The sequence below is a fragment of the Mesobacillus sp. AQ2 genome (assembly GCF_030122805.1).
GTDB lineage: Bacteria > Bacillota > Bacilli > Bacillales > Cytobacillaceae > Mesobacillus > Mesobacillus oceanisediminis_A.
The window spans coordinates 1,119,961-1,177,631 of record NZ_CP126080.1 but is presented as its reverse complement, the minus strand read 5'-3'; the positions used below and the strand labels follow the sequence as shown (position 1 = coordinate 1,177,631).

Below are 57,671 nucleotides of genomic sequence, written 5' to 3'. Positions count from 1 at the left end.
TTTTAAATTCAAGTATCCAGAACTTGAAAAAGCCCTTAAAGGAATTTTAGGAAAATAAAGGTGTTTAATCCCTTTCAACAAGGAAATACTTATAAGGTACACACATTGAAAGGGTGAATTGGATTGGATAAGAAAAAAAGGGATAAGACAAAGAGTACATTATCAAGCATGCAGGAAGTTACATACAGCCGAGAATTCAAAAAAGCAGACAGAGCAGGCGGCTATGCAGCTGGAAAGAGATATTAGGCATTAAGGCGCTTCTTTTGGAGGAACATAAAAGTACGGAAATAATGCATTTCCGTACTTTTAACTTTTGAAAGGGGTTTTTCGAATGGGAAGAGCACATGGACACAAAACACGTGATCGCAATAAAGCATCCCTTCCACAAGTACCAAAAAACATGAAATCTGATGGCATTGATGTAGAATTCGATCGCGATTTAGCTGACCACGATGATCTTGAAGCAATGGCACGTTCAAAAGCTGCAGACCAGCGTGCCAAAAGCAGAAGAAAATAACCCTCTCATATAGGAAAAAGCAGAATCAAAATGATTCTGCTTTTTCCTTTTAAGGGAAGGGGGAATATCTACGGTTAGCAAATCAGGAACTTGAGTTTGTGAATTACTTCACTAACTTTCGATACTTCTAATTTACTCCCAACCGCTTCATTAAACAAGTATTTTCACTAATTGTACAAAAATAAGTTACCCACATACATGTGAATATTGTTAATAAATTCTCTAAAAGCTTTTAATATTAGGGTTTATTTATCTATCGTAATTTAACGATATTCCTGTGGATAATGTGGATAAAGCTGTGGAGTACTTATAAATAATAGTTTTTGTTTGTTGATAAGTTTGAGGATAATTAAATTGGCTATAATATTTACCCTTTTATTAATGCAATAAAACCTATATCCCGTAATCTGAACGGTTCATTATTTAATAATATTCTTCTTCATTACCAATACTAACGTGAGAATGTAATGATCATTATGGAGGGATCACTAATGGCAAGAAGGAATAAGATCCTTGTACCGGAAGCCAGGAAGGCACTTGATGATCTAAAAGCACAGGTAGCCGGTACAATAAAAGCGGAGGATGCAAAATTTGAAACAGCCAAAGAGGTTGGCGTTCCCCTTAATAAGGGTTATAACGGTAATCTTTCAACCCGGGAAGCTGGAAAAGTTGGGGGAAAATTGGGTGGAAGCATGGTCCGGGAGCTCGTGAAAATGGCACAGGAAAATTTACGGAAACAGTAAAGACTTCAAACATTTGTAAAAAAACAGTTGACATCTGCTGGAAAATGAAATATAATGAATAAGCTTCGCCAAAAGGAAGTAACTTGAGTCACAACCAATACTATGTAAACAATTAATGGCGTTCTGCTTTTATTTTTAGGTAACAACTTATTCACACTGGATCGGCTTCGGAGCCGTAAGGATGCAAGAGAGGTAGGGCTTGCGTCGTTTAGGTTAAAAATGGTCAAGTGGAATTTTGTACCGCGGCAAAGTTTATAAATGGATGATTTATTATACATCTTGTGGAGTAGCAAGTTACTTGAAAGCGAACCGATAACGGTTCGCTTTTTCTATTTGTCCGATTTTCTTTGAAAATCATTACATGGCTTCATTCCCCTGAAGTGGATCTGCTCCTGCTGCATCCTTATTATACGTTGGCAGGATGATCGTGGCTTCCGTTCCTACTCCTAAATCACTCTTGAATGCAATAGACCCGCCCATCGCTTCAATGATTTTCATTGAAACGGATGTACCAAGTCCGGTACCTTTATCTTTAGTTGTGTAAAAAAGTGTCCCAAGACGTGCCAGCTGCTCCTGATCCATCCCTTTACCTGTGTCTGAGACGATGACATAAGATTCTGGCCCTGCCGATGCCTGGCTGACAAAGACCTCCCCGCCTTCTTCCGTGGCTTCGATTGCATTCTTTATTATATTCACTAAAGCTTGCTTCAGCTGGTTCCGGTCGGCTTTTGCAAACACACCCCACTCAAGCTTTACGTTCACCTGTACCCCTTCTTTTGCGGCAAAGGCTTCCAGGAGGATGGTTACTTCTGTAATTATTTCAGCCAGTTCTGCGTCCTCCAGCTTTTCAAATTGCGGCTTTGCGAAATTCAGGTAATCATTAATGATTGACTCAGCCCTTCCAAGCTCAGTCAGAACCAGACTCAAATAGTAAAAGTTATCTCCCTTTTCCTGCTTGTGCATCATTTGCAGAAAACCTTTCACTACTGTCAGTGGATTCCTGATTTCATGTGCAATGGACGCTGCAAGTTCCCCCAATGTATTAAGCTTTTCAGCCCTGAGGATTTCTTTCTTCATCAAATCCTTTTCTATCAATGCCTCATTGAGGAAAGCTGCTACCCATACAGAGAAAATCTGTATCACACCAAAAATCGTTATGTTCATCAAGACCTTATTTGAATCTTCTGATGCTGCTGCATTACTGAGAAAAGTATTAGTGATTAAAATGATAAGCATAGAAAGTGATGGCCAGAAACCAACAATAACCGCTGTCCTGACCCTCTTCTTAGCATCAAAGGTCCAAAAACTCTTCATGAACAAGAATGGAAACAATGCTGCCAAAAAACCGCTTGCATAACCGAGAAGGAGATCCCCTCCCATGAATGTCCTTGTTGCAAGATAAGTAAATAAGACCATCCCCCCTGCAATCGGCCCCCCATACAAAAATGCTACTACCAAAGGGACATACCGAAGATCCCAGTATAATCCGCCCAGTTCATATGAAAACGCAAGCGAGAGAAACAGAGCCAGGCTTTGCAGGATTCCGCATAAATAAGGTGATTTCCCAACACTTTTGTTATCAAAAAGAACACCATGAATAAAGATAGGCAGCAAAATGATCAAAACATTCAACAGGAGTTTCTCGACGAGCATTTTATCTTCTCCAATCGAAGAGCGTTAAATAGTATAGCCCAAACGCAATATCCACTTTTAGAAATACGACAAAGTTTTCATGATTCCTCTATTCCCCGGGAAATTTGTCATATATTAGCATTGTGAACATAAAAAAGGAGCCCTGAGGCTCCCTGCTATGAATTCATTAACATTTTCTTTTCAAGCTGGCTTGTATAAAGTTCATGGTAAAAACCTTTTTGTGCCAGCAATTCGTCATGACTGCCCTTTTCAATGATTTGTCCATTCTCTATAACGATAATCTGATCGGCATTTTTAATCGTATTCAAGCGGTGGGCAATGATGAAGCTTGTTCTTCCCTTCAGCAGATGCTGGAGGGCTTCCTGTATTTTCAACTCAGTGATTGTATCAATGCTGCTTGTCGCTTCATCCAGTATCAAAATCGCAGGATCAGCAAGGATGGCTCTGGCAATCGATAGTAATTGCTTTTGCCCCTGGCTTATCCCGGCATCATCCTGGCTAAGCTCAGTATCATACCCTTCCGGCAATCGTTGAATGAAGGAATGGGCATTTGCAGCCCTGGCAGCCTTCTCTACCTCCTCATCGGAAGCATCCAGTCTTCCATATCGAATATTCTCCCTGATGCTTCCCTGGAACAAAAATGAATCCTGGAGGACGAATCCCATTTGTTTCCTCAGGCTGTCACGGGTGATTTTCTTACTGTCGTGCCCATCAATCATAATCATCCCCTGATCTGGTTCATAAAAACGCGAAATCAAGTTGATGATTGTCGACTTGCCAGCACCCGTAGGGCCAACCAATGCAATCGTTTGGCCAGGTTCTGCGTTAAAATTCAAATCAGAAACGGTATCTCCCCCCTTTTCATAGGAAAAAGATACATCCTTGAACTCGACCTTTCCGGTGATGCCAAGGAGAGGTGCAGCTCCTTTTTCGTCTACAGCCTCTTCCTCCGTATCAATGATGTCAAAGACACGATCGGCTCCTGCAACAGCTGACAGCAAGGTATTGAACTGATTCGACAGATCATTCAACGGTCTTGTGAATTGTCGGGAGTACTCGGTAAAGATAACAATTGTCCCAATCGTTACATATCCTTTTAAGGCGAAGAAACCGCCCACTCCTGCCACGATGGTAAAGCTAAGGTTATTGAGCATATTCATCAATTTCGGGATAAAGCCTGTAAATGTCTGTGCCCAGTAACCTGATTCCTTCAGTTGCTGATTTTTTATGCGGAACTCTTCAATGACTTTTGGTTCCTGGGAAAAGGATTTGATGATTTTTTGTCCGGAAATTGTTTCCTCAATATATCCATTCATCTCTCCAAGCCTGCGCTGCTGTTCCTTATATAGTTTGCCGGTACGGCTCGTAATCCACTTCATCCCCATGAACATCAATGGAACGATAATCATCGTCACCAGGGTAAGCAAAGGACTCAGCCAAATCATGACCGCCAATGTTCCCGCAAGGGTAAGCACGCTCGAAAAAATCTGGATGACAGAGGAATTCAGGGTCGCGCTGACATTTTCGATATCATTGGTGACCCGGCTCATCAGCTCTCCATGCTGGCGTTTGTTAAAGAAATCAATCGAGAGCTTGTGAAAATGGCTGAAGAGCTGCCTCCTCATTATATAGACAGTCTTCTGAGCGATGCCGATCATCCAGTAGCTTTGGAACCACAATGTTAAGGAATGCATCACGTAAACTGCACCTAGGCCGATTAATAGCCAAGTGAAACCATCAGCTGATTCTGTCGCAAAATACTGATCGATGCCCCATCCGATCAAGAATGGGCCCAGCAATCCAAGCGCTGAACTCGCCACCACCATTAACAGGACCAGGATCAGCAGGCTCCGTTGGCCTGCAAGATAGGACCAGATCCTCCTGATTGTCGGTCCAATCCCCTTAACCGTACTTTTATTGCTGCCTGCCTTGTTTTCTCTTTGCCTTTTTAGCATCCTGCCTTCACCTCCCCGAACTGGGAGTTGTAGATTGCCTGATAAAGCGAAGAATGCTTGAGCAGGTATTGATGGTCGCCATAGCCAATTAAAGCTCCATCTTCCAGCAAGAGAATTTTATCAGCTTCCTTGGCGGTGCTGATCTTTTGTGTAATGATGACTGTTGTACACTCATATTTGCTTATGGCTTGCAGCAGCTTTGCTTCTGTTTTTAAATCCAGCGCACTAGTGCTGTCATCGAGCAGAAGGATTTTGGGTTTTTTAATCAATGCACGAGCAATGGATAATCGCTGCTTCTGTCCGCCCGAAAGGTTGACACCTTTCTGCCCGAGAAGCGTATCATATTTGTTCGGCAGTTTCTGGATTGTTTCGTGGATTTGGGCATCTGATGCTGCCTTGACCAACTCCTCTTCGGTCGCATCCTGCTTGCCCCAGGCGAGGTTCTCCTTGATCGATCCGGTGAACAGCAATGCCTCCTGAGGAACGTAGCCGATTCCCTCCCTGAGACTTTTAAGCTTAAGATCCTTAATATTCTTGCCATCGATTCGGATTTCTCCGCTTGTTACATCGTATAAGCGCGGGATAAGCTGGAACATTGCCGTTTTTCCCGCACCGGTCGCTCCAAGGACCGCTACGGTTTCTCCCTGATCGATCTTAAACGATAAATCTGCAAGAATCGGAATATTGGTGTCTGGGAACTGGAATGAGACCTTATCAAACTCAATTTTACCTGCAGAAATTCCGTATACATCCTGGCTTCCAGCGGTATCTTCAAGATCGACTCCCTCATTCAGTACTTCCGTTACACGCTCAGCCGATGCCCTGGAACGTGAGAATACCATTATGATCCATGAAAACATTGAAAAAGCAGCAGTAATCCTCGCAGCGTAGTTCACGATCGCGACCACTTCACCTACAGACACCCTGCCAGACTGAACGTCTATTTTTCCAAACCATAGAACCGCAATGACGCTTAAATTCATGAATAGCAGCAGCACTGGAATCGTTGCTTCAGTCACCCTCAAAGCAAACACTGTTCGTTCTCTTAGTTTATTATTCGCTTTTTCAAATCTAGTACCTTCATAATTCCCCCTGGCAAAAGCTTTGATCAACCTCATGCCAACAAGGTTTTCCCTCATTACGCCATTCACTCTGTCAAGACGCTTCTGAACATTTTTAAATAAACCTGCAGCCTTCCTCATGATCCAAATTAGGAAAATCAACAGTGGCGGGATGATGATGACAAACGGCAGGGCCAATTTCACATGAACCATCATGGCCATGATGATTCCCCCGATCACAAGAAGTGGGGCACGCATCGCAATCCGCAGGCTCATGAAGAACGTATTCTGCAGCTGGGTCACATCATTGGTGATCCTCGTGATCAAAGAAGAGGAGGGGAAATGGCTGAAGTTTGTGAACGAAAAAGCCTGGACTTTCGCAAACAGCTTTTCTCGAAGGTCAAAGCCAAAACTTTGGCCTGCACGGGCAGCTATGAACGAGTTCGCAATACCCGATGCAAAGGCAAGAAAGGAGATTCCAAGCATGACTCCGCCCCATTTGATGACCGTGTCAAGATCCCTTGCGACAATTCCTTCATCGATAATCTTAGCAATCAAAAGCGGCTGGAAAAGTTCAACAGCCAATTCGATAAGCATTAAGCTTAGTGCAGCTGCGATTGGAATGCGATATGGTTTTACAAATGAAAATATACTCATAGAAAACGTACCCCCAGTTGACCAATAACGTTATTTCGTCTTCCGAATTTTTATACCTTCTATCATACTCTTTTTGGTGAATTTTTTGAATTGAAAGATAAAAAAACGATCCATTTTTTGGACCGTCAACATTTGTTCCTCCCCGACATCAAGTTCCTTTCTTTGGTATCTCTATAGCTTTCTATTGAAAAGAACGTAAGAATAAATATAAGGCGCAATGACGGTAACGGCAATCACGCTGAAAAGCACTGCTTCCTTCCAATAACCAGGAACGAAGGTAGCCAATATCATGGCCAGACCGCCAAAGAAAAAGATTTTTGAAGCAGCCCGATGTGTCTTTTTCCATACTTCATCACTGCTGAGTGTCCATGGAGTTCGAATGCCAATGAAAAAGTTAGACCGGACCTGAGGCATATAGTTTCCAAGGATCATAAAGATAATTCCGACAATCAGCGGGCCGATACTGCCAAAAGGGACATCATACCCAATCGCATTTGCCAGCATCAGTATGTTGATGACAAAAAGGACTCCTATAATGGCATTTAATATAATGCGATAACTTTTCGAGAAGTACTTATAGTTTGTTTTCCTTGGATCTACTTTTGGCAAGAAAGCCATGGATATATACAGGATCACCATGATACCAAGTGTAGAGAACATTGCATTGAGCTTAGAAGCAAAACCATTTGCTTCCCCGTTTACATCCCAGTGAATCGGCATTTGTTCAGGCAGCTTCGGAAACGCAATAATCCACGCAAGGATCAGGAGGCCGATCATAGTCAAAGGCAATACATGCTTTTTCATTTTATTTTTCCCCTTCCCGGTCTTTATTATTTTCTGTAAAGCTGAACGCCCAGCTGATGAGCTCCTGGAAGACAGTCGTATGAAGAGAATAAATGATGAACTGTCCCTGCTTCTCATCCTGGATCAAACCGGCATTCTTCAGCAGCTTCAAGTGTTGTGAGATACTCGGTTTTGTCATGTTAAACTGGTCTGCGATTTCTCCAGCAGTCATATCCCTATCCTTCAACAGATCGAGGATCTTTCTTCTGGTAGGGTCTGAAAGTGCTTTGAAAGCATCATTCAAGCTAAATACCTCCCTTTGTTTGAGATAATTTAAGTATTTAGTTATTTAACTAAATACTAAATCATTTTCCTGATTTTTGCAATTCTTTTTCAAATTAAAACCGGCTGCACTTTGACAGCCGGCTCATTTATTAGGTTATTCACTAAGGTTACATTTAAGAGTTAATAGTGCCCTTAGGCAGGAATGTCCCTTCTCATAAGGGCACCTTTCTCTCCTTTTCGTGCCCTTATACAGGAGTTTCCCTTCCCATAAGGGCACCTTTCTCTCCTTTTCGTACCCTTATGCAGGAGTTTCCCTTTTCATAAGGGCACCTTTCTCTCCTTTTCGTACCCTTATGCAGGAGTTTCCATTTTCATAAGGGCACCTTTCTCTCCTTTTCGTGCCCTTATAAAGGAGTTTCCCTTCTCATAAGGGCACCTTTCTCTCCTTTTCGTACCCTTATGCAGGAGTTTCCCTTCTCATAAGGGCACCTTTCTCTCCTTATCGCACCCTTATACAGGAGTTTTCCTTCTCATAAGGGCACCTTTCTCTCCTTATCGCACCCTTATACAGGAGTTTTCCTTCTCATAAGGGCACCTTTCTCTCCTTTTCGTACCCTTATACACGTGTTTCCCTTCCCATAAGGGCACCTTTCTCTCCTTTTCGTGCGCTTATACTGGAGTTTCCCTTCTCATAAGGGCACCTTTATGAACTAATCGCACCCACAAGCAGCACTTTGCCGTTATTATTCATTATGAATTCTGCACCAGATGGTCTTTCAATTGGTCCCTCAATGCCCGCTTCAGGAATTTTCCGACGGAGGTTTTCGGGATTTCTTCCATAAACACTACATCATCTGGCAGCCACCACTTGGCGAACTGGGGTGCAATGAATTCTAGCAGCTCATCCTTGTCGACCTGACCTTTGTATTGCTCATTAAGGACGACACAGGCAATCGGGCGTTCCTGCCATTGTTCATGTGGAACGGCTACGACACTTGCTTCGAACACGGCATCATGCGCCATAAGGGCGTTTTCAAGGTCAACGGATGAGATCCATTCGCCCCCGCTCTTGATTAAGTCCTTTGTCCGGTCAACAAGCTTGATGACGCCTTCTTCATCCACTGTGGCGACATCGCCTGTATAAAGCCAGCCATCACGGAATGCATCTGCTGATCGTTCATCTTTATAATATTCGTCCGCAATCCATGGCCCCCGCAGCAGCAGTTCTCCCATTTCTTCTCCATCCCACTTTACTTCACCATTTCCTCCGATGACTTTCATCTCCAGGCCAGGAACGAGCAGCCCCTGCTTTGAACGGATGTCGAGGATTTCATCTTCCTCTAGCCCAACCTGATAGCTCTTCAAACGGGAAACTGTTGTCAGGGGAGTGGTTTCAGTCATGCCATATGCGTGCAGGAACGGGATTTTGTACTTCGTTTCGAATGCTTTGATCATGCCGCGCGGTGCAGCAGAACCTCCGCAAACAATCGATCTGAGCGATGATGTATCATAGCTTCCTTTTTCAAGTTCATTCAGCAGGCCTAGCCAGATTGTCGGTACTCCTGCGGTGAAGGTGACCTTCTCCTGTTCAATCAAATCTGCCAGCAGCTTCGGGGTGAACAGCGGGCCGGGAAGCACCTGGGTCGAACCGAACCATGTCGCGGCGAAAGGCAGACCCCAGGCATTGGCATGAAACATCGGGACAACCGGCAGGACGACATCTGTTTCCGATAATGCAGCAGTATCAGCCAGGCCAAACGCGAAACTGTGGAGTACGATACCTCTATGGGAGTAAACAACCCCCTTTGGGTTGCCGGTTGTGGCTGAAGTGTAGCACATTCCCGCCGGATCATTTTCATCTAAATCTTTTAGGAATTCAAACTCTGGACTTGATTCCCGCAATAATTCTTCATATGAATAGACAGGTTCCAATGTTGTTTCCGGCAGCTCGTCTTTGTCGGTCATGATGATATATGCTTCCACCGTTTTAAATTGATCCTTGCTCCGCTCAATCAACGGCACAAGATCCTCATCGACAAGCAAAACCTTGTCCTCAGCATGATTGATAATATATGAGACATGCTCGGGAGATAGTCGGATATTGATCGTATGGAGCACAGCTCCCATCCCAGGTGCAGCAAAATAAACTTCCAGGTGACGATGGTGGTTCCAGGCAAAAGTGCCGACACGGTCACCTTTTTCGATACCAAGCTTTTCAAGCGCGCTGGCAAGTCTGCGGGTCCGCTCGCCAATTTCCTTGTAGGTGAATCGGTGAATACCTGATAGTGTCCTCGACACTACCTGCTTTTTCGGGAAAAACTTTTCTGCTCTTTCCAAAAGAGATCCTACTGTCAATGGAACATTCATCATAACCGTCCATTCCCCTTCCGCTCACTAAGAATTCTTATTTAACCTGATTTCTGCACCTAGCCACTCTTTTATAATTTCTTCTGTCTGTTCTCCTTTTTCAGGAGAGGACGTACTCTCCCGCGCTGGCAAATCGCCATGCATTTTAATTTGGCCTTCTGGCAGGATGAAGCTCTTTTCCTTCCAATATGGATAGTCCGACAACTCGCCTGCCTCAAGGACAGGGGTCAGGCAGCAGTCAACTTCCATGCCGAATCCCGCCCACTCTGACAACGATTTGCTTTTAAACAACTGAACAAGCTCCAGGTAGACAGGATTGGATTCTTCCGGTTTGGAATAATGCGCAGGCTGCCAATCCGGATGGCCAACAGCATGGCAAAAATTACTCCAAAATTTTGGTTCTAGAGCCCCAAGGCTGACATAGCGCCCGTCCTTGGTTTCGTAAATCCCATAGCCGATGACAGTACCGTTCAGGACTGAAACGCCATGCTGGTATCCCGTCTCTTTTTCGATCAGCACATGATTCGCCATCAGGGAAGCCATACTGTCGGCAATCGCGATACAGTGATAGCTTCCCTCTCCAGTTCTCCCCCTTGCTACCAGCGCTGCGAGAATCCGTTCACTCGCAGCCAATCCCCCGATATAGTCGGAAAAAGTATGGGTTGGATGAACCGGCCTTCCTGTACTGTCCTTCAACTGGGCCAAAGCCCCGCTCAAGCTCATGTAATTCAGGTCATGGCTGCCGAGTCCGCTCATTTCTCCACCTGAACCGTAGCCGGTCACCGAGCAATAGATGATGGCCGGGTTGTGCTTTTTTACGTCCCCATAGCCAAGACCCAGCTTTTCCATCACTCCTGGTCTGAAGCTTTCAACTATGACATCCGCCTCCGCAAGCAAATCAAGGGCAAGCATTTTTCCTTCCGTCTGCTTCAAATCGATTACGATGCTTTTTTTACCGCGGTTATGGGCGTTGAAGACATATCCTTGTCCAGTGTTCCTTGCCGGGTCTCCGCCGGGTGCTTCAACCTTGACAATCTCCGCCCCAAGTTCCGCCAGCCTCAGGGTTGCAAAAGGGCCCGGGATATAATTCGTGAAGTCGACGATTTTAATACCATTCAACATGATTGAAAATCCTTTCCACTAAGTCGGCTGTCCTTTTGAAAACAATTCCTCCATTTGCTTGCGCAGCATGAATTTCTGGATTTTCCCGCTCGCATTCCGTGGCAGTGCCTCAACGAACAGATACTTGCGCGGGCGTTTGTAATTTGCCAGGCTGTCACTGTTTTTGCACCATTCATCCAACGCTTCTTCCGTTACCTGCAGATCTTTTTTCACGACAAAGGCTGTTACAGATTCACCCCAGCGGTCATCCGGCTGCCCGACAATCGCCACATCAAGCACACCTTCATGGGCATGGAGAACATCCTCGACCTCGCGAGGATAAATATTTTCACCGCCGCTGATGATCATGTCATCCACCCTGTCCTTCACCCACAGATAACCCTCTTCATCGAGGTAGCCAATATCACCTGAATGGTACCAGCCCTTGTACATCGCTTTTTCTGTTGCTTCTTCACGATTGAAATAGCCTGACATCATGCATGGACCATGGACGATGATTTCACCGCTTTCGCCAGGCGGAAGGACGTCTTCGGGATCGGACGGTCCATCCTCATTCGGGCGGACAATCCGGATTTCGTGGTTCAGGCATGCCTGGCCAGCAGCACCTGCTTTTGTCAGCTGGTCTTCCTCAGAAAGAAAGGTGATGGCCGGTCCCATTTCCGTCATACCATATGCCTGGACAAGCTTGATGCCAAGCTGATCATGGCAGGCATGGACAAGGGACGGAGCCATCGGGGCGGCTCCATACAATCCCAGCTTCAAGCTTTCGATATTAAAGTCTGACAGCTTCTCCTGTAAAAGCATATTCCACATTGTTGGAGCGGCAAAGAACTTCGTGATTTTCTCCGAATCAATCAGCTCAAGTACTTTCTTTGGTGCGAATTGATGGAGGATGACATTGCTGCCGCCGACATGGATTCTAGGCAGGAAGGCGCAATGCAGTTCAGCGCAGTGAAACATTGGCGCAGTCACCAATCCTTTATCATTCGCACCCAGTTTAGTTGAACCGACAACAATCATACTCTGCTCAACCATATTGCGATGCTTGTGCATGACTCCTTTTGGCCTCCCAGTCGTACCGCTTGTGTACATAATTGCGTATAGGTCATTTTCATTCACTTCAACTTGAACCTGCTTCGTATCTGCCGCATTTACTTTTTCATGGTAGCTCTGGGCATAATCAGGCGTATCTTCGTCGATATACCAGAAAGAGATATGCGGGAACCTGTTTTCAATCGAAGCAATGACCGGTTCCACCGCTTTCTCAAAAAGGACAACCTTCGGCGCAGCGTCTCCCAGGATGAACGCAACCTCTTCCCCCAGCAGCCTGAAATTGATAGGATTGAAGACTGCGCCAATCTTAGCACATGCAAAAAACGCTGTGCCCAGCTCCTCAGTATTGAAAGTGAATGTTGATACACGGTCCCCCTTCTTCACTCCTTCAGCAAGAAGCGCATTGGCGAGCCTGTTCACCTCGTCATTCCATTCACTGTACGTAAAGCGGACATTCTTGCGGACATCATAGAGGGCTTCCTTGTTCGGGAACTTCATTACGGTCAGGTCAAAAATCTTGCCGATCGTTGTGCTCATTTGCATTCCTCCTAATAAAATGTCGTTTTATGCTTTTCAGAGTAGCTGTATATGGAAGTTCCATTGGTGACCTATTCTTTCTCTTTTCTGCTGTTTTCAGGCGCCAATGGACCTCATTGGTGACCTGTCTTTCCTTTTTCTGCTGTTTTCGGGCACCAATGGACCTTATTGGTGACCTCTTTTTCCTTTTTCTGCTGTTTTCGGGCGCCAATAGACCTCATTGGTGACCTTTTTCCCTTTTTCCGCTGTTTTCAGGCGCCAATAGACCTTATTGGTGACCTGTTTTTCTATTTTCTTTGAACTTCGAGCATCAATGAGTATTTAGGAATCTATTAATCTAACCGCTCAATTATGGTGGCGTTCGCCATGCCATGTCCTTCGCACATTGTTTGCAGGCCATATCGGCCGCCGGTACGTTCCAGTTCGTGCATCATCGAAATCATCAGGCGGGCGCCGCTTGCTCCAAGAGGGTGACCGAGCGCAATTGCCCCTCCATTCGGATTCAGCTTCGCTGGGTCTGCGCCTGTTTCCTTCAGCCATGCCATCGGGACAGGTGCGAACGCTTCATTGACTTCGAATACATCGATGTCCTCAAGCTTTAGCCCGGCTTTTTTGAGGACCTTTTCTGTGGCAGGAATCGGGCCTGTCAGCATCAGTGTCGGGTCTGAACCTACCACTACCCTGGTGTGGACCTTGAAGCGCGGTTTCAAGCCAAGCTCTTCTGCTTTTTCACGGCTCATCAACAGCAGCGCTCCTGCTCCGTCACTGATCTGGCTCGAGTTCCCTGCATGGATGACACCATCCTCTTTAAACACCGTTTTCAGCCCGGCCAACACTTCAGGTGTCGTTCCTTCACGCGGCCCTGAGTCCTCCGTCATCGAAATCGTTTCACCATTTTCTAGTGTGACCTCCATCGGCATGATTTCTTTTTCAAAATAACCTTCAGCCTGCGCCTTCAAAGCCCGGCGGTGGCTTTCCGCAGAGAATTCATCAAGCTCCCGGCGGGTAAAACCGTATTTCTCCGCAATCCGTTCTGCTGATAGTCCTTGATGGATCATCTCGTATTGCTCTCTTAATTTAGGACTGAAAGGGTTGGCGTCCTGGTAATTCGACCCCATTGGAACACGGGTCATATTTTCAACGCCGCCGGCAATGACGACATCCATGTCCCCCGAAAGAATCGCCTGGGCAGCAAAATGGACTGCCTGCTGACTGGATCCGCATTGGCGGTCAATGGTCGTTCCTGGAACTTCAATCGGGAAACCAGCAGTCAAAGCGGCTACCCTGGCAATATCTCCGGCCTGTTCTCCTGACTGTGTCACACAGCCAAAGATGACATCTTCCACCAGCCCCGCATCAATTCCAGCCCGCTTCACAACCTCTTTCAAAACTCCTGCAGCCAGTTCATCCGGCCTGATATCCTTTAACAACCCTTTTCTCCTGCCGACAGGTGTCCTGACGGCTTCGACGATTACCACTTCACGCATGCTTCATCTTCCTTTCTGATTGTCTGTTAGTCTATAATCCAAGGTTTTTAGCAATGATAGTTTTCATGATTTCGTTTGTCCCGGCATAGATGCTGGCAACCGGAATATCACGGAATCTTCTCGCGATCTCGTATTCTTCCATATATCCATAACCGCCATGCAGCTGCATGCATTCCGCGGCAATTTTCCTCGCGCTGTCTGTCAGCTTCCACTTCGCCATCGATACCTTTGTGACCACATCCTTGCCCTCGATATGCTCGGCAATCAGCTGGTCAAGGAAAGCTCTGCCCATTTCGATTTCTGTCGCCATCTCAACAATCTTGAATTGCGTGTTTTGAAATTTGCTGACAGGTTTGCCAAAGGCTTCACGGCTTTTGACATACTCTATCGTCTGCTTGAGCATGACCTCAGACGCTGTCTGTGCCGCAATCGCAACCAGAAGGCGTTCCTGCTGAAGCTTTTCCATTAAATAGAGGAATCCCTTACCTTCCTCACCCAACAGATTCTCCTTAGGTACCCGGCAATCCTCGAATATGAGCTCTGCCGTATCCTGGCAGTGAAGCCCAACCTTATTCAGTTTCCTCCCTCGTGAAAAACCTGGTGTGTCACGCTCAACGACAAGCAAGCTGACTCCTTTATGCTTCGGGTTCGCTTTAGGATCGGTTTTACAGGCAACGACAATCAAATCAGATTGGATGCCGTTGGTGATGAAGGTTTTTTGCCCATTTAGAATATAGTGGTCACCATCAAGGATTGCTGTCGTCTGGATATTCGCCAGATCCGAACCGGTACCCGGCTCTGTCATCGCAATCGCGGTAATGATCTCGCCAGTCGTACATTTTGGCAGCCAGCGTTTTTTCTGTTCATCTGTTCCATATGCGGTGATATACGGAACAACAATATCATTATGCAATCCTACTCCAACCAGTCCTGAGCCTACACGCTCGAGCTCTTCATTGATGACAACCGCAAAGCCCCAGTCTACTTCACTGCCGCCGTATTCCTCATCAATATCAGGGCAAAGATAGCCCTGCTCGCCCATTTTCTCCCAGAAGGAGCGCGGAATCATCCGCTCCTCTTCCCACTGGTCGTAGAAAGGATATGCTTCCTTCTCTAAAAACTTCCTAAGCGACCTGCGGAAAATTTCATGGTCATTCGTTAAATAAGGGTGTTTCATTTTTTTATCTCCCTCTTTCTATCAAACTATTAAAGTTTCACTTCATTCAGTTTCTGGCGAAGTTGGTATTTCAGGATTTTACCTGAAGCATTCCTTGGCAATGCTTCTTCAATAAATATTTTTCTCGGAACTTTATAGCCTGCAAGTTTTTGGCGGCAAAAACTCTTTAACTCCTGCTCATCAACAACCGCATCCTTCTTAGGCACAATGACTGCACAGACGGCTTCACCCCAAACTTCATCAGGGATACCGATAATTGCTGCCTCCAATACGGCCGGGTGTTCATAAAGTACTTCTTCCACCTCGATGGAGTATACATTTTCGCCGCCGGAAATGATCATGTCTTTTTTCCGGTCAACAAGGGTGATATATCCTGCTTCATCGATCGTGGCCAGATCACCTGTATAAAGCCAGCCATCTTTAATCGTTTTTGCCGTTTCTTCCGGCTTCTTGTAATATTCCTTCATGATGGATTCGCCTTTGATGACGAATTCGCCAACAGCTCCAGGTTTTATATCCTTGCCTTCTTCATCGACCACCCTTGCTTCGGTCAGGAAAGCAGCCTTCCCTCCTTTTCCAAGATGGTGTTTATGTCCTTCAGGACCAAGCAGGATGCCGCCAGGACCAGCTTCGGTCAGTCCGCACAGATTATAAAATTGATCAGTCCTGAATAATTCCATGCTCTTCCGTACGAGTTCGGGGGCCATTGGCGCAGCACCATAGCCGCATCTTTTAATCGGTGAAAGATCATAATCCCCTGCATTAGGAACCTGGAGCATGAAGTTGTACATGGCAGGGACCCCAAAGAAGTGGGTGATTTTATGCTGTTGAATCGCCTGCAGGGTTGTGACCGGGTGGAATTCGCGATGGATGATATGGGTTGCTCCCAGTACGACACCTGAAATCAGGAATAAATTAAGCTGTGCCGAGTGGAACAGCGGGGCGATGTGGAGGATACGTTCCTCCTGGTTAATGGCCATGCTGATCATCATTGTCAGGCCAACATTGAATACTCGTTTATGGTCAAACAGTGCTCCTTTTGGCCTGCCGGTCGTCCCGGATGTATACAGGATTTCAAGGTCATCGTCATCACTGACCTCAATTCGTGGTTCCGCGGAATTTTCGGAAAGGACATTTTCGAATGAATGATGTCCAACTGCTTTTGGGGTTCCAGTCGTGATGACATGGGCTGCATTTGTTCCTTCGCCTGCTGAAGTGATGATCTCCTCGAACTCATCATCGCAAATTACCAGCACAGTCCCGGACTGTTCCAGTATGTAATGAACCTCTGAGGCTGTCAGGCGGAAATTCACCGGCACAATGACCGCCCCGATTTTAGCACCTGCAAAAAATGCAAACACAAACTGATCAGAGTTCTTCATCATTAAAGCAATTCTATCGCCTTTGTGAATCCCCAGACTGAGCAGCCCATGGGCAAGCTTGTTCACTTCCTCATTAAACTGCTGGTACGTAAAGCTCCTTCCCTCACACACGATCGCAAGCTTCTCTGGTGTTTTCCTGGCATTTTGCGCTAAATATGACCCAATATCCATATAAAGCTTCCCCCCTGGTTATATTAGAAAACGCATTCATATTTTTATATGCAATAATTATGCCAATTTTCTAAAAATGATAAATACGGTATTTCAAGGCAGGAATCGATATGAATGTAAATCATAGTGTCCGGAAATTGGACACCATGGTTGGACATATAACGAGAAGGTTAATTCGACGGAATATCGCTTATAAAATTCAGCCTGACAACTTATCGAGTAGAAAATCCTGCCTTTTGGCTCATTTAATTATAAGGAGTCAACATAATTGGTGTTAAATCAGTTTTATAATTGATCCGTTATGGATATATTAGCGATTTTTTATTTTTATTGGCGGAGTTCACAACTTTATTGGCGATTTCCAAGATTTATTGGCGAACTGGAAAAAAACACGTGTTTTTTCCAGTTCGCAAATGACATGCTATACGCTCAGCTGGTATTTCTTTATTTTTTCATATAATCCTGAACGGCTGATCCCCAAAAGTTTTGCTGCCTTTGCCTTGTTTCCGTTTGTCTGGGAGAGGGCCTTTCTGATCGCGCCAAGCTCGGCATCTTCTGCAAGGCTGATTTGTTCGATAAGTGGGCTGGATAGTTGCGACAGTAAGTAATCCGGCAGATCCTCTGACTGTATTTTCCCATGCTCGGCAAAGGTCATTGCGCGCTCCAGGACATTCCGCAATTCACGCACATTGCCCGGCCATTCATAGCGAAGGAGTGCTGTTTTTGCCTGTGATGAGATGCCGGTGATGCTCGTACCCAGCATGGAGTTCAATTCTTTCATTAATTCAGTAATCAAATACTCAACATCCTGAACGCGGTCCCTCAGCGGCGGAATATTCAAGGAAATGACATTCAGTCGGTAGTAAAGGTCTTCCCTGAACTCCCCCTGCCTTACCATCTCTTCCAGGTTACGGTTTGTCGCAGCGATAATACGGACATCGACCTTCACGCGCACATTTCCGCCTACCCTGTAAAACTCTCGCTCCTGCAGGACTCTTAGCAGTTTGGCCTGAAGGGACAGAGACATATCGCCTATTTCATCGAGGAAAAGCGTGCCTCCATTGGCAAGGTCGAACTTCCCAATCTTGCCGCGCTGTTTCGCCCCCGTAAAGGCACCTTCTTCATAACCGAAGAACTCGGATTCTAGCAGGTCTTCAGGGATGGCTGCGCAATTGACGACAACGAATTTCCCTTCACTTCGGGCACTGCTGTTATGGATGGCATGTGCGAACAATTCTTTCCCTGTACCACTTTCACCTCTAATCAATACAGTGGATCTGCCTTTCGCTGCTTTGGCTGCACTTTTCTTTAATTTTTCCATGTAAGAATCCTTGCTGAAAATATGGTCCCATGTGAACCTGGCCGACTCGGATTTCTGCAGCTGCTGGTGGTAAAAGCTTGCCTTGTTCTCAGCTTTTTGAAGTCGCTTGAACAACTCGCTGACCTCATTCAACTGGCGGAACATCACTTTGCCAATCGCTCCGATCACCTTGCCATCCTTCTTGATTGGAATTCGATGGACAATATATCGGATACCGTTCAACTCGTTAAAGTCGCTGACTTCCGCCATTTCCGACCGGAACACATTGCCAAGCTTCAGTTGCGGAAGGACTTGCTCGACTGGTTTATATAAAACTTCTGTTTTCTCCAGGTTGAACAGTTCGAGCAATGGCGGGCTGACCATGGTGATGATGTTTTTTTCGTCCGTCATCAGGATTCCATCATATGCATTCTCGAGTGTCGTCTCGATTGTCAGCTTAAGCTTTTTAACCGTCTCGAGTTCTTCTGCCATTTTTTCAAATTCAGAAATATCCTGGAATAACAGGATTTTCCCTTCTTCATGGTTCACTGTTTCATAGGAAGAGATATGAAGAATCGATTTAAATTTTTCATAATGATGAGGCGTGTCATCTCCATTCAGCAACCCAGGAAAAATATCGCCGAGCTTCCTGGATATAATTGAATCAAGAGTCCGTCCGCTGATTTTCGTAAAAGCTTCATTTGCATAAATCATCTGCATCCTGCCGTCAGTCATGAGCACACCGATATTGGAGTGCTGAAGGATTGTTTCCAGTTGGTCCTTGAGGGTATTCGCAGATTTTAGCAAAGCGACCACCATTTCGGTCTTGGTCAGTAAACCGATGACTTTATCCTGTTCATCCAGCACCACGCCGGTACCAACCTTGCTTGTTTTTACAATCTGCTCGATCTCGCGATAAGGAGTGTCGATTCGAATGGATCTAGCTTCCTTCTTTATGTATGGAAGTATTGCCGTTTCAAGGGGACTGCCTTCAAGGATCATTTGATACAAGCCGCTGCGGGTAAAAACTCCCAGAAGGTTCTTTTCAGTATCAGTAACGGGCAGGAGATTCCATTTCTTCTCCCTGAAGATTTCCACTGCCTCCTGCAAAGTTGTTGTCTCTGTGACCAGACAGTCAACAGGGGTGACGATATCCCTGAATTCAAGCATTAACTTCCCCCCTCCAGTTAAAAATTTCTGAATATTATAACTTTAATTATATAACACTGTTGGGGAAAGTACACTTATTAGCCATGAAAAAACCTGCCCCCAGGTGAGGAGCAGGTGATGATTTTTAGCGTGGAATGGTGAGTTTCTGGCCAATATACAGGTATTTTGCCGGATCTAGATTATTTGCTTTCACAACCGCATCGATGGTTGTGCCATATTTAACACTGATTTTCCACAGTGTATCTCCACTTACAACTGTATGGATGACTTGCTGGGCAGCCGGCGGTTCCGGAGCAGTTGTCGATGGAATAGTAAGTTTCTGTCCGATATACAAATACTTGGCCGGATCCAGATTATTCGCTTTCACGATGGCATCAATTGTTGTGCCATATTTTTGGGCAATCTTCCAGAGAGTGTCTCCTGTTTGGAGCGTATATACCACTGGCTGTGGTGTCGGTTCAGGTGTAGCCGGAGCTGGCACCTTCAGTTTTTGCCCAACATATAAATACTGATTTGGATCAAGATCATTCAGTGTGACGATATCGGAAATGCTGCTGTTGAACTTAGCAGCAATCTTCCATAGTGTGTCGCCGCTCGCCACGGTGTAATCAATCGTGTTAGGAACTGCCGGCGGAGTGGATTCAGCCACAAGTTCCACATCACTTACATTGATCGTACCGGTTACACCTTCTTTGACCAGCACCTCGTACCGGCCATTTTCAACTGTTTCGGACATTAACGGGAAAGTATCGCCTTTTACAGCCGTATATCCCTGACTCATTGGATAGATCGAAAGCTTCGCGGTCTCAGAGGTTACCCTCACTCGCTTTTCAGGCTGAAGGGCCTTGAACTCATAGCCGCCTTCAAACCTGACTGAATCTGTAAAAGAGATATAGCCGGTGTTACTGCCTTCAATTACCATGACTTTTATAAAATAGTTTCCGTTTACGGCTTTTCCGCCATTAAAGTCGGTTCCATCCCATGTGAAAGAATGTGTTCCCGCCGGGAATGACTGACCTGCAACAACATTTTTCATATGCGCGCCAGCAGCGTTCGCAATATAGACGGATACTTTTGCCGGCTCTGCCAATGTGAATTTCCCTGTGACCGTGTCGTTCACACCATCACCGTCCGGGCTGATGATATCAGAGGTGAAGACAGCGTCCGTAACAACTTCTTTCAATCTCCATTGAGGTATATTGTAGTCGCCGTCCTTAATGGAGACCGTTCCTGCTTTTTGTGCTGACTGTTTCGTTGCAGGGTAGTTAAATGCAGTCTCGATGTAGTTAAAGTAGACATCATAGGTTCCGTCCGCAACAACTCGTCCTGCCTTATCCGTTCCGTTCCAGTTTACGGAATTGCTGCCAGGCAAAAGCTTCATTTTGCTTCCAGCGTAAACTTCGGCACCATTTTGCCAGATGCTCAGTTGTACTTCAGCCGGTCGGTTCAAGTTGAAAGGAATTTGTACATTTTCCGCTCCTCCGTATTTCGGAGAAAACATGGAAGGATTAATCGAAACCTGATCGAATAATGGCTTTGGATTCGTCTCCGCCACAACGGTCAGTTTTCCGAGCGGATAACCTTGCATCTGGTTATAGCCCTGGTCTGATAAATACGCCTTTAGCTGGTATTCACCCGGAGGCAATGGAGCTTTCTTCGTATCATCCCATGGCACCCAATCTATTCTATGTACTGTTTTAAAATCTGTACTTGATAGGTTGATTTGAGTCTGGACACCATTGCCTACCGCTAAAATATGCCCGCGAGTCGGTTCACTCGTTTTCAGCTCAAACGTAACATATCCAGGTACACTGTTTCCCTGGTACGCAACAGTTCCGGTAGATTGACTGAAAGATATGACCTCAGCCATTGCAGAAGCGAATTGCGGGAAAGAAACTGCCGCTGTTAAGAATAAAAGCATGAAAATTCTAAAAAAATTCGTTGTCACTCTAATTGTCCCCTGCTCTCTGATGAAATGTTATATTACAAAAATATCATATTTGTTTTCTGCATTTTCAACAACGCGAAATTTTTACCATAAGAAAAAGCCCTCTCCTTTGACAGGAAAGGGCTTTTCATCATTTCGGCTGCATCCTGATTGCTCCATCAAGACGGATTGTTTCACCGTTAAGCATTGGATTCATAATAATACTTTCAGCAAGCTGAGCGTATTCCTCCGGGTAACCAAGCCGCTGCGGGAATGGCACCATTTTTCCAAGCGAGTCCCTTGCTTCTGCCGGAAGCGAGTCGAACATTGGCGTATGGAATAGGCCGGGAGCTATCGTCATCACCCTGATGCCGTATGCAGCAAGTTCCCTTGCAATTGGCAGCGTCATACCGACCACCCCGCCTTTTGAAGCACTGTATGCCGCCTGGCCGATTTGGCCGTCGAACGCGGCAACGGAGGCCGTATTGATGATGATTCCCCTCTCGCCGAGTTCATTTGGATCATTCTGGGACATCTGCTCGGAAGCAAGCCGGATGACATTGAAGGTTCCAATCAAGTTGATGGAAATGACCTTTGAAAACATGTCCAGCGAATGGACGCCTTTTCTTGATAGCAGCTTTCCTGCAACCCCAATCCCGGCACAGTTTACCACCGTGTTAATCGAACCGAATGACTCGATTGCTTTATTGATAGCATTTCTTACATCTTCTTCACTCGTTACGTCTGTTTGTACGAAAACTGCCTGTTCCCCAAGTTCCTTTACAAGAGTTTCACCGCGTTCCACTGATAAATCCAGAATCGCAGCCTTTCCCCCCTGCCCGATGATTTTCCTGACAGTCGCTTCCCCTAACCCGGATGCTCCTCCGGTAACAATCGCTTTTGTTTCGCTCATTTTCATTTTCGCCTGACCTCCACTTTTATAAAGTTATATTGTTATAGAAAGCAAGAATCATGCCAATGCTAGTTACATTGAAATAAAGATACTTCGAAGAACAGCTGTCCAAAATCAGGACAGTTTTTTCTGAAGAATGGACACTTTTATACTTTTGTTAGAAGGAAATTGAAATTTGAAGGTGTTTTTTTGTTTTACTATGATATTCGGCATTAAACCCGGTTGAAACAAAATATATTCCCGGTTGGGGCAGATTTATTTCCGGTTGGAACAAATGTTGTCTGCAAAACTAGTTATAAATAACAGTACCCCATGCAAAAAAAAGCAGAGCCGAAGCCCTGCCTCCTCAACACTATTAAGCTGCATTTCGTTTCGCTCTGTTCCTGAGCATCAGTTCCTCCAGTGCTCCTGATCCGAATATGACGCCTGAGACGATGAAGATCAGGCCGAGCAAATGGGATGATGTGATCCTTTCCCCAAGGAAGATGGCAGCGAACAGGATGGATAGGAATGTATTCAAGTTCAGGAAGATTGACGCCTCGGCCGGTCCGGTTTGGCCAATGGCATAATTGTAAAGCATATGCCCTACTGCTGTAGCGAAAATCGCTGACGTAAAAAATACTCCCCATATTCCTGCTGAAGCATTTCCAAGGCTCGCCAATCCACCTGGCTCCTTCCATAACCCGATTAGGAACAATAAGAGTGAGCCGAAGACAAGCATATATCCGGTCAATAGACGAGGATCTAGTGTTTTCGCTGCTTTGGAAATTATGATGAAGCTTATCGCCTGCGAAACAATGGAAATAAACACATAGAAATCACCAATTGACATGCCCGAAAGCCCTTTCTCACCTGCCAGCACAGTCAGCGTGACGCCAATACCACCGAAAATAAATCCAAGAGTCCGGACAAATGTCAGCTTTTTCCCCAGGAATAAGATAGCCATTAAAGCGGTTAACAATGGCCCCAGTCCAAGGATCAAGCCACCGTTAACAGCCGAAGTCACTTTTAATCCAATTCCCAGGAATAAATGGTGCCCAGTTACATTCAGGATTCCGCCGCCAATAATATAACTCCACTCTTTCCTTGAAGGCAGCCGGACTTTTTTAAAGAAAAAGAGAATGATAAATACCGAGACTCCCGCAGTGAATACACGAAGTGAGGTAATCGTAATCGGCGGGAAATTCCCCACGATTACTTTAAGTCCCGTTACATTGAGTCCCCACAGAAACATGACACCGGTAAGAATCATATATATTTTTAAATTTTTCATGATGTATCCTTCTTTCATTTAAACGATTAAAGCATAATTTCCATTCTACTCCTTTTTTTAAAAAGGGCAAGAGAAAGTAATGCCAATTATTTACCACCTGAATAATAAGTACCAAAAAGAAAGGAAATTTGAATCATCCCCTCGAGTAGACTGCTAGGTTAAAAGAACGGTTTCTTTTAAAATGCAGCAAAAACCGACAAAAACAGGTTTGAATACCGGAATGGTATTCCTGAGACAGATTTTTGCTTTGAAAGGAGGTGAAAGGATGCACTTCCGACATTTAATCATTACTGGCTTTATTACTGGTATTGCTTTGTTGGTGCCAGACATGGTTTTTGCTGAAAAAGGGCCAAATGCCGGAAAAGGACAACAGCCTGCGGCGGCTGAGCAGGCTTCTGTGCCAGACAAGGCAGAGATTGCCAAGAACTCCGGAAAATCTCCTGCACAACCTGCGGTCAAAAACCAGCCGATTAAGAAAGAAATCGTCCAGAAACCTTTCCAGGCCAAGCCTAAAGAAAATCCGGCCGAGGCAGTGAAAATGAATGGGAATGCTTCATCATTTAAGAAAAATGAGAAAGCAACACAGCCCAAAAACACCAATGCATCGAGGACCGGAAAAACTAATCAGGCGAAACATAAACAAAAGCCCAGCAATAATCAAAACAAAAAAGGTGCGTTAAAATCCATACATAATGAAGATCAGTACGTGAAAGAAACAAAGCGTAAATCACCTGGTTTGGAGGAAAAGCTTGATCCTTCTAAGGAGTCTGCAGAGAAACCGTCCATTGTCAAAGTACCAGTAAAGACGGAAAGCAGAAAAATACCTCATGTGAAAAAGGATGAAAAGGATTCATCCCAAAACGAGAGGTATCCTAAAGGAGACAACCTGCCTAACCCTCCATCACGCACGAAGGCTTCAGGGGGGCCATCCGGCGACAGGACAAGTTATGGAAATTCGAACACCTTTTTAAGCGATAAATGGTTCATTTGGGATGAAACATTCCATTTAAGCCTCTTGCAGCCGTTTACGTCAAGGGTCGCTGTTTTTCAGAGCCAGTGGGTAAATGCCCCACCTTCCCCACCACCGTTAAAAGCTCCTGCTTTTTTACCGTATACCGACGCGATTGTCACGGATAACGTTAATTAAAAGGGAGCGAATAATGAAAATGAATAATTATATTAATGGAACTAAAGTTGTGAAGTCTTTTATGCTAGCTGGAGTATTGTCAATCGGAGTACTGACTGGAGGCCACTTCACTCAGGCTGCCGGACCGGAAAAGGTAAAAGTTGAACAATCTCATAACAAACCAGCAAAGGTTCAGGTTGTTAATAAAAAGGCTAATGTAAAAGCAACTCCTGCTAAGCCTGCAGTTAAGGCTCAGCCAAAAGCTGCTACAAACGGCGAAGCGAAGGAAAAAGCATCAAAATCACAGGCTGGCATTCATGCAAGCGAAACTGCCAAAAAGCATGCGGCTCCAAATGCAGCTGTACACACAACAACTCAACAAGCGCCTGTCGAAGATGTGAAAACTGAGGAAGTTCCAACAGAAGAAGCTGTTACTCAGGAACCTGTAGTGGAAGAAGTTGTAGAACTTGAGCCAATCATTACTGATGAAACAGAAGTTGACTCTGAATCTGAAGAAACTGCAGAAACTGATGCAGCTAAAGAAGAAGAGGAAACAAAGCCTAAAGCTGACACAGAAATGAAAAAGGAAGATGATGAGGATTCAAATGAAGATTCAGATGAAGATTCAGATGAAAATTCTGAAGAAGAGTCTAAAGAAATCGACCTTGAGGCAAAAGCTACTGTGAAAACAGAAGATGATGAGGATAATGACTCCGATTCTGAAAATATCGATCTTGATACAGATGCAACTGTAAAGACTGAAGATGAAGATGAAGATGAAAATGACAACGAAGATACGGAAGATAAGGTATCTCCATCTGTTGCCAACAAAATGAATTCTAAGGCTTTCAACGCAAGCGATGTCGCTAAAGAGAAAGCAAACGAAAATTCAGCTGTCGCGTTATCTGTTGAAGTGACTGAAGATGAAGTGACTGAAGACGAAGTGACTGAAGACGAAGTTGCAGAAGAAGATGCTGCTGAAGACGAAGTGACTGAAGATGAAGTGACTGAAGACGAAGTTGCAGAAGAAGATGCTGCTGAAGACGAAGTGACTGAAGATGAAGTGACTGAAGATGAAGTGACTGAAGATGAAGCTACTGAAGACGAAGTTGCAGAAGAAGATGCTGCTCAAGACGAAGTGACTGAAGATGAAGTGACTGAAGACGAAGTGACTGAAGACGAAGTTACTGAAGATGATGCTACTGAAGAAGATGCTACTGAAGAAGATGCTACTGAAGAAGATGCTACTGAAGAAGAAGCAAAAGTATCTCCTTCTATTGCCAACAAAATGAAGTCTAAGGCTTTCAATGCCAGCGATGTTGCTAAAGAGAATGCTGACGAAAACTCAGCTGTTGCTTTGTCTGTTGAAGTAACTGAAGATGAGGTTGCTGAAGACGAAGCTACTGAAGAAGTTGCTACTGAAGAAGTAGTTACTGATGAAGTTGTTACTGATGAAGAAGCTGCTGATGAAGAAGCTGCTGATGAAGATGCTACTGATGAAGAAGCTACTGAAGAAGATGCTACTGATGAAGAAGCTACTGAAGAAGATGCTACTGAAGAAGATGCTACTGAAGAAGATGCAAAAGTATCTCCTTCTATTGCCAACAAAATGAAGTCTAAGGCTTTCAACGCTAGCGATGTTGCTAAAGAGAAAGCTAACGAAAATTCAGCTGTTGCTTTGTCCGTTGAAGTAGCTGAAGAAGTTGTTACTGACGAAACTGCTACTGAAGAAGTGACTGAGGAAGTTGTTACTGATGAAACTGCTACTGAAGAAGTGACTGAGGAAGTTGTTACTGACGAAACTGCTACTGAAGAAGTGACTGAGGAAGTTGTTACTGATGAAACTGCTACTGAAGAAGTGACTGAGGAAGTTGTTACTGACGAAACTGTTACTGAAGAAGTGACTGAGGAAGCTGTGACTGATGAAACTGCTACTGAAGAAGTGACTGAGGAAGCTGTTACTGACGAAACTGCTACTGAAGAAGTGACTGAAGAAGCTGTTACTGACGAAACTGCTACTGAAGAGGCAAAAGTAAACCCATCTGCTGACAAAAAAGCTGAGTCAAAAGCTAGCTTATATGCAAGTGAAATCGCAAAGAAATTTGCTGCAATGCTTTCTGCTGTACTTGCTGTTTTTGAGAAGTAGACTGAAGAGAAAGCTGAAACTGTGACTGAATAAGTCATAGTTGAGTTGAAACCAATAATCATAGAAAGAGACTTCCAGGCAGCTGGAAGTCTCTTTTTCTATTAGTGGATCAGATTCCCCTTCGTTTGCGGGTTGTCCATCAGCCAGTTATTTTCCTCATTGGCGACAATCAGCTCGTTGATATCATATGTATGGTAGTACTTTTCTGTGATGAAGGGGTCTTTTTCTGTTAGTGCGATTGCTTCATCAATATCATCGCAATTCAGGATGATCATGGCGTGATCATTATTTTTGAATGGGCCGGCAATCATCAGTTGTCCTGCCTGGTTTAACTGCCTGAGATGGTCAATATGCCTTCCCAGCAATTTTGAATCCAGTTCTCCATTTCGTTTATCCTTCAGGATCACAACAAATTTACTCATCTAATAAGTACTCCTTTTATAAAATCTTCCAGTCCATTATATCATTTCCAATATATCCCGACAGCTGTAGTGCATTTCTTTGTTAAAACGGAACATAAATGGGTAAATAAAAAATAAAGGATTTGAATAAAAGGAGGCATCATCCATGATCATCGTCTACATCAGCATCGCTGTCATCGTGGCTGCACTTGCTTATCTCGGATATGTTGCTTATAAAACATTTAAAGATGCTAAGCCAACCATTGACAGTCTTCAAGAGACAGCAACCCGTGTCCAGAATAAAACCAATGCGATCAAAGAAGAAACCGATTCACTTAAATTTAAACAGCAAAAGCTGATGACTGATTTTGAAAAGAAAAAGAAAGCTGTCAATACGGTTGTTTTTTCTGTAAAACAGACACCTGTTGAATTCAAGAACGCACTTGTTGCAAAACCTGTCGCCGAACTTGAACAGAAATATAAGGCAAGACAATGGAACCGGAAGCGACGTAATCGGACCATGCAGCCACAATAAAACAGGGCACCCGCCCTGTTTTTTTATTTCGCCTCTTCTTCGTGACTATCTTCCTAGATATTCCTCTCGAATAATTTCCCAACCACTCTAGATTCCTGTAAATTCAAGCGTTAGGACATCTGGACAAACATTTAGGAGTTTTGTACGATTGTCGAAATAATTTTTACTAACTATTATGTATAAATATACAAAGTAATTTTGGAGGAATACATAGATGAAGTATAAAAAAATGATTTCGGGTGTTGTAGCTGCAAGTTTGCTAGCATCCTCCCCATGGACTCCGGCACTAGCTGAGTCTTTGAAGTGGAATTATGTAAATGCATATGAAGAAAGGGACGGAAGCTTATTCAACAGCGAAAACTATGACTTTATGAAATTCTCGGAAATCGGAAATAAACTTGAACAAATCGAGAAGCAATCCAATCGTGTGAAGGTGGAAGTAAAAGGACAATCATCAACCGGACAGCCTCTTTATGTCGTTACGATTGCTGCACCTGATTCCCAGGGCAAGTTTGGCAAGATCCAGGCTTTAAGAAAACAAATGTTCAAAAACCCTGGCAAAGCACAGGACTGGATTGAAAACAATCCAGACTTCAAGGTGCCAGTCATGATCAATGGCTCTATCCATGGTACCGAATTTGTCGGCAGTGACGCGGTCATGCAGCTGATTGAGCGCTTTGCACTTGAAAATGACGAGACAACGACTGAAATCCTCGAAAACAATATTCTGATTTTCAATGTTGTCCAGAATCCCGATGGCCGGGTCGATGCTACCCGCTTCAATGGAGAAGGAATCGATTTGAACCGTGACTTCATCACCCAGTCACAGCCCGAAACCCAGGAGACCGTTTCACTGATCAAAGAATGGAACCCAATGGTCTTCCTTGATACACATGGCTATGTAAAAGGTTACGCGCCAAATAAGCAGGGTCTCATTGAGCCTTGTACCGTTCCGCACAATCCAAATTACGAATATGACCTTTACCAAAAATGGGCAATGGATCAGGCGGAAGCGATGGAAAATGAAATCATGTCCGACAAGGAAAGCTTCACCGGCAGCCTGTATCAATCGATGGTGGGAACCTATATCCCTCAACGTGATGACGCAGAAGGCTGGGATGATTATCCTCCAATCTTTACGCCAATGTATGCGATGTACCATGGTGCATATGGCCACACGCTTGAAGCGCCAACAAATGATCTTGACGGTGTCCGCTGGATGTATGATGCCATCATGGGAGCATTGAAAAATGCCACAGAGAACAAGCAGGAAATGATCAAAGACCAGATTGAAATGTTCAAGCGAGGCATCAATTTTGATCATCCGTTCCATGACGAAGGCTTCTTCCCTACTGCCTATGTTCTGCCTGTTGATCCGGAAGATCCAACTGTAACACATAAGGCTGTTAAGCATCTGCAGAAAAACGACATCGAAGTCGTCCAAGCTTCAAAGACTTTTACGGCAGACGGAAAAGCTTATCCAAAAGGCACATACATTGTCAAAATGGACCAGGCAAAGGCGGGGCTGGCCAATACGATGTTATGGGATGGCGAGGATATCACTGAAGATGTCGACTCCATGTACGATATTTCAGCTTGGAGCCTGCCGGAGCTATGGGGCTTTGAGGCAGTAGCTGTTCAAGATGAACTCGATGTGACCGCAACGAAAGTGAACCAGATCCAGGAACAAGGGTCAGTTACCGGCAAAGGGCCATTCCTGATTCCAAACAGTTCTGTAAAAGCGGTTCAACTTGCCAATACGCTCATGCAACAAGGCGTCTCCGTAAAACGCGATAAAGCAGGCAATTTTTACACAGAAGCTCCCGCGAACACCATTGACTCAGCTGTAAAACAATCCGGACTGCATATCGAATCGGTAAAGGTACCTGCAGACGCAGTAGAAGTTACAAACCTTAAAGTAGCAATCCTTAAGGACGGAGGCATGAATAAGGCCCAATCCCATTCAGGAACAAAACTTGCACTGAAACGCCTGGGTTTTGAGGTTACAGAGGTCACCCCTGCTGAAGTTGCGGAACAGGGATTGAAGGGCTTCGACGTATTCGTATACAGCGGTACCGAAGGTCTGATCGCCAAAACTCAATCACGTGCAGGAAATCAAGAATTTGGCTTCCAGAACCCAGCACAGTATGATCTCTTCAAAACGAATGTCGAAGAATTTTTAAATAATGGCGGAAAGTATATCGCCGTCGGTGCAGGCGCCTCACTGGCGACAAAGACATTAGGCCTCACAGATAACACGGTTGTCGTTGCAGGTTACAACAGCAACGGAATCGCGAAAGTTGATTATAGCGGCGAAGGTATGACCGGCGGATATAGCGAGGATGACCTCGGCTTCGTCTACCGTCCTGTCTGGTATGAAAATACAGGAAATGATGAAGTTGCTGCAACATTTGACGATAACTCAGACTTCTTTGTTGCCGGGCACTGGAAAAACAATCGCGCAGCTCAAGGAAAGGCAGTAATCGTTAAAGAACAGGATAAAGATGTAACGCTGATCGGACTTGAAGCTGGCTTCCGCGATCATACAGACTACCTGTTCCGTCTCCTTTCCAACAGCATTTTTGAAAAATAAGCAGGCAAAAAAAGCATCGGGCGACCGATGCTTTTTAGCTGTTTGTATAGTATTTTTCCAAAAGCAGAAAATCCCTCGTCTTTTGAATTTCAATATGGTTAGCAAGGGCGAAATCTTCAAGCTCAGCAATCAACTGACCGCTGTAAAAGTAGGCAACACCAATATTGAAGCCTCTCCTTACCTTTACCACTGCATTTTTCGTCGTCCAGCCGATCCGGCCGAACTTTACTTTTTTGATTTTCTCAGATGTAAGTATTTTTTTGTATATCATAATATTAGCGATGGTTATTTTATATTCAATCTGATGGGATGATAATGTTAAATGAAATCTCAGCAGACTAATCATAACTAAAGTAATCGGAATCAGAAATTGAAAGAACTTGTTGAAATTTGAAGAAAAAGGCATAACAACTAACAGAGAATACATTATGTATATTGGTGGCCTGCCTGAATAAGTCATCTGACTCCCCCCTTGCACAAAACAATTTTACCAGATAAATCCAAATAGAGATACAGAAAGGGACCACCTTTTCAGGTGATCCACTTTATTAAAGGTATAAACCTGCCAGGAAGATTCCCAGGGCTTCTTCATAAATCTCATCGAACTGAGACAGTGGCAGAGGGTTGATACCGAACCCAAGCTCCACTGTGAAGCCAGGCCGGCGCCAGTCCTGGATGAACCAGTCCTTGTATCCGGCATAGCTTTCAATGGTTTTTACTGGCTGGTAGCCGCTTACCCTGGCGAATTCATTAACCATTGCATCCGATTCAGGCGGCTCGAGGTTTTCAAAGCCCCAGTAGATGACTTCGCCCTGGGTATGGAAGGCGAGAACCCTTGAGAAATCGCGCTTGCGTGTAAGTTCTGCCATGGCGATTGCTTCCGGCTCCGATAACGGCTTTTCGCCAACATAATCCCTTGGACCAGGCTGGCTTGGATTCCTGGCTTTTTCTTTTTCCCATTCTGCTGGGAATTGATCATTCAGGTCCACTCCTCTTATATTCGCCTTCCAGCCGCTGAAGTCCATGCTGCCTTTATTCCATTCTATTACTCTTTCATTCCATGGCTCCTCTTCAGGTGGTCCGTTGAGTACGAGGTCGACACCATCAGGGTTGACCATAGGGACAATCGACAAAGCCGTCTGGTTGTATAAGTTCAGCATTGACAGCCCTCGTATCGAGGTTTGGTTTGTCAGCGCCAGAAGGTAGTCATTTAGAAACGTCATTAGGACGGGAGTAGTGATCCATTCATTCGCATGAAATGCCCCATTGTAATGGACCTTTTTATTGCCATCCCCGACCAAAGCTTCAGGAATCCTTTTTCCTAATACAGAATTTCCGATCGATGGCACTCTCATAAATGGGTATACACTTTCCAATCGTCTTAAATCATTCATCAAAGAGCTATAATCGTAATTTTTTTTACCCTGGACAATCCGCCAGGTAATCCTTGTTGGAACTTTGATCATCTGGCCAATGTACAATCCCTTTGGATTGATATTCCGATTGGCCAGCAGCAGAGCATCCACCTGGATATTTCGGCTCCGGGCGATTTGCCAGAGAGTATCTCCTGCACGGATTCGATAATCCACAGCGGCATAACCGGGAATCTTCACAGTCCGGCCCACAGTCAGTGCGTTCGGATCCAAATCGCGGTTGGAATCTATGATCAACTGGAGCGGGATGTTGAAAAGGTTGCTGAAATACCAAAATGAATCTCCTCTTCTCACATATATATCCATAGTGCGCCTCCTGTTCTTTCAAAAGTTGCATCTATACATATGTATGTGAGTACCCATTGAAACTATTTCAGAAGATGAAAATTAACCTGATATTTTCATGCCCCGGAGGAAGGTCTTTACTGCAAGCCTATAGCTTTCATCCAGGTCAAGGGGCATTCCAAAGCCGCCTTTCTGTTCGAGAGAAGCGAAACCGTGCATGAGGCTCCTTAAACCGCGCACTGCATGAATGGCTCCCTCGTCTGACAAACTAGAGGGCTGGATTGTGGATATGACAAGCCTGACAATTCTCTCGCCAGCATGATTGACTTTTTCATCTGAAGGATCGGGAGCAGACAATGCAAATTCATAAAGGCCGGGATTTTCCCTGGCAAAAGATAAATAGGCATCTGTTATCGCCAAAACTGATTCCTCACCTGGAGACTTTTCCAATGCTTCAGCCTCAAGTCCGTTATACAGTTTTTCAAGTGAAAACAGAGCGAGTTCCCTTTTGATTCCTGGAAGACCATCAAAATGGTTATATAACGATGGTGGTTTGATATTAAGTTTCTTTGCCAGCAATGCAAGCGTTACTTGATCACTTCCCTGCTCATTCGCAAGCTGAGCTGCTGCCATTACAATGGTCTTTTTATCGAGTGCGATTTTCGGTCTTGGTGACATTTCCTAAACTCCTTTGTTCCGTAAAAATTCTTCTGCCTTTTGGATAGCTTTTTCAATGAGAGCCACAGGTCCACGAAGCAATTCCCCATGGCCTACAGCCAGAATTGCTGGTTTTAGCTCGAGAACTTTTTCCGCGCTTTGCAATGCCAGTTTCCTGTTCCATGTAGCCATCGCCGGAAAAGGAAACCATGGTACTGTCACACCAGATACAGCTATTCCCCCTCTTGTCTGGAAGGCGTCACCTGCAATTAGGGAGTTTGTTCTTTTATCCAGGAAAGACATTGATCCAGGTGTGTGTCCTGGAGTTTCAAATGCGATTAATGAGCCGATTTCATCCCCTTCGCTGAGGAATACATCAGGTTTTATGTTAATGTTCTTCGGTACTCCTCCTCGAATCGGTGTCTGAGGTTCAGATGGATCAAGTGAGGTATCACCGGCAAGAAGGCGTGAATCACGGACAGAGATATAAACTGGGACATCAAGCTTTTCCTTCAATTCAGCAAGTGCTCCAATATGATCACTGTGAGCATGGGTCAAAACAATCCTTTTGATCGGTTTCCCAATTTGTTCTGCAGCATGCAAAATTGGTTTGGCACTGTTCGGCAGTGCTGCATCAATTAAAGTCAGCCCTTCCTCTTCCTCGATAAAGTAACAATTTACCGGAAAAATTCTTGGCATGAATGTTAACTGGTATAGAAAACCCTCTTTGATTACCCTCATTTAAAACCCCTCCAGCGTAAAACTAATATCATTAGTTTTACTTTAACTAATTACGTTAGTTAAATCAATCTTTATTTGGTAAAATATATAATTAGTAACCTTATGTGGATAGATTAACCTGCAGAAGGGGATCTCCCGGCCTGAATGCTACCCTTATGGGGACGGTTTTGACTGCATAAGGGTATCTACCGGCCTGAATGGTACCCTTATGGGGACGGTTTTGACTGCATAAGGGTATCTACCGGCCTGAATAGTGCCCTTATGCGGATGCTTTTGCCTGCATAAGGGTATCTACCGGCCTGAATAGTACCCTTATGGGGAGGGTTTCACCAGCATAAGGGTATCTCCTGGCCTGAATGCTACCCTTATGGGGATGCTTTCGCCTGCATAAGGGTATCTACCGACCTGAATGGTACCCTTATGGGGATGTTTTTGCCTGCATAAGGGTATCTACCGGCCTGAATGGTACCCTTATGGGGACGGTTTTGACTGCATAAGGGTATCTACCGGCCTGAATAGTGCCCTTATGCGGATGCTTTTGCCTGCATAAGGGTATCTACCGGCCTGAATAGTACCCTTATGGGGACGGTTTTGACTGCATAAGGGTATCTACCGGCCTGAATAGTGTCCTTATGCGGATGCTTTTGCCTGCATAAGGGTATCTACCGGCCTGAATAGTACCCTTATGGGGACGGTTTTGACTGCATAAGGGTATCTCCCAATTAGAATGGTACCCTTATGGGGACGGTTTTGACTGCATAAGGTTATCTCCCGGCCTGAATGGTTCCCTTATGCGGATGGTTTGACTTGTATAAGGGTATCTCTCAATTTGAATGGTACCCTTATAGGGATGCTTTCGCCTGCATAAGGGCATCTACCGGCCTGAATAGTACCCTTATGTGGACGGTTTTGACTGCATAAGGGTATCTCCCGATTTGAATAGTACCCTTCTGTGGATAGAGCAACCTACATAAGGATATCTTCCAAAAGAAAAATACGGTTAAAAACTTTTCGATCATCGCCAAAAAAGAAGCCCACCTTCAAGCGGGTTTCCCTTCCGTCCTATAAAACCTTACTTAAGAAAGCCTTCGTCCGCTCGTGCTGTGGGTTTTCGAAAATATTCTGCGGCTGGTTCTCTTCTATGATCAGCCCGCCGTCCATGAAGATGACTCTGTCACCGACTTCTCTGGCGAAGCCCATTTCATGTGTGACAACGACCATGGTCATTCCTTCCCTGGCCAGCTGCTTGATGACTTCGAGCACTTCTCCGACCATTTCCGGATCGAGGGCGGACGTTGGTTCGTCGAAAAGCATGATTTTTGGTTCCATTGCGAGGGCGCGGGCGATGGCCACTCGCTGTTTTTGGCCTCCTGACAGTGAGTCCGGATATGCTTCCGCTTTTTCACCAAGTCCTACTTTTTTCAGCAGCTCGATTCCTTTGGAACGTGCCTGCTCTACCGAAACCCCACGCACCTTGAGTGGCGCCAGCATGATATTCTCAAGCACTGTCTTATGAGGAAACAGGTTAAAATGCTGGAACACCATCCCGACTTCCTCGCGCACTTTGTTGATATTGATTCCTTTATCGGTAATGTCCACTCCTTCGATTTTCACATGGCCTGCAGTGATGGTTTCGAGGAGGTTAATACAGCGAAGGAAGGTTGATTTTCCGGAACCCGATGGCCCGATCACCACAACAACCTCCTGCGGCTGGACGACTACGTTTATTCCATTCAACACCTTGTGGCTTCCAAAAGATTTTTCCAAATCAGTCACTGTGATCATTCCGTTTTCAGCCTTCTTTCTAGCAGATTTAATAAAAAGCTTAACGAAAGTGTCAGGATCAGGTAAATCACTGCTGCGGTGAGGTACGGCTCCCAAACCCGATAATATTGCCCGGCCATCGCCCTGCCCCAGTACATGATTTCCGGCGTCGCGACGATAGCCGCCAGTGAAGACTCTTTGATCAGCACGATGAATTCATTTCCAAGCGGCGGAATCATCCGTTTGAATGCCTGGGGAAGAATGACATATCTCATCGCCTGGACGTGTGTCATCCCAAGCGAACGGGCAGCCTCCATCTGGCCGCGGTCGATCGATTGGATGCCGGCACGGAAAATTTCTGCGATATAGGCTGCCGCATTCAGTGACAAGGCAATGATGGTAGCGGCAATCCCGTTTGTTTCTCCAAGAAACATCGGGACTACCCCAAAATGGATTAGCAGGATCTGGACAAATAACGGGGTCCCGCGAAAGAAAGTGATATACCAGACAAATGGCCAGGCCAGCAGCTTCCGGCGCTGCATTTTGCCAAGTCCAATGAACAAACCGAGGATTGTCCCAATTAAAATTCCTGCCAATGAAAGCCCGATGGTCAACAGCGTACCTTTTACCAGATAAGGAGAGTATTCAATAATAATATCAAAACGAAAATCCATAGCTTGCCCCCCAACGCCCCTGGTCCGGAGCGGATTTTTTCATAGGCTGTCCCGCCTGATAAAAAAATGCGTAACGCTGTGTTAAGAGTTACGCATCTTTGCAGTTTCATAGATTTCAGGTTTTACTTTAATGCCTTATCTTGATTTCAGGTTTTACTTTGATGCCTTATTTTGTTCTGCCTTCAGCATTTCGATGTTCGGCTTCTGGCCGAACCATTCCTGATAGACTTTCTCATAAGTGCCGTTCTCGACGATTTTCTTGATGGCTTTATCAAAGTCCGCTTTCAGATCGGTTCCTTTTGGAAAAAGGATGCCGTAGTATTCAGCATCGAAACTGCCGCTGTCTTCGATGACCTTTAACTTTTCATCCGGATTGTTCTTCGCATAGACTTCAACAACTCCATTGTCTGCCACGACTGCATCCGCTCCGCCTGAGAGCATTTCCATGATTGCCAGGTTGTTATTATCGAATTTCTTGATGTCCTTATTGTTTTTTCCAAGCAGTTTATCCATTGCTTCCTGCCCGGTGGTCCCGTTCTGAACAGCCACTACCTTGCCTTTCAAATCTGCGGCGCTTTTGATGTCGCTGTCTTCGCGGACAAGGATTTTATTGGTGGACAGGAAATATGGCAATGAAAAATCATAAGTCTGCTTTCGCTCGTCATTGATGGAGATAGACGATACGGCAAGGTCGGCGCGGTTGCTGCCAATCTCAACGAAAATTGGATCCCAGCCGACATTATCGAACTTTAGTTCATAACCTGCTTCCTTCGCTGCGGCCTTCAGAAAATCAACGTCGAAACCAACAATCTTGTCGCCCTCCATATATTCAAATGGTGCGTATGCTGCATCGGTTACGACCCTGAGTTCCTTTTTCCCGGTACCATTCGTTTCGCTTGATTCGCTTGATTCGCTTGAGCCGCATGCTGACACAACAAGCGCTGCAATTGCCATCATGATCATGGCAAAGAATCTTTTTCTCATTCCTAATGCCCCCTCTTGTAAAAAACGTACAAAACTTTACTAATTTATATGAGGGCGATGAGGCTTGTATTACTCTAAAAGAGGATAAGAAAAACTTATCCTTATTTATTGATAACCCGTCATTTCCTTATGCTTCTGACAAGAATAAAATAGGAATAGATAAGGAGGGATTCATATGACTTATAAATTTAAAGCGATTGACCATGTACAGCTTGCAGCCCCGAAAGGCACTGAAGACCAGGCAAGGAAATTTTTCAGTGGGATATTAGGTTTTGAAGAGATCGAAAAGCCTGCTGAATTGAAAAAGCGCGGCGGCGCCTGGTTTCAATTCGGCTCCTGCCAGATCCACGTTGGGGCCGAGGCGGATTTTGTTCCTGCAAAGAAAGCCCACCCGGCGTTTGAAGTGGAGAATATTGAAGAGTTGAAGAAACATCTGTCTGGATCCGGAGTGGATTACCTCGAAGATGACAAATTACCAGGCGCAAACAGGATTTATGTTTCTGACCCGTTTGGCAATAGAATTGAATTGCTTGAGTGGGTCCGCTAATCCGAGAAACCCGCCTTTGCTTGCTGTATTGGTTTTCAATACAGCAAAATTTTGGTATAATATTTAGAAAAGCGAAATATTCGTACTGAGAAAGAAGTGTTGATGGTATGACCCAGCAGCAAAAGGCGAAACGTAACCTGATGATCATGTGGTTCGCCAATTTCTTCATCGCAGGCAGTATGACAATGGTAATGCCTTTCCTATCCTTATACATTGAGTCGTTTGGAGATTTTTCGGAAACATATGTCCAGAACTGGTCAGGTCTTACATTCAGCATCACATTCGTTACAGCTTTTCTCTTCTCTCCCATCATCGGAAGGCTGGGAGACCGATTCGGACGTAAGAGAATCCTGATTTTCATGGCCTTTGGTATGGGATTATCTGTCTTCCTGCTCGGTTTTGCTTCCTCGGTGTGGCAGCTATTTTTACTTAGAATGTTCATGGGCTTGTTTTCAGGCTTCATTCCGGTATCACAGGCACTCGTTTCAACACAGACGCCAAAGGAACAGGCCGGAAAAGTACTGGGAACCCTGCAAACAGGCAGTATCACAGGATCATTGCTTGGCCCGATGATCGGCGGTGTCCTGGCCGACTCTTTAGGCTATGCGACAACCTTCCAATCAACATCTGCCTTTATCATCCTGTCCGGATTGCTTGTTTTCCTGATCATGGAATATAGAATTGATATAAAAAAGGGCAGCAAAACAAATTACAGCCGCAAAGAAGTGCTTCAGCATATCTTCAAAAATCCAATCATGGTCAATGTCCTGCTCATGTCCATGCTCGTGCAGATTGCCCATTTCAGCATCCAGCCTATCCTCTCCCTGTATGTCGGTGAGCTGCATGGCCATGAAAACCTGGCATTCTATTCTGGCATTGCCTTTTCGGCAGCTGGTCTCGGCAATCTGCTGATGGCCCGGAAATGGGGACAGATTGCAGACAGAATTGGCTATATAAAAATCCTTGTCCTCCTCCTGTTTTTATCAGCGATCATCTATCTGCCAGGCGGCTTTGTCACGAATATCTGGCAGCTCGTCCTGATCCGGTTCATGCTAGGAATCACAATCGGAGGCATCATCCCTGTAAGGGTTGCCTATATCAGGCAGGAAGCTCCGGTCGCAATGCAGGGCGAAGTGCTTGGCTATAACACAAGTCTCCGCTTCTTCGGGAACATCATCGGCCCTGTGCTCGGCGGCTTCCTTTCGGGTTACCTTGGTTTCACGTCGGTGTTCGTCCTTACGAGCGGTCTTCTGCTTGTAAGCGGACTCGTCCTGTTCGCTTCGATGCAGCGGAATCCGCAATACGTAAGGGATACTTTTTAATATGGAAAAAGACTGGATCTAACGTATTCAGTCTTTTTTTCATAGTGCACTGTTTTTCACCCGGCAATCAGGGAAGTATTTACATAGGAGAGTAAGTTTGAGGCAGAATACTCTTATTACATACTGATGACAGGTGGTTTTAATTTGGAGGCACAAGCGCTGCAAGAGGTTGAGAAACTTGCCCTGAAAAAGCATAAGATTTTCAGGCAGAGCAAAATTCGCTATCTCGCAAGGGCGGCTTTGGCGTCGATGTTCATTGGCTTTGGAGTAATTGTTGCGTTCAAGACAGGGAATCCATTTTATATGGAACACTCGCCCTTTGCCTACCCTATAGCTGCCATTACCTTCGGTGCTGCGATCATCCTGATTGCATACGGTGGTGGTGACCTGTTCACAGGGAATACCTTCTACTATACGTTTGCGGCACTGAGGAAAAAGATGGCATGGCTGCAGGTGACAAGGATGTGGATTTTCAGCTATATCGGTAATATCATCGGCGCCGCTGCGTTTGCTTTTTTGATTTACACCACGGGATTGTTTGATGATCATTCAGTGAATGGATTCTTGTTGAGCGTCGCTGAAAAAAAGACACTCGCGCCAACCTCAGAGCTATTTTTCAGGGGGATTCTCTGTAACTGGCTCGTCTGCCAGGCATTCTTCCTGCCAATGTCGATGAAGGGCGACGGCGCAAAGATGTTCGCTATGGTGTTTTTCGTGTACTGCTTCTTCATTTCGGGGTATGAGCACAGCATCGCCAATATGTGTACCTTTGCGATCAGCATGGTTCTCGACGACCCGCAGTCTGTTACCTTTGCGGGTGTGATCCATAATCTAATCCCGGTGACGATTGGCAACCGATCGGCGGCGGAATCATGATGGGCTGGATGTATTACTATGCGAACTCGCCGTTTTTTGAAGAATGAGTGTTTGACAAAAGGAAAAGCCGGATTTGGGTAGCTGCCAAATCCGGCTTTTTCACTTGCCGATCAATGCTTCTGCTTATAATACGTGATTCCCAGGGCAAAGGCCAGCACGGTTCCCTTCACGATATCCATCGCATAATATGGCACGGACATCATCACAAGGCCATTTTGCAAAATGCCGATCAGCACTGCCCCGATGAAGGTTCCGAATGCGTTCGGCTTGCCGGCCCCGAGGACGGAAAAGCCGATAAAGGCAGCGGCCACGGCATCCATTAAATACGGCGAACCCGCATTGATTTCTGCGGTCATGACACGGGATGCCAGAACGATTCCGCCAATTGCCGCGAATAGGGCCGAAAGCAGATAGGCACCTGTTTTATAGCGGTTGACCGGAATGCCTGAAAGTCTCGCCGCTTCCTTGTTCCCTCCGATGACATACATATAGCGGCCATGCTTTGTATAGGTCAGAAAAATATGGACGATGATCACGGCAACAGCCATGATTAGAATAATCCACGGAACCTGCCCTATTTTTGCAAAAAATGGACTGATTGCCCCTGTTGAAAAACTGCCATCTGGCAGGATCATGTTTTCCGAGACCGTCGCGCCCTTTGTATACGTCAGCGCCGTTCCCTGGATGATGAACATCATCGCAAGTGTCATCAGCATGTCCGGAATCTTCAGCTTGACGATCATCAGCGAATTAAGTGCACCCACAATCAAGGCTGCCGCGATCGCGGATAAAACGGCAATCAGGGTGTTCTGCGAAAACCAGACGAACATCGAGATGACAACCGCATTTGATAACGAGGCCACAGAACCGACCGATAAATCAAAGCCATCCACCGTAAGGGAAATGGTGATGCCGATCGCGATGATCGTAACGATGGAGATCGATCTTAAGATATTGATGACATTATCGCCGTTGATAAAACTTGGGTTCGCAGCCGCGAAGACAGCGATCAGCACAAAGATCGTCAAGATCGTCCCGTATTTGTAAAGGAACTGGAACAGCTCAAATGCCTTTTTCGGCGGCGTTTCCTGATGCAATGGGAGTTTGGCTTCCATCCTATCTGCCTCCTGTTGAATAAAATAATAGTTCTTCTTCCGTTGTTTCGGCGGTTTCGAGTTCCTTGACCGGTTCACCATCATAGAGCACGTAAACCCGATCCGTGATGCCGACGATCTCTGACAGTTCTGAGGAAGCATAGATGATTCCCTTCCCCTCAGCTGCCAGTTTCGCAATCAGCTCAAAAATATCTCTTTTCGCGCCAACATCGACACCCTTTGTCGGCTCGTCAAAAATATACACATCGGCATCGGCAAGCAGCCATCTGCCAATCGCCACCTTCTGCTGGTTCCCTCCAGATAAGTTTTCAACTTTGGCCGACTCTGATGGAGTCTTGATGCCGAGAGCTTTTATGTATTCCTGCGCTGTGTTCTTTTCAGAACGCCGGTCGATAAAACCAAATAGTTTGGAGAACTTTTTTAAGCTGACGGCTGTCAGATTGGAGCTGACCGATTCTGCTACCAGGACACCTTCCTTACGGCGCTCTTCCGGAACCAGCGCCATTCCGCTTTTTACTGCCGCATGCGGGCTCGTCAGTTTGAGTTCTTTTCCATTAAGCCTCACTGTACCGCTTACGGTTTGTGACGCGCCAAAAAGCGCTTTGCACAGCTCCGTCTTCCCGGCACCGACCAGGCCGGCAATCCCGACAATCTCCCCTGCATTTACATGGAATGAAGTGTTTCTTACTTTATCCCCATCCGATAGGCCTGCCACTTCAAGCAATTGATTACCGAATGTATTGGATCTTGCCGGAAACTGATCTTCCATCCGCCGCCCAAGCATATATTCAATCACCTGCGGTGGATCTACTTCCGCAGTTTCCCTCTTTGCAATGAACTCGCCATTCCTCATGATCGTAAGCTCATCGCATAATTCAAAGATTTCCGGCATCCGGTGGGAAATGAAAATGATCCCTACATTCCTTCTAGCCAAATCGCGGACAATCCGGAACAGTTCCGATGTTTCGATATGGCTGAGCGGAGCGGTTGGTTCGTCAAGGATCAGAAATGAGCAATTGCTTGAAATCGCGCGAGCAATCAAAACAAGCTGTTTTTCCGCGAGCGTCAGTTCCCCGGCAAGCTTTTTAACAGGCAGCTTAAGGTTCATGCCTTTAAGAATGTCTTCTGCCTGCTGAAACAACTGCTTCCAATTCATCCAGTGCCTGTTGTCCAAATTCTGAACCGTTTGATTGAGCATGATATTCTCGCCCACTGTAAGCGACGGGATGATGGCTGTATCGACCTCCTGGTAGACTGTCTGGATTCCGAGCTTTTGCGCATGTGCTGGCTTCCTAATTTCCGCATACTCGCCATCAAACTGGATTTCTCCCGTGTAATGATCATGCGCGCCGGAAAGCACCTTCATCAATGTAGACTTGCCTGCGCCGTTCGCGCCGATCAATGCGTGGATCCTGCCAGTTTCCGTATTGAAATCCACACCGTTCAGCGCCCTTACGCCGGGAAACTCAATACTGATGTTTTTCATTTCAAGTATCATCCGTGTTCCCCCTCCCTTCCATTCTGCAAAGCAGACACTCTCTTTTGTTTGAGAGTGTCTGTCTTGTTTCTCTTAACTGGAAAAAATCGCACAGAATTTCTAGTTCGCTATAAAAATTAGAATCTCGCTATATAATCGAAAAAGTCGCTATATAATTGGAAAACTCGCTATATAATCGAAAAAGTCGCTAAAAAAGTCGTTATAAAACTTATCAGACAACCCTTTCAATGGTTATTTCTTATAGTGATCCTTCAATTTTTTCATCCAATCTTCTAAAAATGCATCCGATTTGCCCCATTCGTCGATGATTTCTGCGAGGTTGGCCATGTTAACTGGATTTTTTGACTGCTGAAGCTCTTCCTGTGATATCAGTGAGGCTTCAAGGTCATAAGCTGCAGGTGTTTCTTCGCCAGCCAGCTTTTTCGCCAGCAATCTCATATTCACTTCACCAATCAGCTTCGGATCAACGGCTGCTGTGTATTTCCATGGGCTGCCTTCTGCCTGGATTTCCTGAAGGTCAGCATTGGAAACATCAATTCCGTAAATCTTGATTTCATCGCGCCCTGCTTCCTTAATGGCACGAGCTGCGCCAATCGCAAATGCATCCCATGTCGCGAAGATCGCATCAATTTCTCCTTTTGGATGTTTGTTCAGCATCGCTGCCACTGCATTCTGCGTTTGTACACTTGTATCGGCTGCGGCAACTCCAAATCTCTCAACCTCTTTGATTCCAGGGTTTGCCTTCAGCGTTTCCTGATAAACTTTATTTCTTCTGACCATTGGCGGGAAGCCATCGACCCAGAGGTAAACGATATTCGCTTCACCATTTTGGTCCTTCACAAGCTGGTCGAGTGCCTGGGTTGCCAGTGCTTCGTCATCCTGGGAAGTAAGTGTTACACCTTCAACCTTGGCAAGGTCAGGATTCGAATCGAACGTCACGACACTTTTGCCCTTATCCGTCAATTTTTTTACATCATCTACAGTTGCTGCGTCATCACCATGTGAGATGATGAATCCGTCATAGTCCTGCTGCAGCCCCTGGTTGATGGCGTCATGGAATTTTGCTGTATCTCCATTAGCAGTAAAGACGTCCACCTTGAAGCCAAGCGCCTCGCCTTCAGCCTTCGCTCCGGCTAAAAACTGTGCAGTATGATCATCTCCGCCAATCTTGCGGATGACTTTGATTTTGACTTCCTCACCTTTTGCAAAGCGCTCCGGAACTCCCTCAACAGGACCGCTTACCGTCTTCGTTTCTCCTCCGCCGCAGCCCGTCAGCAGCAATGCTGAGGCAACCGCCGTTAAAAACACCTTTTTAAATCCAACTCTTTTCATCTGCATTTCCCCCTTAATGTGTCTGCTCAGCTAACCCAAATAAAAAAACCTCTCCAGAAAAGAGAGGTTTCGAACGCAAAATGATGAAAAGGTCAGATTCCTCTCTTATCTTCCAAAACATATCGTTTTGCAGGATTTAGCACCAATTCCTGATGGAACGGTTGCCGGGCGTCATAGGGCCAGTCCCTCTGCCACTCTTGATAAGAGAATTTCGTTATTAAATTAATCTGGCAAATTGATAAACTTTACTTTAAACTCCTGTAATCATATTGTCAATACTATTATGAAAATTAAATTTATATTCTTAGAAAAGCGTCTCAAAAAAAAAGAAGACCCCCAAATCCGGGAATCTTCTTTTCAAAATCAACCTCTGCCCGCTGCGGTCATCCATTCAGACTGACGAAGTTTCACTTCATAAAGCGTCAATGGATCGCGGTACAATTCCGGGTTGACTCTCAATTTTTCCAATTCATTTTTACCGTGTTCGATTTCGTTCTTAGCTTCTTCTACAGATTCTTCTAGAACGATGAAAGGCTGTTTGAAGAACAAGTTCACATCGCGTTCAATCGATTTCTCGAAGATCTCGAATTGCTGCAGGAATTTCTTGGCGATGGTTACGCCAATTTCATAATAATCCTCTGTCTCCAGATAGGATTTATACCTGTTATAAAGCATCGTATTGTTTTGCGGCAGGACGCCAAGCAGCTTTCCGGCGCTTTTCAGGAAAAAGGCTTGAGGGGTCGAACGGTTCATGATGTTGACCTTTTCATAGTGAACCCCATTCGTCATCCGGTCCGCATCACGGCGCCAGTCATCAAGTACCCTGAAATCACAGTCAAGACTGATCCTTTCTTCTCCGTACATCGAATTAAAGCCCTCTGCCATTTCGTCCAGATAATTCTGGCTCTGGTCAAACTCATCTTTCGAAAATTGGATCCAGTCATTCAAATCGGAATGGAATTTTGGCAATACCGTTTTTTCCAGATATTCTTCGATTCGCTTGTTCATTTCCTGATCCATTTCCGAATGGATTTTACCAAAATCACTATCCTCCGTCACCAAGTCAGAGCAGCTGCGCAGTAATTCTGGAACCTTCTCGATGATTTCCGCACGCGTCTCATCCTTGATTTTACGGAATGACTTCTGGATGGAGCGGGACTTTTCCTCTTCAATATCGCCTAACTGATTGATGGCACCATTCAGCTTGCTGACCATTTCCTCATTCCAGCTGATGGACTCCATATGGTTATTTTCGAGTTCAACCCGCTTATCGAGCAAATACGTGATTGCTCGTCTGACAAAGAACTGCAGTTTAGCAGTGCGTTCCTGGTCAAGATCGACTGCGTTTCTAGTTGTTTTAATAAAATTGGAGAAATCCTTCAGCTGCTGGGCATTATCGTAATTGGATGAGAAGGCGAACATTTTTGCATCCGGATAGTATTGGCTGACCTCTGCCCATGCCTGGTCAAAAACTTCCGCTGCTTCCTGCTGTCCGTATATCACATCAATCTTATTCAACAGGAAGTGAATGTTCAGATCCGGGAAAAACTCTGATATTTTCCCGAGTATCTCCCTTTCTCTTTCCGTAAAAGGATCACTCGCATTAAGAACGAACAGCAGACTATCGGCAAATCTCAAGTAATTATAGAGCGGATGCCTATCATAGTTATTGCGGTTGACACCCGGAGTATCAATCAACGCCAGGTCATGATCGCGCAGGAATGGGAAGTCTGCCTTGAAATCAATGATGGTTTCATTCTTATGATTCTTGCGGCTGACACCTGCTGCCTCCTTGAAGTCCTCAATATCCGTGATCTGTCTTATTTCCGTATCAGTTATTTCATGGGCTGCCGGGTTTTCCTGATCCATGAAACGGATGACCGCTGCAGTCGGAGCAGTAAGCAATTTTTCGCCCACGACCGTGTTGACGAAGGAAGACTTTCCATTGCCTGACACGCCGGCGACCAGCATATTATGGACATTGGACTCGTGTAACTCCTGGACCATCCACTTAATCTTGTTGCCAACCTCAATCCCGTGCTCTTCTGCCCATTTGATGATCGACTCGAACAACATCATGCTATCCTTATAGCCATCATGGTACTCATTCGAGTTCAGGACTAATGTCTCTGCATCATGTATCGCCGAAGCCGTAATCGATCCTGGAAATACCTCATTCCAGGCAATGATGGATGACGCTGCGACAAGGCTGTTCACCGGGCTTGTTATTTTCAGCCAGTTGGTCAGCAATTCCGGGATCAGCGGCGATATTTCCTTGATCAGCATGTCTCCATTAATCAATTCGAAATAGCTTTCCTGATAGACCGCTGAAAGCTCTGTCCAGCCATCTCTCCTGTTTCCGTCCATCCCGCTGAATAATTGATTGAATTCCCTTAACCATGCCATGTAGGTGCTCTCGTTCCGGTAGCTTTGCCATAAGGATACAGCGAGCTGTTCAAACCGGCTTCTGTCCACCTGGAATAACACGGATAATGCCTCGTTAAAATAATTAGGGGCGAACTGGGCGGTGCGTCCCTGTTCAACATACTGGGTCAAGATATCAAACCATTTTGCCGAACCAGTCCGGATTCCCTCATTGACAGCAAGCTCGACCGCATTTCCCCAGTCATTTTGCTCCTCGAAAAACGAACGGGCGATTTCGGTCACACCTGGATAATCCGGATCAAGTGCTACAGCTTTTTTGATGACAGCAACTGCTTGATCGAGCTTTCCCTGCTCGATGTAAAGTGATAATAGCTGCAGGCCGCTCTCGATTTTCAGTACATCGCTTTCTGTCTCAATCGAAAGGAACAGCTCTTCCGCCGATGTCAGCAGGCCAAGCTCCAGGAACGCATCCCCCATATTCTTTTTTGCCCAGGGCTCCAGCTCATTCGTGATGTTTTCCCATTTAAAAATAGCCGCTTCATAGTCTTTATGGTGAAAATAGACCTCCCCCTGCGCAAAACGGATGTTTGCCAAGTCAGGCATATCATTCTTCTGCTCGGCAAGGTAAAGCTCTCCAAGTACCTGGACTGGGTGTGTCCTGTTACCTGAATCCATATAGGTTTCAAAATACGACTTATTGATTAATTGCTCTTCAAATGTCATGACTTTCCTCCGACCTCTCGATAATATCAATCCATAAAAAGAGCCCTCAGACTCCTTCAGGCATGAAAAATTGTTTTAGATAACTATTCTTTTTCCCTTTTGCGGCTTGCACTCAAACCTTATCATTGTATTCTATCAAACTATTTTTCATTCAATATTTCAGTAAGCTTTCAGTTGTGCTACAAGCACTGAAAAAAATGTAATGATTTTAATAATCCATCCAGTAATTTGGCAGTTCTAGTCGAAAAATAAGGGACTTCTATATCTTTCGTACTAGCTTTCTTCTTTCTGGGGTTAAAATGAAGTTTGTCACACCGCTCATAGGGCAAAATCATTATAATGAAAGGTACAAGACGACCGAAAAGGAGATTGTTATGCTGACTTTAAAAATAATGGGCACTCCCAGCGACCATATTGCATCAGAACATATAAAAAACCAAACTGTGATCATGAACAATAAAACACTTGCCACCATCAAGGGAACAGGAAATGAAGTGGAATTCCACATCGATCCATATCTGGACCTGGATGAATTCCAATTTTTGCGGGATATCGTCATGGAGTTAAGCTACGGGAATGAAGATGCCATTGATGAAAGAGGCTGCCAGCTCGGCTACCTGGAGAATGGAGAAAAGGCCTTCTTAATTAAAAATTGGGAAGAGTGGAAAGCGTTCCTGATGAAAGCGAAGCTCCGGACGTTAGAAGGCCAAAACGTTCAGGCTTTGAACGAAGCAGGCGAGGAGCTCGGGGCCGGGATTCTGGCCGAGTACGAAGTCGAAGCGAGCCCATTCCGGATTAGGAGCTGTACTTTGATCACCTTGTTTGGTGAAAGGAAATTCGAAGGGGACAATATCCGAATTGTGCCGACTAACCAGTTCGGTTAAACAGAAAGAGCAGCGGTTCACCCGCTGCTCTTCTTAGTTTTCCTTTTGCAGCTCATCGATCAGCTGCTTCGTCCGTTTTGCATTGCCTTCGGCGAAATTCTCCAGACGTTCCTTCAGTTCAGGATCGTCATGGACGCGCTCGGCCGTGATCAGGTAGGTCCTCATCAAATCTTCTTCCATTTGGACCGTGTTTTCCAAAACATCCTCAATGCTTTCCTTTTGGCTGTCTTGATGAAAAGGATTCTTCATCTCAATCCTCCCTTTTAGATTGAAAGAAACTCTCCTTTTATCTTCGCCGGCAGATTACTTTTTATACTCTGCCTTCCTCCACATGAAGAAAGCAGTTGTCGCCAAAATCGTGGAAATCAAAGCGACGATCACCGCGCCGTATACACGCTCATCTTCCTGGCCATAATATCCCTCAATCGCGTTCGAGAGGGCGACGACATTGACTGCAAGGAACAGGAAAATCGAGAAGAATGCTGCTCTTTTTTTATCCATGCCTTACTTCCCTCCCAACTGCAAACACCTTTCCATCCTTGATTTCAAGCAGGATTTTCGGAAGCTCTCGCTGCGGAGGTCCTGCCATCGGCTGGCCGCTGTCTACATTGAAATAGCCTTTGTGGCATGGGCAGAGAAGGACGTTTTCCTTATGCTCGTAAAAAACAGGGCATTGCAGATGTGTACATTTATTGTTGTAAGCGACGAATTTGTCATCCGGTGTCCTGACCAGAATTGCCGGTTCATTTTTCGTCGGGTAGTTGAAGTTCCTGGATTCGCCGATTGCCAGGTCATTGATATCGGTAACTTCGACCCGCTTCACTTCACCGTTTTCATCGCGCAGGAAAGTGAAAATCCCAAATGGTGTCGTTGCCAGCCCGATTGCGACGGTTGCACCAAAGGAAGCCTTCAGAAACGCCCTTCTATTTAAATTGACGTCGTCCTTCCGATTCAGATTATCGATCAGCTTGATCATATCTTTATCATCTTCATGATGGTTCTGCTTTTTATCATCACTCATGGCCATATCCTCCTGTTCCTAGAGCTGAAACTTAGCATCGATTTTTTCTGCCAGGTTCAAGTATTCCTTGAATAGCGCTGTGTTTTCCGCAGCAATCGCAGGAGTCTCACTGTTCTCATCCGCTTCCTGGATCGGCAGCTGCCCCAATAGTTCCGTACCCAGCTGTGCTGCTAACTCCTCGCCGCCGCCTTTTCCGAAGATGTAATACTTCTGTTCGCTGTCTTCAGGCTTGAAGTAAGACATATTCTCGACTACACCGATAACTTCATGCTTGCTCTTGATCGCCATCGATCCTGCGCGTTCCGCTACGAAAGATGCTGCTTTATGAGGCGTCGTCACGACGATTTCCTTGCTCTGTGGAATCATCAGGTGCATATCAAGCGCGACATCTCCGGTGCCAGGAGGCATATCAAGAATGAAATAATCCATTTCACCCCACAGCACATCCTCGGTAAAATGCTGAATCATTTTTCCAAGCATCGGTCCGCGCCAAACGATCGGTTCATTGTCCTTCACCAGGAAACCCATAGACATCACTTTAATTCCGTTCGATTCAACCGGGATGATTTTTCCGTTGAACGTTTTTGGCTTTGTATCTATATTCAGGATTTTCGGTACACTGAATCCATATATATCAAGGTCGATGATCGCCACTGACTTGCCAAGCTTTTGCAATGCAAGCGCAAGATTCACTGATAATGAAGACTTGCCGACTCCGCCTTTTCCGCTTGTCACCGCCAGTACATTTCCTTTTAACATTTGAAAGCACCTCTTTTTTTGGTTGGGTTATTATTCCCTACCTTATCTAAAATTGCTTGAAACCCTTTACTGGAAAAAAACGCTGATTATTTCCAGTTCGCCAATATAATTTTATTTTCGCCAATAACCATGTGGTTTTCGCCAATAAAATCAAATTATCGCCAATAAACTTGTGAAAAACGCCAATAAAATCAGATCATCGCCAATATCGCGAAAATCCGTTCAAAAACAGAGCCGGCCCTAATGAACTTAGCGCTCTTTTCCGGCCGGCTCCATTAAATTAAGATTGTGAATCAGTATAAACACCGAAGAATTCAGGCACGTAATCCCATTTATTGCCCTCTTGAGGCTTTTTGCCTTCTACAAGATTCATCTGGGTGCGTTTTCTGCGCAGCTGCTGCATTTCATCGAAGTCGATGAAGCGGATCGCTTCACTTGGGCAAACAGACGCACACATTGGCGCGATATCGTATCGGGTTCTGTCATAGCACATATCGCATTTGTACATTTTGTTCTTCTCGAAGTCGAATTTCGGGATACCGAATGGGCAGCCAAATGTACAGTTACGGCAGCCGATACACTTCTCTTCCATCGCGGAAAGCACGACGCCTTCATCCGTGATTTGGATCGCATTTGCCGGGCAGACGCGGGCACATGCAGGGTCTTTACATTGCATGCACAGCATCGGGAAGGTCTGGCGTGATTCGGTAAAATCAACATATTCTACATAGTTCCGTTCTTTTGCATCATGGTCTCCGCACTCACGGCAGGCTGCCTGGCAGGCACGGCATCCGATACAGCGTTCAAATTCAAGGTACATTATTTTATTCATAATGGCCGTTCCTCCTATTTAGTCAGTTTTTCAAGTTTTACAGCACAGACTTTAAATTCAGGCATCCGTGAGATTGGGTCCAATGCCGGGCTGGTCAATTGGTTGACCGCCAGCTTTTTGCCCCAGTGATAAGGGACGAACATCGTATCTTTGCGGATTGCTTTCGTTATTTTTACCGGAGCGATCATATCGCCACGCGGAGTTGTAAGCTTCACTCTTTCGCCGTTCTCAATCTGGTACTGGCTGGCCAGTTCAGGATGCATTTCAACAAATGGCTCAGGGCATTGCTCCTTCAGGAAGTCAACGCGTCTTGTCTGGTTCCCTGAAAGATAATGGAATACGACACGGCCTGTAGTCAGCCAAAGTGGATATTCTTTTGACTGGACTTCTGCAGGTCCTCTGTAATCACAAACCGCCAGATTCGCTTTGCCGTCTGGTGTTTCGAATTTCTCTTTGAACATCGAAGGAGTTCCCTGATGGTCAAGTGCAGGAGCCGGCCAGAAAACACCGTCCTGTTCATCGATCTTTTCGTATGTGACACCATAGTAATCCGCTTTGCCTCCTTTTGATGCAAGGCGAAGTTCATCGAAGATTTCCCTTGGCTCGTTATATTGGAAGTGCTGGCCTTTACCGAGACGTTCAGCAATCAGGCTCATAATCTCCCAGTCTGGTTTGGATTCACCGATCGGATCCACAACTTTACGGATGTGGATGATCCGGCCTTCCGTATTTGTAGTCGTTCCTTCATCTTCTGCCCATGTTGTTGCAGGAAGGACTACATCTGCCAGCTCCGCAGTCTCAGAAAGGAAGAAGTCATTGACGACTAAGAAATCAAGGTTTTCAAGTTGTTCTTGCACATAGTTGATATTTGGTGATGATACAACCGGGTTTGAGCAAATGACATGAAGTCCGCGAATCGTCTTCGCTTCCATCAGGTGGAACATTTCATAAGCTGATACACCTGGCTGCGGCATTTCTTCCGGCTTGATGCCCCAAACTCCTGAAATGTACTCAACTGCCTTAGGATCTGTAAGCTTGCGGTAACCAGGAAGCAAATCAGCTTTCTGGCCGTGTTCACGTCCGCCCTGGCCATTTCCCTGTCCTGTAAAAGTGGCAACTCCAGAAGCAAATTTGCCGATCTGGCCGCGCAATAATGCCATGGAAGTGTAAAGACTTACGTTATCAACACCTGCTGTCTGCTGTTCCGCTCCACGAGCGAACATGACGACTGAACGAGGAGACTTTCCAAAGATGTGTGCAGCTTTGATGATTTTTTCTGCTGCGACACCAGTAATTTTCGATGTATATTCTGGCGTGAATTTAGCCGTCATTTCTTTCAATTCTTCGAAATTATTGCAGCGCTCCTGGACATAATCGTGATCCACATAATCGTGTTTGATCAAGAGGTGCATGATGCCGTTAGCCAATGCTGAATCTGTTCCAGGAAGCAGGTCAAGGTGTACATCGGCAACTCTTGCAGTTGCTGTTTCACGCGGGTCGGCAACAATAAGCTTCGCGCCTTTATCCTTAGCTTTCCAGAACCACTGGATACTAGTAGGGTGACATTCTGCCGTGTTAGAGCCAGCCATGAAGAAGCAGTCGCTGTGTTCAAGCTCCGTCCATGGAAGCGATGATCCACGATCAATTCCAAGGGTTTTATTGAATCCGCCTGCTGCAGAACTCATGCAATAGCGGCCATTATAATCGATATAACGAGTTCCCAGTCCGACACGTGCGTACTTTCCTACCAGGTAGCATTTTTCATTTGTCATCGATACGCCGCCATATACCGCCAACGCATCTTTTCCGTATGTTCCCTGAATTTCTTTATACTTTCTTTCGATTAAATCAAGTGCTTCTTCCCAGGAGGATTCTACAAATTTGCCATTTTTCTTGATTAAAGGACGCTTGATGCGATCCGGGTGATCAATAGTCTGATAAGCAGTAACCCCTTTAGGGCACATTTTCCCTCTGGTCAACACCCAGTCATAACGCGGTTCAACACCCTTGACCTTATTCGTTTTTTCATCAACACGGATATGCATCCCGCACTGCATTCCGCAGTAGCAGCAATGTGTAGTGACTAATTTTTCGCCTTTCCGAATCTGGTTTTTGACGCCTTCTTTAACGAGAAACTGGCTCATCGATTTTTTCCTCCTTCAAATCCTGGTCGATTCCGTAAAACTCTTCAGAACGCTTCTTGCTGAAGCCTGATATATGAATTCCGTTATTGGTGTTAACTGGTCCGTATGGATTGCCTTTTGGAGCTTCAAGATTCATTTGCTTCATTGCCCTCATCCTGCGGCGGCAGCCTGTGCAATAATCTGATAGATATGATCCGTCCGCTAACTGGAGGTCGAAATTCTGGCTTTTTAAAATGGCCTGGACATCCGCGATCTGGTCGTCATTGCTGTATGGCTGTCCGCAGCTCTTACATGATTTCGTATCCACTTTGATCACCTCTTGATAACTCATTGGTACTGCTGTAGCCAGCGGCCTGATCGGCACGTGGAACAGTTTTCCGAATGGGAAGTACATCAGCATGATGATGACTGTAACCTGGTGGACCAGCGACATGTAATGGTGCATCCAGCCATCAAGGAATGTGTAAAGCACTGTCAGGATTAATCCCGTTACTGTTACTGACAGCAGAATGATCAGTGGTAAAATGTCGAACTCGAAACGTTGTGTAACTTTTACATCGTAGTTGGTGACTCTTCGATAAAGCGCCATCGCTGCACCAATCAAGACCATGATTGCGCCAATATTCAATCCGTTATAGACGATTTCTGCGAAAAGTCCGTGGGCTGCCATTGTAATGGTTGGCATATCGAAGACGATAATCTGGTATGTTTCCGAATCAATCAAGTCGAAGCGCATCCATCCAAACGTCAACCCGAAAGTGATACCGAATGAAATGATGCAGCCCCATGAAATCATCAAGTGCTGTATGCCGCGGTATAATCCGCGCTGAAAAATGAATTTCTGCAAGATGATGTTATCGATTAATGTTTTGACTAGTGCTTTTGAATTACGTTTCATTCTTTCTTTATTAAAAAGGTTCTCAACACTTCGCTTAGCTACTCTGTTCGTCGCTTTCCGCCACATCCAGAAGCTCATCCTGATTGAAAGCCCGATGGCAAATACTGCTGACGAAATTGCATATCCTAGAAGCGCCATGTCAATATGGACAAACTTCGAGGTCGAATACCACATTGAGAAGAATAATATCATCACAGCGACAAAGGAATACATGCTTGTTTTGGAGTAAAAGGATTTTTCGAATTTGTACAACTTTGCTACCTCCCTGTAAATCGTTTCCGATTTCAAAAATCATCTTATCATGGAAAAACAGTCAAAAAAGGCTTAAATTGTAAACACTTTGTGAATAGTGAAAAATTGATTTAATAATGTTTTTTACAACCCCAATCATCACTGTGAACCGTTTATACCTAAATCTTAAGGGAGCAAGATTAAAAGATATGTGAAGTCCGTCACACCATCATGAGTGGACACAAAATCGTAATAAATTTGTGCGGTAGTTAACAATCTGGCAGTCCCCCCTCTCTTTCAGAAGACTTTGTAGCCTGTATTTGACGATAATTAATGGTTCCATTGATTTATCCGCACATTATCTCCTTTTATGTGACGATAATTAATGGACACCCTGATTTATCCGCACATTATCTCCTTTTATGTGACGATAATTGATGGACACCCTGATTTATCCGCACATTATTTCCTTTTATGTGACGATAATGGGTGGTTTCCTTGATTTATCCGCACATTATTGTTTTATGTCTTACCGAAAATCGAAGTTAAGTTCCGGCCTTGCAACTCCCATCAAAAGAAATTCGCTTCTTTTTAATAGTTGATAAAATGGATTGTCCCATTAAGTTGAGTTATTAGTAGCCAGGCAAAGTTTTCCTTATACTAGAACTATCAAGCCAAGAAAGGTTGGGAGTTATGGACAATTTCAAAGCTTTTATGGTGAACAAAAATGAACAAGATTTTTCTGCTGAAGTGAAGACGATCCAATTGGAGGATCTGCCTGAAGGAGATGTGCTGATCAAGGTGGCCTACTCCAGTGTCAACTTTAAGGACGGGCTTGCGAGCATCCCGAACGGCAAGATAGTCAGGTCCTATCCTTTCATCCCTGGAATCGACCTTGCCGGGACAGTTGTTCGTTCTGACGACAGCCGCTTCAATGAAGGAGATGAAGTGATTGCGACCAGCTATGAGATAGGGGTTTCCCACTATGGCGGATACAGCGAGTATGCGAGGATTCCGGGGGACTGGATTGTCCCATTGCCTGAAGGTCTTACTTTAAAAGAAGCAATGGTTTTCGGAACAGCCGGATTTACGGCAGCCTTGTCTGTCCACCGACTGGAAGAAAACGGCCTGACTCCGGAAAAAGGCAAGGTGCTTGTGACAGGAGCAAGTGGAGGTGTCGGAAGCGTCGCTGTGGCGATGCTTGCCAAGCGAGGCTATCATGTTGTAGCGAGCACAGGAAAAGAATCAGAACATGAATACCTTCGAAAAATTGGTGCCACAGACATCATCAGCCGTGAAGAGTTAGTCGGGGAAAAGATAAAGCCTCTTGATAAGCAGCTATGGGCAGCTGCCGTCGATCCGGTTGGAGGCAAGACATTATCAGCCATCCTCAGCAAGCTTGAATACAACGGTTCAGTTGCAGTCAGCGGGCTGACTGGCGGAACAGATGTCCCAGCAACGGTGTTCCCGTTCATCCTAAGGGGAATCAATCTCCTTGGCATCGATTCCGTTTACTGCCCAATGGAAACGAGAAAGCTTCTATGGCAGCGGATGGCAACAGATTTGAAGCCCGAGGGACTGCTGGAAACCATTAAGAATGAAGTGTCATTAGAAGAATTGCCTGGCGTCCTTACCAGCATCTTAAAAGGCGAAAACCGCGGCCGAACGATTGTGAAGATGTAAAAAAACAGCCCGAATCCGGTCAATAACCGGGTTCGGGCTGTCTTTAATCCATTTAATTTTTCTACTGTGCTGCAAGCTCCTTGAATCTACTTTCCAACTTTGTGCTGCAAGCTCTTTTGAATCTACTTTTAATTTTAAGCTGCTGCATGCTTTTCTGAATCTATTTTTAATTTTGTGCAGCAAGCTCCTGTGAATCTACTTTTGCCAGATGACCACAATCATTCAGGAACAGCACTGCTTTTTTCCCGTTTTCATTCACCTTCAGCAAATGGATTCCTGTGTCTCCTGTCGGGAAATAGATATCACTGGATACAGGCAAGTTTAAAAATGCTCTCAGGAGATTGGAGATCATACCGCCATGCGAGACAATTGCGATTCGCTTCTTGCCTTCGCTCTCAGCAAGAATCTTTGAAAATACCGTCTGGGCCCGAAAGCGGAATTGAAGCTCAGATTCCCCTTCCTCGATCGGAACATGCGGCTTTCTTCCGCCCTCTGGTTCTGGATAGCGAAGCTTGGCCTCAGCAAATGGCAGACCGGCCAGAACTCCATTATTGAATTCTCTTAATCCATCATCCTCAATCACAGCAATACCGGTTTCCCCGCTTAGGATTTCTGCTGTTTCCCTTGCACGTTTCAATGTGCTCGACCAGATTACTTCCGGCATATATTTTTCCTTTACAACAACAGCCATTTCCTTAGCCTGTCTGCGGCCATGGTCCGTCAGCAACAGATCTGCCCGCCCTTCATGGACCTGCAGAATATCTCCTTCCGATTCGCCATGCCTGATCAATAGAATTTCCATTTCCTCACCCTTTTTCCAATCATTTCAACTATCAATTCTTCATAAGCGGCTGAATTCCTTTTTAGGCGAAATAAAAAAGACTCACATCAGATGCGAGTCTCATCAATCACTATTTTACCGGCCCCAGGTTTGACCTTCTGATCACCTGGTTAATCACTTCAGAAAAAACAAGGCCAACCGCAATCGCTCCGGATATCATCGACGCCTTCGCAGCCAAAGAAAGGGCAATGCCATAATCATTCTCCACAAAATGCCTCATCGCATCATACGCCAGCCCGCCCGGAACAAGCGGAATAATCCCGGCGACGCTAAATATGATAATTGGCATCCGATATGCCTTCGCGAACATCTGGCTGACAACTGCAATTAAAAATGAGGCCATCAATGTCGCAAAAATGGTGCCGAATCCATTTGTATCCAATGCAAAATAAACAATCCAACCGACCATCCCGGAAATTCCGCACTTGACCAGGGATTCCCTTGGTGCGTTAAAAATGATTCCAAACGCTGCCGAGGCAATAAAACTCGTAATTAGCTGCTCTATATAAACCATCGCTTTTTCTCCAGTCTACAAGAAAGATAAAATTGCTGCTATGCCTGAGCCGATCGCAAATGCCGTCAACAGCGCTTCTGCTCCTTTTGACAATCCAGAAACCAAATGGCCAGCCATCAGGTCCCTGACTGCGTTCGTAATTAGCAGGCCAGGCACAAGAGGCATCACTGAACCAATGATGATCTTATCCAGCTCCTGGCCGAGTCCGAATTTCACAAAGAAAAAGGCGATCATCCCGATAAAGAAAGACGACAGGAATTCAGCAAAGAATTTTACCGGAACAATCCTGTGAAAATAAACGACCAGGAAAAAGCCGATTCCTCCTGCGGCCATAGATGGCAGGAAGTCGAGCCAGCTGCCGAGGAACATGATAGTGAAACAGCCGCTTGCAATGGCAGCTGCGATGATTTGAATCGTAAACGAGTAGGCTAGATTCGCCTCCTCAATCTCCTCAAGAAGCCTGCACGCTTCAGCAAGCCCTACCTCGCCGCTGCTGATTTTTCGTGAAACAGCGTTGACCATGGCCACTTTCCTTAAATCCGTGGTCCTGTCTGAAATCCTGACAAGCTTCGTCCTCTCCGGGCCGACACCTTCCACAGAAAAAATGATCCCGGTCGGCGTCACATAACTATGGGTCTTGTCGATGCCGAGCGCTGAAGCCATCCTCGACATCGTGTCCTCGACGCGATACGTTTCCGCGCCGCTTCGGAGCATGATTTTCCCGGCCAGCAAACAGGCCCGCATCACTTCAAATGTTTGATCCTGATTATCCATAATGATCCTCACATACCAATCCGTACGATGTAAATTTCTTTATCAGTTTAAATCAAAAGAGTGCATATTAGCAACCATGGAAAAAGCCAGCCATGATACGGCTGGCTAACGCCTCAGGAAACAGCTTCCTTCGGCTGGCAAACTTCCTTTTTAGGTTTGCCTTTGATAATCGTCAGAATCAGGGCGAATACCACAAAACCACTTGAAATCTGGAACAAGGTTCCCAGATCAACATATTGCGCCAGAACCCCGAAAAACAGTCCGCTTAAACCAATCCCAAGGTCAATGGATGAAAAGAACATCCCATTGGCCACTCCACGACGGTTTGGCGGTGTCATCGATAACGTCCATGATTGCAGGGTTGGGATCAATGAACCGAATCCAATCCCAAACAATACGCCGGCAAAAGCAATCATCATA

At 45.3% G+C, this 57,671-nt stretch carries 50 protein-coding genes, 1 pseudogene and 1 riboswitch (2 of these 52 only partly in view); of the genes and pseudogenes, 13 read left to right on the top strand and 38 right to left on the bottom strand.

The window, feature by feature from the left end:
- From QNH36_RS05795 to QNH36_RS05780, 4 genes are all read left to right on the top strand, one after another.
- A protein-coding gene (locus tag QNH36_RS05795; protein WP_144475045.1) for a TIGR01777 family oxidoreductase crosses the window boundary here: on the top strand, window positions 1-58 show its 3' portion. 842 nt of this gene lie to the left of the window's left edge; the window shows 58 of its 900 coding nt (coding positions 843-900); its start codon lies off the left edge, out of view; its stop codon occupies window positions 56-58.
- Between the two features lie 65 nt (window positions 59-123).
- Entirely contained in the window at window positions 124-246 is a 123-nt protein-coding gene (locus tag QNH36_RS05790; RefSeq protein ID WP_144475046.1) for a YfhE family protein, read from the top strand.
- Window positions 247-331: 85 nt separating this feature from the next.
- The gene (locus QNH36_RS05785; protein ID WP_144475047.1) at window positions 332-517 is read left to right on the top strand and encodes a YfhD family protein; all 186 of its coding nucleotides are present in this window, start codon (window positions 332-334) and stop codon (window positions 515-517) included.
- A gap of 491 nt (window positions 518-1,008) precedes the next feature.
- A complete protein-coding gene (locus tag QNH36_RS05780) occupies window positions 1,009-1,260 on the top strand; it encodes an alpha/beta-type small acid-soluble spore protein (protein ID WP_144475048.1) in 252 nt (83 codons plus the stop codon).
- A 357-nt stretch (window positions 1,261-1,617) separates the two neighbouring features.
- Here QNH36_RS05780 and QNH36_RS05775 read toward each other — a convergent pair whose 3' ends face one another.
- The 15 genes from QNH36_RS05775 to QNH36_RS05705 all read right to left on the bottom strand — a co-directional run bounded on the left by QNH36_RS05775 (window position 1,618) and on the right by QNH36_RS05705 (window position 23,533).
- Window positions 1,618-2,913 carry an ATP-binding protein gene (locus tag QNH36_RS05775; protein ID WP_283904921.1) on the bottom strand — a complete coding sequence of 432 codons (1,296 nt, stop codon included), beginning with the start codon at window positions 2,911-2,913 and terminating at the stop codon, window positions 1,618-1,620.
- A gap of 155 nt (window positions 2,914-3,068) precedes the next feature.
- Window positions 3,069-4,868 (bottom strand): ABC transporter ATP-binding protein, encoded by a 1,800-nt coding sequence (locus QNH36_RS05770; protein WP_251543788.1) that lies wholly within the window; start codon window positions 4,866-4,868, stop codon window positions 3,069-3,071.
- Window positions 4,862-6,586 carry an ABC transporter ATP-binding protein gene (locus tag QNH36_RS05765; RefSeq protein ID WP_283904920.1) on the bottom strand — a complete coding sequence of 575 codons (1,725 nt, stop codon included), beginning with the start codon at window positions 6,584-6,586 and terminating at the stop codon, window positions 4,862-4,864. The genes QNH36_RS05770 and QNH36_RS05765 overlap by 7 nt, the downstream gene beginning before the upstream one ends.
- A 171-nt stretch (window positions 6,587-6,757) precedes the next feature.
- Window positions 6,758-7,390, bottom strand: coding sequence for an SdpI family protein (locus tag QNH36_RS05760; protein WP_283904919.1), 633 nt, complete (start codon window positions 7,388-7,390; stop codon window positions 6,758-6,760).
- Between the two features lies 1 nt (window position 7,391).
- Window positions 7,392-7,673, bottom strand: coding sequence for an autorepressor SdpR family transcription factor (locus tag QNH36_RS05755; RefSeq protein WP_144475053.1), 282 nt, complete (start codon window positions 7,671-7,673; stop codon window positions 7,392-7,394).
- Between the two features lie 731 nt (window positions 7,674-8,404).
- Window positions 8,405-10,024 carry a long-chain fatty acid--CoA ligase gene (locus QNH36_RS05750; RefSeq protein ID WP_283904918.1) on the bottom strand — a complete coding sequence of 540 codons (1,620 nt, stop codon included), beginning with the start codon at window positions 10,022-10,024 and terminating at the stop codon, window positions 8,405-8,407.
- A 24-nt stretch (window positions 10,025-10,048) separates the two neighbouring features.
- Window positions 10,049-11,143, bottom strand: coding sequence for a CaiB/BaiF CoA transferase family protein (locus QNH36_RS05745; RefSeq protein WP_144475055.1), 1,095 nt, complete (start codon window positions 11,141-11,143; stop codon window positions 10,049-10,051).
- A gap of 18 nt (window positions 11,144-11,161) precedes the next feature.
- Window positions 11,162-12,733 (bottom strand): fatty acid--CoA ligase, encoded by a 1,572-nt coding sequence (locus QNH36_RS05740; RefSeq protein ID WP_283904917.1) that lies wholly within the window; start codon window positions 12,731-12,733, stop codon window positions 11,162-11,164.
- 332 nt (window positions 12,734-13,065) lie between these two features.
- Complete coding sequence (locus tag QNH36_RS05735; RefSeq protein ID WP_144475057.1) at window positions 13,066-14,220, bottom strand: thiolase family protein; 1,155 nt, start codon at window positions 14,218-14,220, stop codon at window positions 13,066-13,068.
- A 31-nt stretch (window positions 14,221-14,251) separates the two neighbouring features.
- A complete protein-coding gene (locus QNH36_RS05730) occupies window positions 14,252-15,397 on the bottom strand; it encodes an acyl-CoA dehydrogenase family protein (protein WP_283904916.1) in 1,146 nt (381 codons plus the stop codon).
- 29 nt (window positions 15,398-15,426) lie between these two features.
- On the bottom strand, window positions 15,427-16,950 hold the full coding sequence (locus tag QNH36_RS05725; protein ID WP_283904915.1) for a class I adenylate-forming enzyme family protein: 1,524 nt from the start codon (window positions 16,948-16,950) through the stop codon (window positions 15,427-15,429).
- Between the two features lie 421 nt (window positions 16,951-17,371).
- Window positions 17,372-19,420: a sigma-54-dependent Fis family transcriptional regulator gene (locus tag QNH36_RS05720; protein WP_144475060.1), complete on the bottom strand. Its 2,049-nt coding sequence runs from the start codon at window positions 19,418-19,420 to the stop codon at window positions 17,372-17,374.
- 124 nt (window positions 19,421-19,544) lie between these two features.
- Complete coding sequence (locus QNH36_RS05715; protein ID WP_251543800.1) at window positions 19,545-21,368, bottom strand: LysM peptidoglycan-binding domain-containing protein; 1,824 nt, start codon at window positions 21,366-21,368, stop codon at window positions 19,545-19,547.
- Window positions 21,369-21,498: 130 nt separating this feature from the next.
- Window positions 21,499-22,266: a 3-hydroxyacyl-CoA dehydrogenase gene (locus QNH36_RS05710; protein ID WP_283904914.1), complete on the bottom strand. Its 768-nt coding sequence runs from the start codon at window positions 22,264-22,266 to the stop codon at window positions 21,499-21,501.
- A 349-nt stretch (window positions 22,267-22,615) separates the two neighbouring features.
- Window positions 22,616-23,533: a DMT family transporter gene (locus QNH36_RS05705; protein ID WP_283904913.1), complete on the bottom strand. Its 918-nt coding sequence runs from the start codon at window positions 23,531-23,533 to the stop codon at window positions 22,616-22,618.
- Window positions 23,534-23,798: 265 nt separating this feature from the next.
- Between QNH36_RS05705 and QNH36_RS05700 the strand changes: the two genes are divergently transcribed.
- Complete coding sequence (locus QNH36_RS05700) at window positions 23,799-24,680, top strand: hypothetical protein (protein WP_144475064.1); 882 nt, start codon at window positions 23,799-23,801, stop codon at window positions 24,678-24,680.
- 13 nt (window positions 24,681-24,693) lie between these two features.
- Window positions 24,694-26,805 (top strand): hypothetical protein, encoded by a 2,112-nt coding sequence (locus QNH36_RS05695; RefSeq protein ID WP_283904912.1) that lies wholly within the window; start codon window positions 24,694-24,696, stop codon window positions 26,803-26,805.
- Between the two features lie 101 nt (window positions 26,806-26,906).
- Here QNH36_RS05695 and QNH36_RS05690 read toward each other — a convergent pair whose 3' ends face one another.
- The gene (locus QNH36_RS05690) at window positions 26,907-27,227 is read right to left on the bottom strand and encodes a YciI family protein (RefSeq protein WP_144475066.1); all 321 of its coding nucleotides are present in this window, start codon (window positions 27,225-27,227) and stop codon (window positions 26,907-26,909) included.
- Window positions 27,228-27,372: 145 nt separating this feature from the next.
- Between QNH36_RS05690 and QNH36_RS05685 the strand changes: the two genes are divergently transcribed.
- Window positions 27,373-27,741, top strand: coding sequence for a DUF948 domain-containing protein (locus QNH36_RS05685; protein ID WP_144475067.1), 369 nt, complete (start codon window positions 27,373-27,375; stop codon window positions 27,739-27,741).
- A 214-nt stretch (window positions 27,742-27,955) separates the two neighbouring features.
- The gene (locus QNH36_RS05680; RefSeq protein WP_144475068.1) at window positions 27,956-30,334 is read left to right on the top strand and encodes a M14 family zinc carboxypeptidase; all 2,379 of its coding nucleotides are present in this window, start codon (window positions 27,956-27,958) and stop codon (window positions 30,332-30,334) included.
- A 34-nt stretch (window positions 30,335-30,368) separates the two neighbouring features.
- On the opposite strand, the gene QNH36_RS05675 is transcribed toward QNH36_RS05680, so the two are convergent.
- From QNH36_RS05675 to QNH36_RS05645, 7 genes are all read right to left on the bottom strand, one after another.
- Window positions 30,369-30,794 (bottom strand): hypothetical protein, encoded by a 426-nt coding sequence (locus QNH36_RS05675; protein ID WP_144475069.1) that lies wholly within the window; start codon window positions 30,792-30,794, stop codon window positions 30,369-30,371.
- 88 nt (window positions 30,795-30,882) lie between these two features.
- Window positions 30,883-32,073, bottom strand: a complete 1,191-nt coding sequence (locus tag QNH36_RS05670; protein ID WP_283904911.1) for a M14 family zinc carboxypeptidase — start codon at window positions 32,071-32,073, stop codon at window positions 30,883-30,885.
- A gap of 81 nt (window positions 32,074-32,154) precedes the next feature.
- Window positions 32,155-32,730, bottom strand: coding sequence for a TetR/AcrR family transcriptional regulator (locus tag QNH36_RS05665; protein ID WP_251543818.1), 576 nt, complete (start codon window positions 32,728-32,730; stop codon window positions 32,155-32,157).
- Between the two features lie 3 nt (window positions 32,731-32,733).
- Complete coding sequence (locus QNH36_RS05660; protein ID WP_144475072.1) at window positions 32,734-33,450, bottom strand: MBL fold metallo-hydrolase; 717 nt, start codon at window positions 33,448-33,450, stop codon at window positions 32,734-32,736.
- Window positions 33,451-34,512: 1,062 nt separating this feature from the next.
- Complete coding sequence (locus tag QNH36_RS05655) at window positions 34,513-35,235, bottom strand: amino acid ABC transporter ATP-binding protein (protein ID WP_283904910.1); 723 nt, start codon at window positions 35,233-35,235, stop codon at window positions 34,513-34,515.
- Window positions 35,232-35,888 carry an amino acid ABC transporter permease gene (locus QNH36_RS05650; protein WP_144475074.1) on the bottom strand — a complete coding sequence of 219 codons (657 nt, stop codon included), beginning with the start codon at window positions 35,886-35,888 and terminating at the stop codon, window positions 35,232-35,234. Before QNH36_RS05650 ends, QNH36_RS05655 begins: the two co-directional genes overlap by 4 nt.
- Before the next feature lie 153 nt (window positions 35,889-36,041).
- Window positions 36,042-36,872 (bottom strand): basic amino acid ABC transporter substrate-binding protein, encoded by an 831-nt coding sequence (locus tag QNH36_RS05645; protein ID WP_144475075.1) that lies wholly within the window; start codon window positions 36,870-36,872, stop codon window positions 36,042-36,044.
- A gap of 175 nt (window positions 36,873-37,047) precedes the next feature.
- On the opposite strand from QNH36_RS05645, the gene QNH36_RS05640 reads away from it, so the two are divergent.
- The 3 genes and pseudogenes from QNH36_RS05640 (at window position 37,048) to QNH36_RS05630 (ending at window position 39,664) form a co-directional block, all read left to right on the top strand.
- Window positions 37,048-37,419 (top strand): VOC family protein, encoded by a 372-nt coding sequence (locus tag QNH36_RS05640; RefSeq protein WP_251543826.1) that lies wholly within the window; start codon window positions 37,048-37,050, stop codon window positions 37,417-37,419.
- A 107-nt stretch (window positions 37,420-37,526) separates the two neighbouring features.
- Window positions 37,527-38,741: an MFS transporter gene (locus QNH36_RS05635; RefSeq protein WP_251543828.1), complete on the top strand. Its 1,215-nt coding sequence runs from the start codon at window positions 37,527-37,529 to the stop codon at window positions 38,739-38,741.
- A 126-nt stretch (window positions 38,742-38,867) separates the two neighbouring features.
- Window positions 38,868-39,664: pseudogene (locus QNH36_RS05630) on the top strand (formate/nitrite transporter family protein).
- A 63-nt stretch (window positions 39,665-39,727) separates the two neighbouring features.
- Here QNH36_RS05630 and QNH36_RS05625 read toward each other — a convergent pair.
- From QNH36_RS05625 to QNH36_RS05610, 4 genes are all read right to left on the bottom strand, one after another.
- The gene (locus tag QNH36_RS05625; protein WP_283904909.1) at window positions 39,728-40,732 is read right to left on the bottom strand and encodes an ABC transporter permease; all 1,005 of its coding nucleotides are present in this window, start codon (window positions 40,730-40,732) and stop codon (window positions 39,728-39,730) included.
- 1 nt (window position 40,733) lies between these two features.
- Window positions 40,734-42,230, bottom strand: coding sequence for a sugar ABC transporter ATP-binding protein (locus QNH36_RS05620; RefSeq protein ID WP_251543835.1), 1,497 nt, complete (start codon window positions 42,228-42,230; stop codon window positions 40,734-40,736).
- 231 nt (window positions 42,231-42,461) lie between these two features.
- Window positions 42,462-43,562 (bottom strand): sugar ABC transporter substrate-binding protein, encoded by a 1,101-nt coding sequence (locus QNH36_RS05615; RefSeq protein ID WP_283904908.1) that lies wholly within the window; start codon window positions 43,560-43,562, stop codon window positions 42,462-42,464.
- 102 nt (window positions 43,563-43,664) lie between these two features.
- Window positions 43,665-43,769, bottom strand: a riboswitch (SAM riboswitch).
- A 156-nt stretch (window positions 43,770-43,925) separates the two neighbouring features.
- Complete coding sequence (locus tag QNH36_RS05610; protein WP_283904907.1) at window positions 43,926-46,670, bottom strand: dynamin family protein; 2,745 nt, start codon at window positions 46,668-46,670, stop codon at window positions 43,926-43,928.
- Between the two features lie 299 nt (window positions 46,671-46,969).
- Here QNH36_RS05610 and QNH36_RS05605 point away from each other — a divergent pair, with 299 nt between their 5' ends.
- Complete coding sequence (locus QNH36_RS05605) at window positions 46,970-47,554, top strand: hypothetical protein (protein ID WP_144475082.1); 585 nt, start codon at window positions 46,970-46,972, stop codon at window positions 47,552-47,554.
- A gap of 33 nt (window positions 47,555-47,587) precedes the next feature.
- Here QNH36_RS05605 and QNH36_RS05600 read toward each other — a convergent pair whose 3' ends face one another.
- From QNH36_RS05600 to QNH36_RS05570, 7 genes are all read right to left on the bottom strand, one after another.
- A complete protein-coding gene (locus tag QNH36_RS05600) occupies window positions 47,588-47,803 on the bottom strand; it encodes a hypothetical protein (RefSeq protein WP_144475083.1) in 216 nt (71 codons plus the stop codon).
- A 54-nt stretch (window positions 47,804-47,857) separates the two neighbouring features.
- Entirely contained in the window at window positions 47,858-48,055 is a 198-nt protein-coding gene (locus QNH36_RS05595) for a hypothetical protein (protein ID WP_144475084.1), read from the bottom strand.
- Window positions 48,048-48,575, bottom strand: a complete 528-nt coding sequence (locus tag QNH36_RS05590) for a Rieske 2Fe-2S domain-containing protein (RefSeq protein ID WP_251543845.1) — start codon at window positions 48,573-48,575, stop codon at window positions 48,048-48,050. The genes QNH36_RS05595 and QNH36_RS05590 overlap by 8 nt, the downstream gene beginning before the upstream one ends.
- 18 nt (window positions 48,576-48,593) lie before the next feature.
- The gene (locus QNH36_RS05585) at window positions 48,594-49,334 is read right to left on the bottom strand and encodes an Mrp/NBP35 family ATP-binding protein (protein WP_251543847.1); all 741 of its coding nucleotides are present in this window, start codon (window positions 49,332-49,334) and stop codon (window positions 48,594-48,596) included.
- Between the two features lie 280 nt (window positions 49,335-49,614).
- Entirely contained in the window at window positions 49,615-50,166 is a 552-nt protein-coding gene (locus tag QNH36_RS05580) for a 4Fe-4S dicluster domain-containing protein (protein WP_144475087.1), read from the bottom strand.
- Between the two features lie 14 nt (window positions 50,167-50,180).
- Window positions 50,181-52,310, bottom strand: coding sequence for a formate dehydrogenase subunit alpha (fdhF, locus tag QNH36_RS05575; RefSeq protein ID WP_283904906.1), 2,130 nt, complete (start codon window positions 52,308-52,310; stop codon window positions 50,181-50,183).
- Window positions 52,291-53,460, bottom strand: a complete 1,170-nt coding sequence (locus QNH36_RS05570; protein ID WP_251543851.1) for an MFS transporter — start codon at window positions 53,458-53,460, stop codon at window positions 52,291-52,293. The genes fdhF and QNH36_RS05570 overlap by 20 nt, the downstream gene beginning before the upstream one ends.
- A 672-nt stretch (window positions 53,461-54,132) precedes the next feature.
- Between QNH36_RS05570 and QNH36_RS05565 the strand changes: the two genes are divergently transcribed.
- Window positions 54,133-55,122 (top strand): NADPH:quinone oxidoreductase family protein, encoded by a 990-nt coding sequence (locus tag QNH36_RS05565; protein ID WP_251543853.1) that lies wholly within the window; start codon window positions 54,133-54,135, stop codon window positions 55,120-55,122.
- 166 nt (window positions 55,123-55,288) lie between these two features.
- Here QNH36_RS05565 and QNH36_RS05560 read toward each other — a convergent pair whose 3' ends face one another.
- From QNH36_RS05560 to QNH36_RS05545, 4 genes are all read right to left on the bottom strand, one after another.
- Window positions 55,289-55,924, bottom strand: coding sequence for a histidine phosphatase family protein (locus QNH36_RS05560; protein ID WP_251543855.1), 636 nt, complete (start codon window positions 55,922-55,924; stop codon window positions 55,289-55,291).
- Between the two features lie 109 nt (window positions 55,925-56,033).
- Window positions 56,034-56,477: a threonine/serine exporter family protein gene (locus tag QNH36_RS05555; protein ID WP_251543858.1), complete on the bottom strand. Its 444-nt coding sequence runs from the start codon at window positions 56,475-56,477 to the stop codon at window positions 56,034-56,036.
- A 15-nt stretch (window positions 56,478-56,492) separates the two neighbouring features.
- Entirely contained in the window at window positions 56,493-57,251 is a 759-nt protein-coding gene (locus QNH36_RS05550; RefSeq protein ID WP_214707407.1) for a threonine/serine exporter family protein, read from the bottom strand.
- A gap of 113 nt (window positions 57,252-57,364) precedes the next feature.
- Window positions 57,365-57,671, bottom strand: the 3' end of a protein-coding gene (locus tag QNH36_RS05545; RefSeq protein ID WP_283905378.1) for an MFS transporter. The gene runs 845 nt beyond the window's last position; only the last 307 of its 1,152 coding nucleotides appear in the window; its start codon lies off the right edge, out of view; it ends in the stop codon at window positions 57,365-57,367.

Bases quoted from the DNA above. Each gene is read 5' to 3' on its own strand.
- QNH36_RS05785 (WP_144475047.1), top strand. From the start codon at position 332: ATGGGAAGAGCACATGGACACAAAACACGTGATCGCAATAAAGCATCC.
- QNH36_RS05780 (WP_144475048.1), top strand. From the start codon at position 1,009: ATGGCAAGAAGGAATAAGATCCTTGTACCGGAAGCCAGGAAGGCACTT.
- QNH36_RS05775 (WP_283904921.1), bottom strand. From the start codon at position 2,913: ATGCTCGTCGAGAAACTCCTGTTGAATGTTTTGATCATTTTGCTGCCT.
- QNH36_RS05770 (WP_251543788.1), bottom strand. From the start codon at position 4,868: ATGCTAAAAAGGCAAAGAGAAAACAAGGCAGGCAGCAATAAAAGTACG.
- QNH36_RS05765 (WP_283904920.1), bottom strand. From the start codon at position 6,586: ATGAGTATATTTTCATTTGTAAAACCATATCGCATTCCAATCGCAGCT.
- QNH36_RS05760 (WP_283904919.1), bottom strand. From the start codon at position 7,390: ATGAAAAAGCATGTATTGCCTTTGACTATGATCGGCCTCCTGATCCTT.
- QNH36_RS05750 (WP_283904918.1), bottom strand. From the start codon at position 10,024: ATGATGAATGTTCCATTGACAGTAGGATCTCTTTTGGAAAGAGCAGAA.
- QNH36_RS05745 (WP_144475055.1), bottom strand. From the start codon at position 11,143: ATGTTGAATGGTATTAAAATCGTCGACTTCACGAATTATATCCCGGGC.
- QNH36_RS05740 (WP_283904917.1), bottom strand. From the start codon at position 12,733: ATGAGCACAACGATCGGCAAGATTTTTGACCTGACCGTAATGAAGTTC.
- QNH36_RS05735 (WP_144475057.1), bottom strand. From the start codon at position 14,220: ATGCGTGAAGTGGTAATCGTCGAAGCCGTCAGGACACCTGTCGGCAGG.
- QNH36_RS05730 (WP_283904916.1), bottom strand. From the start codon at position 15,397: ATGAAACACCCTTATTTAACGAATGACCATGAAATTTTCCGCAGGTCG.
- QNH36_RS05725 (WP_283904915.1), bottom strand. From the start codon at position 16,950: ATGGATATTGGGTCATATTTAGCGCAAAATGCCAGGAAAACACCAGAG.
- QNH36_RS05720 (WP_144475060.1), bottom strand. From the start codon at position 19,420: ATGCTTGAATTCAGGGATATCGTCACCCCTGTTGACTGTCTGGTCACA.
- QNH36_RS05710 (WP_283904914.1), bottom strand. From the start codon at position 22,266: ATGAAAATGAGCGAAACAAAAGCGATTGTTACCGGAGGAGCATCCGGG.
- QNH36_RS05705 (WP_283904913.1), bottom strand. From the start codon at position 23,533: ATGAAAAATTTAAAAATATATATGATTCTTACCGGTGTCATGTTTCTG.
- QNH36_RS05700 (WP_144475064.1), top strand. From the start codon at position 23,799: ATGCACTTCCGACATTTAATCATTACTGGCTTTATTACTGGTATTGCT.
- QNH36_RS05695 (WP_283904912.1), top strand. From the start codon at position 24,694: ATGAAAATGAATAATTATATTAATGGAACTAAAGTTGTGAAGTCTTTT.
- QNH36_RS05690 (WP_144475066.1), bottom strand. From the start codon at position 27,227: ATGAGTAAATTTGTTGTGATCCTGAAGGATAAACGAAATGGAGAACTG.
- QNH36_RS05685 (WP_144475067.1), top strand. From the start codon at position 27,373: ATGATCATCGTCTACATCAGCATCGCTGTCATCGTGGCTGCACTTGCT.
- QNH36_RS05680 (WP_144475068.1), top strand. From the start codon at position 27,956: ATGAAGTATAAAAAAATGATTTCGGGTGTTGTAGCTGCAAGTTTGCTA.
- QNH36_RS05675 (WP_144475069.1), bottom strand. From the start codon at position 30,794: ATGACTTATTCAGGCAGGCCACCAATATACATAATGTATTCTCTGTTA.
- QNH36_RS05670 (WP_283904911.1), bottom strand. From the start codon at position 32,073: ATGGATATATATGTGAGAAGAGGAGATTCATTTTGGTATTTCAGCAAC.
- QNH36_RS05665 (WP_251543818.1), bottom strand. From the start codon at position 32,730: ATGTCACCAAGACCGAAAATCGCACTCGATAAAAAGACCATTGTAATG.
- QNH36_RS05660 (WP_144475072.1), bottom strand. From the start codon at position 33,450: ATGAGGGTAATCAAAGAGGGTTTTCTATACCAGTTAACATTCATGCCA.
- QNH36_RS05655 (WP_283904910.1), bottom strand. From the start codon at position 35,235: ATGATCACAGTGACTGATTTGGAAAAATCTTTTGGAAGCCACAAGGTG.
- QNH36_RS05650 (WP_144475074.1), bottom strand. From the start codon at position 35,888: ATGGATTTTCGTTTTGATATTATTATTGAATACTCTCCTTATCTGGTA.
- QNH36_RS05645 (WP_144475075.1), bottom strand. From the start codon at position 36,872: ATGAGAAAAAGATTCTTTGCCATGATCATGATGGCAATTGCAGCGCTT.
- QNH36_RS05640 (WP_251543826.1), top strand. From the start codon at position 37,048: ATGACTTATAAATTTAAAGCGATTGACCATGTACAGCTTGCAGCCCCG.
- QNH36_RS05635 (WP_251543828.1), top strand. From the start codon at position 37,527: ATGACCCAGCAGCAAAAGGCGAAACGTAACCTGATGATCATGTGGTTC.
- QNH36_RS05625 (WP_283904909.1), bottom strand. From the start codon at position 40,732: ATGGAAGCCAAACTCCCATTGCATCAGGAAACGCCGCCGAAAAAGGCA.
- QNH36_RS05620 (WP_251543835.1), bottom strand. From the start codon at position 42,230: ATGATACTTGAAATGAAAAACATCAGTATTGAGTTTCCCGGCGTAAGG.
- QNH36_RS05615 (WP_283904908.1), bottom strand. From the start codon at position 43,562: ATGAAAAGAGTTGGATTTAAAAAGGTGTTTTTAACGGCGGTTGCCTCA.
- QNH36_RS05610 (WP_283904907.1), bottom strand. From the start codon at position 46,670: ATGACATTTGAAGAGCAATTAATCAATAAGTCGTATTTTGAAACCTAT.
- QNH36_RS05605 (WP_144475082.1), top strand. From the start codon at position 46,970: ATGAAGTTTGTCACACCGCTCATAGGGCAAAATCATTATAATGAAAGG.
- QNH36_RS05600 (WP_144475083.1), bottom strand. From the start codon at position 47,803: ATGAAGAATCCTTTTCATCAAGACAGCCAAAAGGAAAGCATTGAGGAT.
- QNH36_RS05595 (WP_144475084.1), bottom strand. From the start codon at position 48,055: ATGGATAAAAAAAGAGCAGCATTCTTCTCGATTTTCCTGTTCCTTGCA.
- QNH36_RS05590 (WP_251543845.1), bottom strand. From the start codon at position 48,575: ATGAGTGATGATAAAAAGCAGAACCATCATGAAGATGATAAAGATATG.
- QNH36_RS05585 (WP_251543847.1), bottom strand. From the start codon at position 49,334: ATGTTAAAAGGAAATGTACTGGCGGTGACAAGCGGAAAAGGCGGAGTC.
- QNH36_RS05580 (WP_144475087.1), bottom strand. From the start codon at position 50,166: ATGAATAAAATAATGTACCTTGAATTTGAACGCTGTATCGGATGCCGT.
- fdhF (WP_283904906.1), bottom strand. From the start codon at position 52,310: ATGAGCCAGTTTCTCGTTAAAGAAGGCGTCAAAAACCAGATTCGGAAA.
- QNH36_RS05565 (WP_251543853.1), top strand. From the start codon at position 54,133: ATGGACAATTTCAAAGCTTTTATGGTGAACAAAAATGAACAAGATTTT.
- QNH36_RS05560 (WP_251543855.1), bottom strand. From the start codon at position 55,924: ATGGAAATTCTATTGATCAGGCATGGCGAATCGGAAGGAGATATTCTG.
- QNH36_RS05555 (WP_251543858.1), bottom strand. From the start codon at position 56,477: ATGGTTTATATAGAGCAGCTAATTACGAGTTTTATTGCCTCGGCAGCG.
- QNH36_RS05550 (WP_214707407.1), bottom strand. From the start codon at position 57,251: ATGGATAATCAGGATCAAACATTTGAAGTGATGCGGGCCTGTTTGCTG.